General features: G+C 63.2%; 45 protein-coding genes and 3 pseudogenes. 34 read left to right on the top strand and 14 right to left on the bottom strand.

What is annotated here, in order from left to right; all coding sequences use genetic code 11:
* Together BMX67_RS17855 and BMX67_RS20085 are read left to right on the top strand one after the other, a co-directional pair.
* Positions 1 to 341, top strand: a 341-nt coding sequence (locus BMX67_RS17855; protein WP_139206574.1) for an ABC transporter permease subunit, incomplete at its 5' end; no start/stop codon positions are given.
* Positions 342 to 368: 27 nt separating this feature from the next.
* Positions 369 to 530 (top strand): annotated as a pseudogene (locus tag BMX67_RS20085) (hypothetical protein); the annotation flags it as partial.
* Here BMX67_RS20085 and BMX67_RS17860 read toward each other — a convergent pair.
* Positions 496 to 1,944, bottom strand: a pseudogene (locus tag BMX67_RS17860) (sulfatase family protein); the annotation flags it as partial. The pseudogenes BMX67_RS20085 and BMX67_RS17860 overlap by 35 nt on opposite strands.
* A gap of 120 nt (positions 1,945 to 2,064) precedes the next feature.
* Between BMX67_RS17860 and BMX67_RS17865 the strand changes: the two are divergent.
* Genes BMX67_RS17865 through BMX67_RS17885 form a run of 5 tightly spaced genes read left to right on the top strand, consistent with a single transcriptional unit; the run spans position 2,065 to position 6,902 of the window.
* Positions 2,065 to 3,288 carry an ABC transporter substrate-binding protein gene (locus BMX67_RS17865; RefSeq protein ID WP_090737855.1) on the top strand — a complete coding sequence of 408 codons (1,224 nt, stop codon included), beginning with the start codon at positions 2,065 to 2,067 and terminating at the stop codon, positions 3,286 to 3,288.
* A gap of 25 nt (positions 3,289 to 3,313) precedes the next feature.
* Positions 3,314 to 4,174, top strand: a complete 861-nt coding sequence (locus tag BMX67_RS17870) for a carbohydrate ABC transporter permease (protein ID WP_217645906.1) — start codon at positions 3,314 to 3,316, stop codon at positions 4,172 to 4,174.
* 4 nt (positions 4,175 to 4,178) lie between these two features.
* Positions 4,179 to 5,060 carry a carbohydrate ABC transporter permease gene (locus BMX67_RS17875; protein WP_090737859.1) on the top strand — a complete coding sequence of 294 codons (882 nt, stop codon included), beginning with the start codon at positions 4,179 to 4,181 and terminating at the stop codon, positions 5,058 to 5,060.
* Complete coding sequence (locus BMX67_RS17880; protein WP_090737861.1) at positions 5,057 to 5,815, top strand: SDR family NAD(P)-dependent oxidoreductase; 759 nt, start codon at positions 5,057 to 5,059, stop codon at positions 5,813 to 5,815. The genes BMX67_RS17875 and BMX67_RS17880 overlap by 4 nt, the downstream gene beginning before the upstream one ends.
* A gap of 1 nt (position 5,816) precedes the next feature.
* On the top strand, positions 5,817 to 6,902 hold the full coding sequence (locus tag BMX67_RS17885) for an ABC transporter ATP-binding protein (protein WP_090737863.1): 1,086 nt from the start codon (positions 5,817 to 5,819) through the stop codon (positions 6,900 to 6,902).
* Positions 6,903 to 6,958: 56 nt separating this feature from the next.
* On the opposite strand, the gene BMX67_RS17890 is transcribed toward BMX67_RS17885, so the two are convergent.
* The gene (locus tag BMX67_RS17890) at positions 6,959 to 7,813 is read right to left on the bottom strand and encodes an SMP-30/gluconolactonase/LRE family protein (protein ID WP_175479970.1); all 855 of its coding nucleotides are present in this window, start codon (positions 7,811 to 7,813) and stop codon (positions 6,959 to 6,961) included.
* A 94-nt stretch (positions 7,814 to 7,907) separates the two neighbouring features.
* Here BMX67_RS17890 and BMX67_RS17895 point away from each other — a divergent pair, with 94 nt between their 5' ends.
* Positions 7,908 to 8,609: a GntR family transcriptional regulator gene (locus tag BMX67_RS17895; protein WP_090737867.1), complete on the top strand. Its 702-nt coding sequence runs from the start codon at positions 7,908 to 7,910 to the stop codon at positions 8,607 to 8,609.
* Entirely contained in the window at positions 8,602 to 9,552 is a 951-nt protein-coding gene (locus BMX67_RS17900; RefSeq protein ID WP_090737869.1) for an SUMF1/EgtB/PvdO family nonheme iron enzyme, read from the top strand. Before BMX67_RS17895 ends, BMX67_RS17900 begins: the two co-directional genes overlap by 8 nt.
* A gap of 19 nt (positions 9,553 to 9,571) precedes the next feature.
* Here the strand turns inward: BMX67_RS17900 and BMX67_RS17905 are convergent, their stop codons facing one another.
* Complete coding sequence (locus BMX67_RS17905; RefSeq protein WP_090737871.1) at positions 9,572 to 10,474, bottom strand: 2-dehydro-3-deoxygalactonokinase; 903 nt, start codon at positions 10,472 to 10,474, stop codon at positions 9,572 to 9,574.
* A gap of 18 nt (positions 10,475 to 10,492) precedes the next feature.
* Complete coding sequence (locus BMX67_RS17910) at positions 10,493 to 11,692, bottom strand: mandelate racemase/muconate lactonizing enzyme family protein (protein WP_090737873.1); 1,200 nt, start codon at positions 11,690 to 11,692, stop codon at positions 10,493 to 10,495.
* 131 nt (positions 11,693 to 11,823) lie between these two features.
* Here BMX67_RS17910 and BMX67_RS17915 point away from each other — a divergent pair, with 131 nt between their 5' ends.
* The 9 genes from BMX67_RS17915 to BMX67_RS17955 all read left to right on the top strand — a co-directional run bounded on the left by BMX67_RS17915 (position 11,824) and on the right by BMX67_RS17955 (position 22,030).
* On the top strand, positions 11,824 to 13,230 hold the full coding sequence (locus BMX67_RS17915; RefSeq protein ID WP_090737876.1) for a sulfatase-like hydrolase/transferase: 1,407 nt from the start codon (positions 11,824 to 11,826) through the stop codon (positions 13,228 to 13,230).
* Between the two features lie 43 nt (positions 13,231 to 13,273).
* Positions 13,274 to 14,026 carry a FadR/GntR family transcriptional regulator gene (locus tag BMX67_RS17920; RefSeq protein ID WP_090737878.1) on the top strand — a complete coding sequence of 251 codons (753 nt, stop codon included), beginning with the start codon at positions 13,274 to 13,276 and terminating at the stop codon, positions 14,024 to 14,026.
* Between the two features lie 175 nt (positions 14,027 to 14,201).
* Positions 14,202 to 15,257: an ABC transporter substrate-binding protein gene (locus BMX67_RS17925; RefSeq protein WP_090737880.1), complete on the top strand. Its 1,056-nt coding sequence runs from the start codon at positions 14,202 to 14,204 to the stop codon at positions 15,255 to 15,257.
* Positions 15,258 to 15,267: 10 nt separating this feature from the next.
* On the top strand, positions 15,268 to 16,113 hold the full coding sequence (locus tag BMX67_RS17930) for an ATP-binding cassette domain-containing protein (RefSeq protein ID WP_090737933.1): 846 nt from the start codon (positions 15,268 to 15,270) through the stop codon (positions 16,111 to 16,113).
* Entirely contained in the window at positions 16,103 to 17,323 is a 1,221-nt protein-coding gene (locus BMX67_RS17935) for a sugar ABC transporter permease (protein WP_245739514.1), read from the top strand. The genes BMX67_RS17930 and BMX67_RS17935 overlap by 11 nt, the downstream gene beginning before the upstream one ends.
* 9 nt (positions 17,324 to 17,332) lie before the next feature.
* A complete protein-coding gene (locus tag BMX67_RS17940) occupies positions 17,333 to 17,785 on the top strand; it encodes a hypothetical protein (protein ID WP_090737882.1) in 453 nt (150 codons plus the stop codon).
* Positions 17,775 to 19,397 (top strand): GMC family oxidoreductase, encoded by a 1,623-nt coding sequence (locus tag BMX67_RS17945; protein ID WP_090737884.1) that lies wholly within the window; start codon positions 17,775 to 17,777, stop codon positions 19,395 to 19,397. Before BMX67_RS17940 ends, BMX67_RS17945 begins: the two co-directional genes overlap by 11 nt.
* 8 nt (positions 19,398 to 19,405) lie before the next feature.
* Complete coding sequence (locus BMX67_RS17950) at positions 19,406 to 20,848, top strand: aldehyde dehydrogenase family protein (RefSeq protein WP_090737886.1); 1,443 nt, start codon at positions 19,406 to 19,408, stop codon at positions 20,846 to 20,848.
* Between the two features lie 12 nt (positions 20,849 to 20,860).
* Positions 20,861 to 22,030 carry a mandelate racemase/muconate lactonizing enzyme family protein gene (locus tag BMX67_RS17955; protein ID WP_090737888.1) on the top strand — a complete coding sequence of 390 codons (1,170 nt, stop codon included), beginning with the start codon at positions 20,861 to 20,863 and terminating at the stop codon, positions 22,028 to 22,030.
* A gap of 3 nt (positions 22,031 to 22,033) precedes the next feature.
* Here the strand turns inward: BMX67_RS17955 and BMX67_RS17960 are convergent, their stop codons facing one another.
* The gene (locus tag BMX67_RS17960; RefSeq protein ID WP_090737890.1) at positions 22,034 to 22,960 is read right to left on the bottom strand and encodes a LysR family transcriptional regulator; all 927 of its coding nucleotides are present in this window, start codon (positions 22,958 to 22,960) and stop codon (positions 22,034 to 22,036) included.
* A gap of 96 nt (positions 22,961 to 23,056) precedes the next feature.
* On the opposite strand from BMX67_RS17960, the gene BMX67_RS17965 reads away from it, so the two are divergent.
* The 6 genes from BMX67_RS17965 (at position 23,057) to BMX67_RS17990 (ending at position 29,024) form a co-directional block, all read left to right on the top strand.
* Positions 23,057 to 24,238: a CaiB/BaiF CoA transferase family protein gene (locus BMX67_RS17965; RefSeq protein ID WP_090737892.1), complete on the top strand. Its 1,182-nt coding sequence runs from the start codon at positions 23,057 to 23,059 to the stop codon at positions 24,236 to 24,238.
* Positions 24,238 to 25,179, top strand: coding sequence for a hydroxymethylglutaryl-CoA lyase (locus BMX67_RS17970; RefSeq protein WP_245739515.1), 942 nt, complete (start codon positions 24,238 to 24,240; stop codon positions 25,177 to 25,179). The genes BMX67_RS17965 and BMX67_RS17970 overlap by 1 nt, the downstream gene beginning before the upstream one ends.
* A 39-nt stretch (positions 25,180 to 25,218) precedes the next feature.
* Positions 25,219 to 26,208: a TRAP transporter substrate-binding protein DctP gene (dctP, locus tag BMX67_RS17975; protein ID WP_090737897.1), complete on the top strand. Its 990-nt coding sequence runs from the start codon at positions 25,219 to 25,221 to the stop codon at positions 26,206 to 26,208.
* Complete coding sequence (locus tag BMX67_RS17980) at positions 26,208 to 26,798, top strand: TRAP transporter small permease (protein WP_090737899.1); 591 nt, start codon at positions 26,208 to 26,210, stop codon at positions 26,796 to 26,798. The genes dctP and BMX67_RS17980 overlap by 1 nt, the downstream gene beginning before the upstream one ends.
* Entirely contained in the window at positions 26,795 to 28,072 is a 1,278-nt protein-coding gene (locus tag BMX67_RS17985; protein ID WP_090737901.1) for a TRAP transporter large permease, read from the top strand. Before BMX67_RS17980 ends, BMX67_RS17985 begins: the two co-directional genes overlap by 4 nt.
* 64 nt (positions 28,073 to 28,136) lie before the next feature.
* On the top strand, positions 28,137 to 29,024 hold the full coding sequence (locus BMX67_RS17990; protein ID WP_090737903.1) for an alpha/beta fold hydrolase: 888 nt from the start codon (positions 28,137 to 28,139) through the stop codon (positions 29,022 to 29,024).
* 22 nt (positions 29,025 to 29,046) lie between these two features.
* Here the strand turns inward: BMX67_RS17990 and BMX67_RS17995 are convergent, their stop codons facing one another.
* Positions 29,047 to 29,376: an L-rhamnose mutarotase gene (locus tag BMX67_RS17995; protein WP_090737905.1), complete on the bottom strand. Its 330-nt coding sequence runs from the start codon at positions 29,374 to 29,376 to the stop codon at positions 29,047 to 29,049.
* Between the two features lie 9 nt (positions 29,377 to 29,385).
* Positions 29,386 to 30,210, bottom strand: coding sequence for an amidohydrolase family protein (locus BMX67_RS18000; RefSeq protein ID WP_090737908.1), 825 nt, complete (start codon positions 30,208 to 30,210; stop codon positions 29,386 to 29,388).
* Positions 30,211 to 30,272: 62 nt separating this feature from the next.
* Between BMX67_RS18000 and BMX67_RS18005 the strand changes: the two genes are divergently transcribed.
* Together BMX67_RS18005 and BMX67_RS18010 are read left to right on the top strand one after the other, a co-directional pair.
* Positions 30,273 to 31,367: a mannitol dehydrogenase family protein gene (locus BMX67_RS18005; RefSeq protein ID WP_090737910.1), complete on the top strand. Its 1,095-nt coding sequence runs from the start codon at positions 30,273 to 30,275 to the stop codon at positions 31,365 to 31,367.
* On the top strand, positions 31,364 to 32,332 hold the full coding sequence (locus tag BMX67_RS18010; protein WP_090737912.1) for an aldo/keto reductase: 969 nt from the start codon (positions 31,364 to 31,366) through the stop codon (positions 32,330 to 32,332). Before BMX67_RS18005 ends, BMX67_RS18010 begins: the two co-directional genes overlap by 4 nt.
* Positions 32,333 to 32,336: 4 nt before the next feature.
* On the opposite strand, the gene BMX67_RS18015 is transcribed toward BMX67_RS18010, so the two are convergent.
* A complete protein-coding gene (locus BMX67_RS18015; protein ID WP_090737914.1) occupies positions 32,337 to 33,239 on the bottom strand; it encodes a GntR family transcriptional regulator in 903 nt (300 codons plus the stop codon).
* Positions 33,240 to 33,374: 135 nt separating this feature from the next.
* On the opposite strand from BMX67_RS18015, the gene BMX67_RS18020 reads away from it, so the two are divergent.
* From BMX67_RS18020 to BMX67_RS18040, 5 genes are all read left to right on the top strand, one after another.
* Positions 33,375 to 34,409 (top strand): ABC transporter permease, encoded by a 1,035-nt coding sequence (locus tag BMX67_RS18020; protein WP_090737915.1) that lies wholly within the window; start codon positions 33,375 to 33,377, stop codon positions 34,407 to 34,409.
* Between the two features lie 143 nt (positions 34,410 to 34,552).
* Positions 34,553 to 35,437: an ABC transporter substrate-binding protein gene (locus BMX67_RS18025; RefSeq protein WP_217645907.1), complete on the top strand. Its 885-nt coding sequence runs from the start codon at positions 34,553 to 34,555 to the stop codon at positions 35,435 to 35,437.
* 98 nt (positions 35,438 to 35,535) lie between these two features.
* Positions 35,536 to 36,312 carry an ATP-binding cassette domain-containing protein gene (locus BMX67_RS18030; protein ID WP_217645908.1) on the top strand — a complete coding sequence of 259 codons (777 nt, stop codon included), beginning with the start codon at positions 35,536 to 35,538 and terminating at the stop codon, positions 36,310 to 36,312.
* A complete protein-coding gene (locus BMX67_RS18035) occupies positions 36,309 to 37,319 on the top strand; it encodes a zinc-binding alcohol dehydrogenase family protein (RefSeq protein ID WP_217645909.1) in 1,011 nt (336 codons plus the stop codon). The genes BMX67_RS18030 and BMX67_RS18035 overlap by 4 nt, the downstream gene beginning before the upstream one ends.
* A gap of 11 nt (positions 37,320 to 37,330) precedes the next feature.
* Positions 37,331 to 38,848 carry a UxaA family hydrolase gene (locus BMX67_RS18040; protein WP_090737939.1) on the top strand — a complete coding sequence of 506 codons (1,518 nt, stop codon included), beginning with the start codon at positions 37,331 to 37,333 and terminating at the stop codon, positions 38,846 to 38,848.
* 25 nt (positions 38,849 to 38,873) lie between these two features.
* Here BMX67_RS18040 and BMX67_RS18045 read toward each other — a convergent pair whose 3' ends face one another.
* Positions 38,874 to 39,821, bottom strand: a complete 948-nt coding sequence (locus BMX67_RS18045) for a helix-turn-helix transcriptional regulator (protein WP_090737921.1) — start codon at positions 39,819 to 39,821, stop codon at positions 38,874 to 38,876.
* A 94-nt stretch (positions 39,822 to 39,915) separates the two neighbouring features.
* Between BMX67_RS18045 and BMX67_RS18050 the strand changes: the two genes are divergently transcribed.
* Both BMX67_RS18050 and BMX67_RS18055 read left to right on the top strand, forming a co-directional pair.
* Positions 39,916 to 41,028, top strand: coding sequence for a class II histone deacetylase (locus BMX67_RS18050; RefSeq protein WP_090737923.1), 1,113 nt, complete (start codon positions 39,916 to 39,918; stop codon positions 41,026 to 41,028).
* Between the two features lie 150 nt (positions 41,029 to 41,178).
* Positions 41,179 to 42,006 carry a CE1 family esterase gene (locus BMX67_RS18055; RefSeq protein WP_090737925.1) on the top strand — a complete coding sequence of 276 codons (828 nt, stop codon included), beginning with the start codon at positions 41,179 to 41,181 and terminating at the stop codon, positions 42,004 to 42,006.
* A gap of 70 nt (positions 42,007 to 42,076) precedes the next feature.
* On the opposite strand, the gene BMX67_RS18060 is transcribed toward BMX67_RS18055, so the two are convergent.
* Positions 42,077 to 43,513 (bottom strand): YfcC family protein, encoded by a 1,437-nt coding sequence (locus BMX67_RS18060; protein ID WP_217645910.1) that lies wholly within the window; start codon positions 43,511 to 43,513, stop codon positions 42,077 to 42,079.
* Positions 43,514 to 43,689: 176 nt separating this feature from the next.
* Here BMX67_RS18060 and BMX67_RS18065 point away from each other — a divergent pair, with 176 nt between their 5' ends.
* The gene (locus BMX67_RS18065) at positions 43,690 to 44,379 is read left to right on the top strand and encodes a GntR family transcriptional regulator (protein ID WP_090737927.1); all 690 of its coding nucleotides are present in this window, start codon (positions 43,690 to 43,692) and stop codon (positions 44,377 to 44,379) included.
* A 575-nt stretch (positions 44,380 to 44,954) separates the two neighbouring features.
* On the opposite strand, the pseudogene BMX67_RS19935 reads toward BMX67_RS18065, so the two are convergent.
* From BMX67_RS19935 to BMX67_RS18075, 4 genes and pseudogenes are all read right to left on the bottom strand, one after another.
* A pseudogene (locus tag BMX67_RS19935) lies at positions 44,955 to 45,161 on the bottom strand (IS5/IS1182 family transposase); the annotation flags it as partial.
* A gap of 136 nt (positions 45,162 to 45,297) precedes the next feature.
* Positions 45,298 to 45,453 (bottom strand): hypothetical protein, encoded by a 156-nt coding sequence (locus BMX67_RS19700; RefSeq protein ID WP_175479972.1) that lies wholly within the window; start codon positions 45,451 to 45,453, stop codon positions 45,298 to 45,300.
* A gap of 46 nt (positions 45,454 to 45,499) precedes the next feature.
* The gene (locus tag BMX67_RS18070) at positions 45,500 to 46,246 is read right to left on the bottom strand and encodes a sulfite exporter TauE/SafE family protein (RefSeq protein WP_090737929.1); all 747 of its coding nucleotides are present in this window, start codon (positions 46,244 to 46,246) and stop codon (positions 45,500 to 45,502) included.
* On the bottom strand, positions 46,243 to 46,422 hold a 180-nt coding region (locus BMX67_RS18075), incomplete at its 5' end, for a phosphate acyltransferase (protein ID WP_281249186.1). The genes BMX67_RS18070 and BMX67_RS18075, both read right to left, overlap by 4 nt.

The raw sequence follows: 46,422 nt of genomic DNA on the forward strand, positions 1-46,422 counted from the left end.
GGGCGGGCGTGTCGGGGGTGAACATCACCAAGGTGCACGCGGCCTATTCGCTGGGGGCGTCGAAATGGCAATTGCTGCGGCACGTGATCCTGCCCAATTCGCTGCCCGAGATCTTTACCGGGGCGCGGGTGGCGATGGGGGTGTGCTGGGGCACGGTGGTGGCCGCCGAGCTGGTCGCGGCCCAGAAGGGCGCCGGCATGATGATCATCGCAGCCTCCAAGTTCCAGCTGACCGACATCGTCCTGATGGGCATCATCCTCATCGGAATCATCGGCTACGCAATCGACGTCATCATGAGACTCGCAGAACAAAAACTCGTCCCATGGAAAGGACAAGGGTAAGGCGAATGACGAACACAAAGGCGCCGGATGGCTGCGGGCCGGTCCCGGCGCCGCAGCCGAGGTTTTTTCGTCGCTAATGCCAGCCGACGCGCGGCGACACGGGGATCATGTCATCGGGGCGCGTGCGGATCATGCGCAGGTGATCTTCGCGCAGGTCGCGATGGGTGGGATCGTCGAAAAGGTTCGTCATTTCATCGGGATCGTCCTGCAGATCATACATCTCACCCGTCATGGTGCGCATGTCGACCGACATGCGATAGCGGCGGCTGCGGACCGTCATCAGGTCCATGTCCACGGCTGATCGGCAGGCATCGACCTCGTATTCCGACAGGGCGAATTCGCGTGTCTCGCGCCCTTCCCACAGGCCGCGCCATGATCTGCCATGCGACGGCGCAGCGGTGATCCCGGCAAGATCGGCCAGGGTGGCAAGAATGTCGATCGTGCCAACCGGATCGTCCAGCACTTGGCCCGCCGCGACGCCGGGGCCGCAAATCATGCAGGGCACCCGCAGCAACCCGTCATACAGCATCGGCCCCTTCAGCAGCAGGCCGTGATCGCCCAGCCATTCCCCGTGATCGCTGGTAAAGACGATGATCGTGTTGTCCAGCTCGCCCTGTTGTTCCAGCGTGTCGAGGATGCGCCCGATCTGATGGTCCACGGCGCTGATCATGCCGAAATAGATGCGCGTCAGGTCTTGCAGCGCCTGTTCGGTCAGCTCGCCCTTCTGGCCCCAATCGATGCCGCCGGCATTGTGTTCGGCACCTTGCTTGATGGGCTTCGCCCGATCCTCGACAAAGGCGCGGTGCCACCATGGTCGGCGGTCAAGATCCAGTTCGGGATGCTTGGCGATGGTGACGGGCGTGTCGTCATACATGTCGCACCAGGGGCGCGGCGACAGGAAGGGCGGGTGCGGATCGGGAAAGGATATCCAGGCCATGAGGGGCCGATCGCCCTTGTCCTGCACCATCCTGACCGCGCGGTCCCCGATCCATTCGGTGCTGTGCCATTCCTTGTCCAGCCCTGACCGCCATGCCTGAAAATGGGCGGTGTCCGGTTCAAGGCGGTCCTTCGCGCGTTGCCAGCGTGCGCCGCCTTGTCCGTCCTGATGCAGCCAGTCTTCATAATGCAGCGATTCCGGGGGGGCGGACCATTTCGTGTGGTGATGGGGCCGCAGCATCAGCTGTACATCCTGAAACCCCATATAGCTGCCGGTCCAGTCGGGCCCGAAATCCGCGGCGCTTTGATAGCATTCGGGCCGACCCGTGGGGTGGAAGGTCTGCTGGCTGGACAGATGCGCCTTGCCGATGAAATGGGTGGCATAGCCCGCCGCGGTGAACGTGCCGCCCAGCCCCTGTTCGGCCAAGGCCTCGTCCAGATCGCGCCCGTTGTCGCGGACGCCGTGGCTGTAGGGCAGCTTGCCCGTCAGGATCGAGGCGCGCGCCGCCTGACACATCGGATGCGGGGTGATGCAGGTGCGAAAGCGCACGCCCCGTTGCGCGATTTGATCCATGTTGGGGGTGATGACGCCACGGCCTTCCGGGCCGATGCAGTCGCCCCTTTGCTGATCGGTGGTGATCAGGATGACATTGGGTTTCTTCGCCATGAAACTTGCCCTTTACATCAAGGATGGCACGCCGCGGCGCCGTTCTCGATCAGTGATAAGCAGATTATTGTGTACAAAGTAAAGAAATAATGTACGATCCTGCCAAACGGAGGAGAGATCATGACACGCAATCTGTTGTCCACGACCCTGTTCGCGCTGCTTGCCGGAACCGCGGCCCATGCCCAGATCGTTCTGGATGTCGTGGCCTGGAAGGGCAACGAAGCCGAGCCTGCGGGGATGCCGCAGCTGATCGAGAAGTTCGAGGCCGAACACCCCGAGATCACGGTGGATCTGACTTTCGTCGCGCGCAAGGATATCGACAAGGTCATTCCGCCGCGCCTGCAGTCGGGAAACCCGCCCGATGTCACCATGGTCGACAGCGCCCTGAACAAATTGTGGGGCGAGGCAGGCTTCCTGACGGATCTTGGTACCGATGCCGACTGGGTTCAGCGCATGAAGCCCGAGGTGCGCGAGGTTCTGGAACTGGATGGTGCGATGCTGACCCAGCCTTTGGAAATCATCGGCATGGGCAATTTCGTCAACATGGACCTGCTTGCCCAGGCGGGCATCCAGACGCCGCCCGTGACGCTGGACGAACTGACCGCGGCCTGCGGGGCATTGGCGGAACAGGGGATCAGTCCGATGATCTTCTCGGGCGGGTTCTCGGCCATGCTGTTCGTGGGCGCGAACGGGATCGATCCGGCCGCCGGCAACGCGGCCGCACTTGGGGCGGGCGATGACCGCTTTGTCGAGGATGCCAGCTTCAACCAAGCGCTGGACCGGGTGCGCGCGCTGGTCGATGCGCAATGCTTCGATCCCGAACTGCAGGCCGGTCTGGACCCCTGGGCGACCGCCCCGCAGGAGTTCCGGTCGGGCAATGTCGCCATCCTGCCGCAAGGCGCGTGGAATATCGGCAGTTTTCAGCAGGTCGAGGGCCTGAACTTCCAGTTTGCGCCCATGCCGTCGGGTTTTTCCGATAAGGGGGTCGCGCTGGATCTGGTCGGTCCGGGCTGGGCCATTCCGCGCGACGCCGAACATGCAGATGCAGCACGGGCCTGGGTCGATTTCTTTGCCAAGCCGGAAAATCTTGCGATCTTCCTTCAGGCCGAAAATGCCTACAGCCCCTATGAGGGGGCCGAGACGCAGATGCCCGAACTGGCCGCATCCTACACCGCCGCCCGTGATGCGGGCAGCGCGATCCTGTGGCCCTTCTCGACGCTGGAATTTCCAAAGGCCCTGCAGCCCGAATGGGAAGACAGCCTGACGGGTTTCCTGCTGAACCTGGATGATCCGAACGAGGACACGCTGCAGCGTTGGGACGATGCGGTCGAGGACAGTCTCTGACGGTCCGGGACGAAGGGGAAACGCCATGCGAAGAAGTTATAATCTGTACCTGTTCAGCTTGCCTGCGCTGATCGTGCTGGTGCTGTTCTTCGTCCATCCGGTCATCCTGACCTTCGACATGAGCCTGACCAGCTTCAAGGGCATCGGCGAGGCAAAGGATATCGGGTGGCGCAACTATGAACGGATCTTCACCCGCGACCGCTATCTGGACGAAATCTGGCTGACGCTGTGGTACACGGTCATCGTCGTTTCGGCGCTGACGGTCACGGGGCTGTTCTTTGCGGCCATGCTGCATCGGCTGCCCGCGATCCGCAATTTCAGCCGCGCGGCACTGTACACGCCTGCGATGATGTCCTTCGTGGTCGTGGGCTATGTCTGGCAGTTTCTCTATTCGCCGATCAATGGCGGCATCAACGTGGCGCTGCGCGATCTTGGGTTGGGCTGGATCGAACAGAACTGGCTGGGCGATCCCGATATCGCGCTTTATGCCGTGGCCTTCGTCCAGATCTGGATGTTCACCGGGTTCACCTGCGCCATCTTTCTGGCGGGTTTCGCCAATATCCCCGAAGAGATCGGTGAGGCCGGGCGCCTTGAGGGGGCAAGTTCCTGGCAGCGGTTCCGCTATCTGGAGCTGCCGCTGCTTGGTCCGTCGATCACGGTGTCGGTGATGCTGACAACCATCGGCACGCTGAAGACCTTCGAGCTGCCCTTCATCCTGACCAAGGGCGGCCCCGATGGCGCGACCCGCCTTCTGTCGATCGACATCATCGACAACCTCTTTGGCCAGTACAAGTTCGGCTTCGCCTCGGCGCTGTCCATCGTAATGCTGGCCGTCGTTCTGGTCGTCGCGCTGGTGCAGAACCGGCTTCTGGCCGAGAAGGAGTGATCCCATGGATGCGACGACACATGCCGCCAATCCGGCCAAGGCCCGCAACCTCGACACGGTGCTGTTGCGCAAGCGGCTGAAATCGGGGCTGGCTCATGGCGCGGTGCTGGTGCTGGTGCTGATCATGCTGCTGCCGCTGGTCTACATGGTCATGATGTCCTTCAAGACATCGACCGAGATCGCGCAGAATCCGCTTGGCCTGCCTGAGAGCCTGTATTGGGGCAATTACATGCGGGCGCTGTCGGAAATGGGCTATGTCCGATCGGTCCTGAATTCGCTGGCGATCACGGTGTCGGTGATCCTGATCGTGGTGCTGGCCGGAGCGATGGCGGCCTATCCGCTGGCACGGATGAAATCGCGTATCAGCCGGATCATCGTGATGATCATGGCGCTTGGGCTGGCGACGCCGAATTTCGTCACGATCACGCCGATCTACGTCATCTTCCGCGATCTGGGCCTGCTTGACAGCTATCTGGGGATCGTTCTGGCCTTCGCGGCGCTGAAGATGCCGCTGGCGGTGTTCTTCTATACCGGGTTCATCGCGGCCATTCCGCTGGAACTGGAAGAGGCCGCCAAGCTGGACAATTGCAGCAACTGGCAGATCTTCTGGCATGTCATCCGCCCGCTGCTGGGTCCGGTCACGGCGACGCTGTCGCTGTTCGTGATGATCATGGTCTGGAACGACTTCATCTATCCGCTGCTGCTTCTGACCGACAAGGACAAGCTGACGGTGATGATCGCGGTCTACAAGTTCGTCGGCAATACCGGGATCGATCCGACGCGGCTGTTTCCGGCCGCCGTGCTTGGCTCGCTTCCGCTGCTGCTGATGTTCGCCTTCTTCCAACGCAAGATCATGGCCGGTTCGACGGCAGGAGCAGTCAAATGAACCTCGAGGGACAACATGTCATCGTGACGGGGGCCGCATCGGGCATCGGGCTGGGCATTGCCCGACAGGTGCGGGCTGCGGGCGCGGCGGTGACGGGGCTGGACCGCAACCCCGACGGGGCGGCGCGGATGGCCGAACTGGGCGCGGAATTTGTCCGGGTCGATGTCGCGGAACCCGATGCGCTGGTCGCTGCGATCGAGGATGCCCATGCGCGGGCAGGGCGGCTGGACGGTCTGGTGAACAATGCGGGTGTGACCATCCGCGTGCCGTTCCTGGAGCTGACCCTCGGGCAGATCGAGATGCTGTGGCAGGTGAACCAGCGTTCGGTTCTGGTCGCCTCGCAGGCGGCGGGGCGGATCATGGCTGCGGCGGGGCGCGGTGCGATCGTGAACATCGCCTCGAACCACGCCAATGCGACCAATCCGGGCCACGAAGCCTATGCCGCGACCAAGGGTGCCATCGTCGCCATGACGCGCGCGATGGCCTGGTCGCTTGGCCCGAACGGGGTGCGCGCCAACACGCTGTCGCCCGGCATGACCCAGACCGAGATCGTGATCGAGGCGATGAAGGACCCTGCCAATGCGGCGAATTTCCGGTCGTGGTCGGCCGACAATCAGGTGAACACCGTCGATGAGGTCGGCCGCGCCGCCGTGTTCCTGCTGTCGGATGCGTCTTCGGCCCTGAACGGCAGCGATCTGGTCGCCGACCGCGCGATGTCATCGCTTTTGGGCGTCAACGATACGAGGAGAGCCTGAGATGGCCGGACTTGAACTAAGCAACGTCATCAAGCGCTATGGCGCGACGCAGGTGATCCACGGGGTGGACCTGCAGATCGATGACGGCGATTTCTGCGTGTTCGTCGGCCCGTCCGGTTGTGGCAAGTCCACGCTTCTGCGCATGATCGCGGGCCTCGAGGAAACGACCGGCGGGCGCATGGCCATCGGCGACCGCGACGTGACCCATGTCGATCCCGCGCAGCGCGGCGTGTCGATGGTGTTTCAGACCTATGCGCTTTACCCGCATATGACCGTGCGCGAAAACATGAGCTTCGGCCTGAAGATCGGCCGCATGGCCAAGCCCGAAATCACCCGGAAGGTCGACGAGGCGGCGCGCATCCTGAAGCTGGATCGCTATATGGATCGCAAGCCCAAGGCGCTTTCGGGCGGCCAGCGTCAGCGCGTGGCCATCGGGCGGGCCATCGTGCGTCAGCCCGACGTGTTCCTGTTCGACGAACCGCTGTCCAATCTGGACGCCGAACTCAGGGTCGAAATGCGGGTCGAGATCGCCCGCCTGCACAAGCAGCTTGGCGCGACCATGGTCTATGTCACCCATGACCAGGTCGAGGCGATGACCATGGCCGACAAGATCGTCGTCCTGCGCGATGGTCGGATCGAACAGGCAGGCAAGCCGACCGATCTGTACCACGATCCCGACAATCTGTTCGTCGCGGGGTTCATCGGCTCGCCGCGGATGAATTTCTTCGAGGGTCGCGTGGTAAGCCATTCGGATGGCCACGCCTTTGTCGAGGTGCCGCGTCTTGCCAGTCAGCCGGTCGCGGTTCCCGTCGCAACCCGGTGCCCGCCCGGTCAGGCGATCACGCTGGGATTGCGGCCCGAACATTTCGATCCGCAGGGACCGGTTGCCGTCAGCCTTGGCGTCGATGTGCTGGAGGATCTGGGCGGCGTCTGCTATGCCTATTCCAGCGATCAGGGTCAGGACACGCCGGTCATCGTCGAACTGCGCGGCCAGAACAGGCCCATCGTTGACGGGATGTTGCAGATCGGTTTCGACCCGGATCACGCCTTGATCTTCGATACGGAAACGGGCGGGCGTATCCGCTGAACCCCGGCGATCCGGCCGGGTTGGATCAAGACCCATCCCGGCCATTCGCAACAGCCTTATCCGGTCCAGCGGACACGATGCGGGGGCTTGCCGCGCACGGGCATGGGCAGGGCGAACAGCCCGCCCGCCAATGGATTGGCGCTTTTTTCGGCCTCGGTCATGCTGAAGGTTCCGGTGGTGATATACAGCCGGTCCAGATCCGGTCCTCCGAAACAGCAATTGGTCACGATCTGGCAGGGCAGCTGGATGCAGTCGAAGGGCTTGCCGTCGGGGGTCATCCCGATCACTTGCCCCCGGTCGCAGATCGCGATCCACAGATTGCCGTCGCGGTCGACGCACATCCCGTCGGGCCGTCCGATATCGTCGCCAAAGCTGCGGATGATGCGCCATGCGCCGTCCTCATGGCAATGCAGGCTGCCCGGCACGCTGTCGATGAAGTAAAGCCGCCGACCATCGGGGCTGACATCCAGCCCGTTCGAAATGGTCGTGCCCGACATCAGCCTGTCCCATCCCGCTTCGGCGCTGCGATACAGGCTGCCCGACGGCGCCTTGGCCCCTTCGGACATGGTGCCCAGCCACAACGCCCCGTCCGGCCCCGCCACCATGTCGTTCAGCCGGTTTCCGGCAAGGCCGGGTTCGGGATGGCCAAGGATGTCCACCTTGCCGGTATCGGCATCGACGCACCCCAACCCGTGCGCAGTGGCGATCAGCAGCCCCCCGTCCTGATGCAATGCCAGGGCGCTGATCAGGCAGGGCATCGCGACGCTGCTGTTGCTGCCCGTCGCAGGGTCATGCGCATGCAGCCTTTCGCCCGATATGTCGACCCAGCGGATCAGCCCCGCGCGGTCGTCCCACAGCAGACCCTCGCCGCATCCGGCCCGTGCCTGATCCACGCAGATAGGTTGTTCCATAAGGTGATTCCTTTGATATAATGTATGGATAGCCGTTGATGGTGTGTAAACCTGCGATGGTGCCGCCTGTCCCGACCCCCGAGTGAGGCCCTGAATGAGCAAGCGCAGTTCCATGGAGATTTCCGCCGAAACCGAGGGTGGCACCGCGCCCATCTATGAACGGATCCGCAATGACATCCTGTCGGGTGTGCTGGCCGCGAACGAGAGGCTGAAGATCTCGGAACTGGCCAAGCGGCACAACACCTCGACCAACCCGATCCGCGAGGTTCTGCAACAGTTGCGCGGCGAGGGACTGGTGCTGTTCACCCTGAATCAGGGTGCGCGGGTGCGGCCCATCGATATGGATTTCGTCCGCGACGTCGCCGAGGTCGGCTATCAGCTTGAGCCCTATCTGCTGAAGGTCTTTGTTGAAACCGCCAGCGCCGAGGATATTCAGGAACTTGAACGGATCCAGTCCGAGATCGAGGCCCTGAACTTTGCCGACAAGGCCCGGCACACCGCGCTGAACAACGCGTTCCACGAATACATGTATGACCGCCACTATAACCGTGTCGCCGTCGAATTGTGGAAACAGCACCGCAGCATTCTGGGCGCGATCAGCACGCGCGTTCCCATCGCCCTTGGCCGACGCGAGGCGATCTTGCGCGAACATCGCGAACTGATTGATGCGGTGCGCCGTCAGGATGTCGCGAAATCGCAGGAAATCCTGTCGCGCCATATCGGTGATGCGGGACGGCATCTGGTCGATCAGTTGCGGATCGAACAGGCGCGCAGCGGTCGGGGGGATCATGGCTGAGAAGGGCTGCTGCACACCGTCAGCCCCGCAGGGCGGCGGGCCGGCGACCCTGTGCAATGTCGCTGCCGATCTGACCGGGACCACGGGACGGCATCGGCGCGACTGCGTGCCGGTGCCGGGGGGCAAGGCGCAACTGGGCACGGCACGGCCGCTGATCGCGGCGGATGGCGAGGGAAACCCCCAGCGCCGCACGATCCGGCCCTTGTGGTGGGAGCGGGGCGCAACCAGCGTCGCTCAGTTCCGCGAATTCGTGGCGGCGACGGGATATGTCACCATCGCGGAACGACTGGGCTGGTCCTTTGTCTTTCACAGCCATGTGCCCGGCGGCGCCGAGGGAACATTGGGCGTCGAGGGATTGGAATGGTGGCGCCGGATCGACGGTGCCAGCTGGCACCATCCTTGCGGGCCGGACGGCGCCCCGGCGAAAGACGAGATGCCCGCGACCCATCTGGGCCACGAAGATGCGACGGCTTTTGCCGCCTGGGCGGGCGGACGCCTTCCACGAGAGATCGAGTGGGAACATGCCGCGCGGGGCGGGCTGGGCGATGTGCATTATCCTTGGGGCGATCGGCATCCCGATGACGACGATTTTCAGCCCTGCAATATCTGGCAGGGTCGCTTTCCCACCCATGATACCGGTGCCGACGGCTGGGTCGGACCCGCGCCGGTTCTGTCCTTTGCGCCGAATGGATATGGGCTGCATCAGATGGTCGGCAATGTCTGGGAATGGACGGCCGAGCCGTTTCGCATCCGGTCTGCCAGCGTGACCGCCCGGCGCATGAATGCCGCCGCGCAGGGCAGGCGGTTGCTGAAGGGCGGGTCGTTTCTGTGCCACCAAAGCTATTGCCACCGCTATCGCATCGCCGCACGGACCGGCAACACCCCCGACAGCACCAGCGCCCATACCGGGTTTCGCGTCGTCTATGACGCGCCTCCGACCTGATCCCTGCGGGGACGTCGCCCTAGGCCGCGCATGAGCGGTCAAGCGCCCGAAATGCCGCGCGCAGCCCGGCCCGGGTCAATGCGCCTGCGTCGTGGCACTGGCCCTCATGCCCGGTCAGGGCCAGTGCGCGGCGATAAAGCGCCGTCAGCCCGGCCGCCCCGATCAGCCCGACCGGAATGTCGTCCAGGGATGCGGCGACCGCTGCGATTTCGGTTCCGATCAGCATGCCCGACAGGCGGCTTCCGGCGCTGACCGGGTTCAGGTCGCCCAGCAACCCTTCGGCGCGCAGGCTGAACAATCGCATCGCGATCCCGCGCGGTTCGTCCAGCGCCTGCCGCACCCCGGCGTCGAAGGCTGCCATGTCGGTTCCTTCGGTACTGACCGAAAAGCGCAGCACGGACTTGTTGGCGATCAGGGCGAAAACCTCGCCGGTCATTGCGGTCTGGAAATTGCTGATCGCGCCGTCTTGCAAGCGCACCCATTTGCTGTGCGTGCCGGGCAGGCACAGGACCCCATTGTGGCCGGGTCGCAGGGCCAGGAAACCGGAAATCTGCGTTTCCTCGCCCCGCATCACATTCGCCGGGCTGGACTGTTTCAGCCCCGGCAGGATCCAGACGGGTCGCGGACCATCCATGCGGACCGCACCCGATGCGGGGTCGCGCCCGGCCTCGGAAATGTCGCGATAGGGCGCCTCGCACCAGCCCTGCGCCGCGCCTGCCATGCCTGCGATCACGACCGGTGCGGTCGCGGGCAGGCCCAGATCCGACAGCGTGCGTTCCAGAAGCGGGGCATAGTCCTGGGGACGAAGGCTGCCCATTCCATGCGGCCCGCATTGTTCCGCGACAACCGCCCCCGTCCTGTCCATCACCCACAGGCGAAAGCTGCTGGTTCCCCAATCGATCCCGACGAATTCATGATCCATGCGATATGTCCCCCATGCCTACCAGTTCGTGACCGAGCCGTCGGGCCGGCGCAGATGCGGGCATTCGACGGGCAGGGGCCGGGTCGCGCGCAACGCGGCCTCGTCAATTTCGATGCCAAGGCCGGGACTGTCTGGCACGGGATAGACCGCCCCCTGCAATTCGACCTGCTTCGGGAACAGCCTTTTGTCGTGAAAGCCAAGATGCTCGACCGGGGATTGCCGGGTTTCCAGCCAGCTGAAATTCGGCACGGCGGCCGACATATGGACACTGGCCGCCGTGCAGACCGGTCCCAACGGATTGTGCGGCATCAGATCAACGTAATGCGTTTCGCACCAGGCAGCGACCTTCATCGCCTCGGTGAAGCCGCCGATATTGCAGATGTCCAGCCGCATGTATTGGGTCAGGTGCCGTTCGATAAAGGGCTGCGCCTGCCATTTCGAGGCGAATTCCTCGCCGATCGCGAAGGGAATCGTGGTCAGCCTTCGCAGCGCCGCATAGGCATCGGGGTTTTCCGACCGGATCGGCTCTTCCAGGAAATCGACGGTGCCGGGCGGCATCATGCCGGCAAGGCTTGCGATCTCTGCCGGGCTATAGCGTGAATGAAGGTCGATCCCCAGACACAGTTTCGGAAAGGCGCCGCGCAGCGCGGTCAGCGTCCGTGCGGTCGGTGCCAACGAGGCGCGGGGATCGAAGATTTCGCTGTCAAAGCCCTCGGGATAGATCCGCACGCAATCCCATCCGGCCGCGACCAGCGTGGCGGTATCGGCCAGCGCCTGTTCGGTATCTGCCGCAAGAAAGCTGGCGAATGTCGGGACGACATCGCGTTGCTTGCCCCCCAGAAGTTGATGGACCGGAACGTCCAGTCGCTTGCCCAGCAGGTCATGAAGGGCAATATCGATGGCAGAAATGGCAGCGGTCAGCACGCGGCCACCCTCGAAATACTGGCTTCGATATGTCTCTTGCCAGATCCGCCCGATGCGACGCGAATCCTGCCCCCTTAGAAACCGCGCGAAATCGGCGATCACCGCGCTGACGGCATCTTCGCGCGAGGAAAGCCCCGACTCGCCCCAGCCCACCAGCCCGTCCACCGTCTCGATGCGGACCAGAAGCTGGTTTCGGCCGCCCACGCGGACTGGCAGCGCCTCGATCCGCGCGATGTCGGCAGCGCAGTCCCGGCCTGTGACAAGGGGGGTGGCAAGCGCGCTTTGATGGGACATGGGGGCGTTCCTCTGATGATCTTGCGGAACCTCTACCACCTTTTTCACAAATCGTACATTATTTTATTAACATCGAGCGTGAAATATTGTTGTATGTGCATCAAACCTGCTGCTGGAAGGAAGGCACGCCCATGTCGGATCGCAAGAATATCGTTCTGTTCATCACCGATCAGTGGCGCTGGGACACGCTGAACCAACCCGGTCATCCCGCAAAGCTGCCCAATCTGCGCCGCTTCATGGACGAGGCGACAAATCTGCCGAACGCTTTCACGACCGTGCCGTTATGCACGCCCGCGCGTGCCAGCCTGTTCACCGGCAAGCTGCCCCATCAGCACGGCACGATGGACAATGTGCAGGGCCGGTCCTTCTATCCGCATGGCAAGCTGCATCCGGCGCAGCGCACCTATCTGGAAAGGTTGCAGGATGGTGGTTACCGCGTCGCCTTCATCGGGAAATGGCATCTGGGCGACCGGACGCTGCTGCAGCGGGGGATCACCGATGTTCAGCTAAGCGATGGTGGCGATACCGAATTGATGCAGACCGCCCCCGTCGAGCTGGCCGAAGGCGGTAAATCGCCCTATTACGCCACTGTCGCGCAAGGGGTTCCTCTGGACGAACAGCGGGTCGAGGCGGCGATCGCGAAGCTGGCCGAACTGGGCGCGGATGACCAGCCCTTCTGCCTGGTCGTCTGTCTTCACGGGCCGCATTTCCCGCATCACGTTCCACAGCGTTTCGTCAATCTTTATGACGATCTTCCCGATGATTACATGCCCCCAAACTTTGCCCCCCAGTTCAGTGAGACGGGCAAACCGGCGGCGCAGGGCGCGTTCTACTGGCCCTGTCAGGACACATCGCACATGACCCCGGCAGACTGGCGGCGCACCACGCAACATTACTGGGGTTTTTGCAGCTATATCGACGACATGTTCGGCAGGTTGCGTCGGGCGATGACGGAACAGGGGCTGGACGATAGGACGGTTCTTGGCTTTACCGCCGATCATGGCGAGATGCTGGGTGCGCATGGCTGGTTCGACAAGGGTCCGTTCTTCTACGAAGAGGTGATGCGCATTCCGATGATCCTGCGCGACCCTGCCGGCACGCCCGACACACGTCGGAACCATGTCAGTTTTCACGATCTTTTCCCGACCGTCATCGAACGCGCCGGCGCGGCCGATTTGCTGTCCGGCGACGAGGAGGGGCGCAGTTTCTGGAACAGCGCCGCGCAAGAGGTGTATTATGTCTATGATGCCTATCAGGGGCGTCAGTTCCGCTTTCGCGGCATTCGCGAAACGCGCCTTAAATATGCCTGGAGCCCGCATGACATCGAAGAGCTGTATGATCTGGACCTCGATCCGCACGAACGTGTGAACCTGGCTGACCACCCAGATTATCAGGATGCGCGTTGGCGGCTGCGCTGTCGGCTGTTCGACTGGATGGACGCGCAGGGTGACTGGCTGGCCGGACCGGGCCACCACCCGCCTGTTGGCAGCTATATCGACGGGCGCGATGCCGCTGAACAGCACCGGCACCCGCAGTAATCAAATCTGTTGACTTCAAACATCTGATGTTTAAATTGGTCCTATGAACGAGATTCTGTATTACAACCTCAAGGATGCCCCGACGCTGGCCCCCAGCCTGGTCACGCAGTTGTGCCGCGAGATGGGCCGCCGCATCGTCGGTGGCTATTACGACGAGGGTGCGCTGATCGAGGATGAGGGCACGCTGTCGTCCCGCTTCAGCGTCAGCAAATCCGTGGTGCGCGAAGCGGTCAAGCTTCTGGTCGGCAAGGGCCTGCTGGAGGTTCGTCGCGGCATCGGCACCAAGGTCCGGTCGCGCAGCCACTGGGCGCTTCTGGATGATGACGTGCTTGCCTGGCACCTCGCGGCCGAGCCCAAGCCCGCCACGCTGCGCCAGCTGATGGACATGCGGCGCATCATCGAACCCAAGGCCGCGGCCCTGGCCGCACGCTGCGGAACGGACGAACAGCTGGCCGCGATCAAGGCAGCGCAGGACAAGATGGATCAGGAGCAACGGTCCAGCGAACATTTCGCCGTCGCGGATGCGCTGTTTCATCAGGCCATCCTGCGGGCCACCAACAACGAATTCCTTCTGGCGCTCGAGGGGGTGATCTTCTCGGCGCTGCTGGGGTCGATCCGACTGACCAATGCGGATCCCGAACAGAACAGGAAGTCGCTGCCATTCCACCGCGATCTGCTGGCAGCGATCCTTGCCCGTGACGCAAGCGCGGCGGAACAGGCGATGGAACGTCATCTGATCGACACCAGCGAAAGACTTTCGGCGCTGGTGCCGGGCTTCGGCGGGGCGGCGAAGTAAGGGAGAGATCCCGCCCCCAGGGATAACCGATCAAATCGCAGAACATGTCCGGGCAATGACGGACATGACAGGTGCCGCATGTTCTTTGCGGCCCCGGAAATGGCGCCCTGCGGGCAGCCACATTGCCAAGTGATGCCGTGCGCATAGCCGCGGCGACCAATGGGAGGGGAGAACCATGAGAAAACTGCATCAAAAGGCACTGCTGACGGCAGGTTGCATGATGGCCATGCCACTGAGCGCATCTGCCCAGGATATGGTGGCACTGCTGCTGCCCGAGAACGTGAACCCGCGTTGGGAACAGCAGGACGCGGCGGCCTTCGTCGCCCGGATGAAGGAAATCGCGCCCGACGTCTCGGTCGAGGTGTTCAACGCCAATAACGACAGCTCCGTCCAGCAGCGGCAGGCCGAACAGGCCCTGACCCAGGGTGCCAGGGTGCTGGTCGTCACCCCGATCGACGGCGACAGTTCGGCCATCATTGCCGATCTTGCCGCCGAAGAGGGCGTGCCGACCATCGCCTATGACCGCATGATCAATTCGGCCAACACGAAGTTCTGGGTGCAGGCCGACATGTTCGCGACCGGTGCCGCGCAGGCGCAGCACGTCATCGACAACACCGCCGACGGCGACACGCTGGTGATGCTGAAGGGCTCGCCCACCGATCCCAACGCCGCCGTGATCGCCGATGGGCAGATGTCGGTCCTGCAACCCCTGTTCGACAGCGGCGCCCGCAAGCTGGGATATGAAAACTGGACGCCCGGCTGGGATCCCGCGATCGCCCGCCGGTCGATGGATCAGGCGCTGACGCAGCTGAACAACGACCTGCAGGGCGTGGTGTCGTCGAATGACGGCAATGCAGGTGCGGCCATCGAGGCGATGGAAGAACAGGGGATGGCGGGCACGGTCCCGGTGTCGGGGCTGGATTGCACGGTTCAGGCGCAACAGCTGATGCTGCTTGGAAAGCAGACCCAATGCGGCTGGCGGCCCCTGCATGAAATGGGCGGTGCCGCCGCCGAGGTCGCGGTGCGCCTGATGAACGAGCAGGATTATTCGGATCTGGCCACGGCCACAGTCACGAACGGGGTCGGTGCGACGGTCAATTTCGTCCCGGTCGACAGCTACTCGGCAGTGGGCGCCGAAGGTGTCGCCTATGTGATCGAGAACGACCCCTCGGTCAGCCGGGACATGGTCTGTCAGGGCGAAGCCGCCAAGACCGATTTCTGTGCCGATTGAGGCCGGCATGATGACAGCAAGCACAACCACGGCGGGGCATCAGGCCCCGCCCACCGCCCCGCCCACCGGCGCCGGGGATCGCGCGCATCTGCGGGTCAGTGGCATTCACAAGCATTTCGGCGGTGTCCACGCGCTGCGCGGCGTCGATTTCGAGGTCGCGCGCGGCGAGGTGATGGCTCTGGTCGGCGATAACGGTGCGGGAAAATCGACGCTGATGAAGGTGTTGGCGGGGGCGCATGTCGCCGATGCGGGCACCTTCCATCTGGACGGGCAACAGGTTCATGTCGGCGGGCCGAAGGACGCCGCCGCGTTGGGTATCCAGATCGTTTATCAAGATCTTGCCCTGTGCGAGAACCTGGACGTCGCCGCCAACCTGTCCCTGGGGGCCGAGCCCGTTCGCCCGGGTTTCGGGTTTCTGCCCCGGTTGCTGCGGCCCATCGACGATCTGCGGATGGAGGTCAAGGCGAAGCGCGCCATCGACCAGTTGCAGGTGCGGACGCTGAAATCTGTCCGCGCGCAGGTCGGCGGCCTGTCTGGCGGTCAGCGGCAGGCCATCGCCATCGCCCGGGCGGTGGGGGCCGACAGCAGTGTCGTGATGCTGGACGAACCGACCGCCGCCCTGGGTGTGGCACAGACCCGGCAGGTTCTGAACGTGGTCAAGCGCCTGCGCGAGACCGGCCACGCCGTCATCTACATCTCGCACAACATGCGCGACATTTTCGAGGTGTCGGACCGCATCTGCGTTCTGCGCCACGGCGCGAATGTTGCCACCTGGCGTACGCAGGACACGACCCCCGATGAGATCGTGGTCGCCATGACCCGAGGTCTGGAAAAGGAGGTGGGCCGTGCAGGATAGCGCCTTTCTGGGGATGTCGGATCGTCTGCGCATCCTGCGTCAAAGCCGTTTCGGCGCCTTCGCCCCGGTCCTGTTCGCGCTTGCCGCGATCTGGGGATATTTTGGTCTGGCCCTGCCTTTGTGGGACTATCTGACCACGCCCGAGGCCCAGAACCTGCGGCTGATCTTTCTCAGCCCGCGCAACATCTACAACCTGTTCATGCAATCGGCGGTGATCGCGACGCTGGCGGTGGGGATCACCGTCGTCCTGCTGCTGGGTGATATCGACCTGTCCGCTGCGGCGACGGCGGGGGTCTGTGCGGCGCTATTGGGCGTGCTGGTCCTGGCCGGGCTGCCGGGTTGGGCGGCCTGCGTGATCGTCATCGCGGTCGGGGCCGTGATGGGGGCGGCGCAGGGCATGCTGATCGCATATGTCGGCATCCCGTCATTTGTCGTCACGCTTGCGGGGCTTCTGGGCTTTCAGGGGCTGATGCAGAAGATCCTGCCGACCGGCAACCTGAATATCGACGATCCGTTCCTGCGCGGAATCTCGCGGATTCTTGTGCCCGACATGCTGGGGCTGGCGATTGCCGCGCTGATCGTCGCGGGGATGATCGCGCTGTCGCTGCGGCGACAGCATCGGCGGCGCGAGGCCGGTCTGGAACAGGACAGCCCGATTGCCGTCTGGGGGCAGATCGCGATGGTCGCGACCCTGCTGTTCGGCGCGGTGCTGACGCTGAACGCCTATCGCTCGGTTCCACTGCTGATCCTGTTGCTTGTGGCGATCACGGCGGCACTTGGCTGGGTGACGACATCGACGCCCTTTGGTCGTTCGATCTTCGCGGTGGGCGGAAATGCCGAAAGCGCGCGGCGCGTCGGCATGAATGTGCGCCGCATCCGCGTCGCGGCCTTCGCCATCGTCGGCATCATGGCGGCGGTCGGCGGCATCTTCGGTGCCTCGCGCTATGGCTCGGTGTCCTACACGGCCTTTGCGGGCGGTTCGCTGCTGCTGGAAAGCATCGGCGCGGCGGTCATCGGGGGAACCTCGCTGTTTGGCGGGCGCGGATCGGTCTGGAACGCGATCCTCGGGGCGCTTGTCATCGGCTCGCTTGGAAACGGACTGGACCTGTCGGGCGCAAGCGCGGCGGACAAGCTGATGTTTTCGGGGGCGATCCTGCTGCTGGCCGTGGCGCTGGATGCCGTTTCGCGTCCTGCGGGCCAAGGCAGATAGGGGGCAGGGATGAACGACATGCTGAACCTTGTGCTGAACTGCCTTATCCCCGCCCAACCGTCACGGTCGGTCCCGGGTGGCGGCGAGGTGGGCGTCGAGGAATTCCTAGGCAACGCTTCGGCCTTCGACCCCGATCCGCAACAGGTCGTCGCCACGATCATGACGGCAGTGGCGCAGCTGGCCCCGGAATTCGCCGGTCTTTCCGACACCCGGCGCGAACAGGCCCTGGCCTGGGTCGAGACCGAGATGCCCGACATCTTCGCGCGGTTTCTGCGGCTGGTTTATATCGGCTATTACGGCCAGCCCGCGCTCAGGCCCTTGTTCGGGGTGGGGGCCCATCCGGTCCATCCGGGGGGCTATGCCGTGCAGCCGGAAGATGCCGCGACCATCGACAGTCTGACCGCGCCGGTGCGTCGGCGCGGCAGGATCTATCGCGACCACGGAGGTGACCATGACGAATGAACCGGTTGACGTCCTGATCATCGGCGCGGGCGCCTCGGGTGCCGCGATCGCATGGTCGCTGCTGGAAACGCGCATGCGGATCCTGTGTCTGGAACAGGGCGACCACCTGCCGGATGATGCCTTTGCCAGCCGCCGCGCGGATTACGAACTGGCCCGCTATTCCGATTTTTCCTGCGATCCGAATGTGCGCCGGCAACCGCAGGACTATCCGATCAATGTCGAGGACAGCTGCATCGCGCCGGTGAACTGGAACGGCGTGGGCGGTTCGACAATCAATTTCCTGGGCCACTGGCCGCGCATGAAACCATCGGATTTCCGCGCCCGCAGTCTGGACGGCGTCGCCGAGGACTGGCCGATCGACTATGCCACGCTGGAGCCTTTCTTTCAGGTGAACGACCGCAACACGGGCGTTTCGGGACTGGGCGGCAACCCGGCCTATCCCGATTACGAACCCGAATTGCCCCCCATCCCGATGGGACGGCTTGGCCGGCGTCTTGCGCAGGGGTTCAATGAACTGGGCTGGCATTGGTGGCCCTCGGATGTGGCGATCCTCAGCCGCGATCACGATGGGCGGCAGAAATGCGTCAATGCCGGCACCTGTGATCTGGGCTGTGCGGCCGGCGCGAAGGGCGGAACCAATTTCACCTATTGGCCGATGCTGGAACGCGCCGGGGTCGAGCTGCGGACAAGATCGCGCGTGCGCGAGATCCTGGTCGATCCGGCCACGGGTCTTGCCACCGGCGTGCTGTATCACGGCGCCGACGGGCAGCTGCACCGGCAGCAGGCCGAGATGGTCATTCTGGCCTGCAACGGCATCGGCACACCGCGCCTGCTGCTGAATTCGACCTCGGCCGAGTTTCCCGACGGGCTGGCAAACCGGTCGGGTCAGGTCGGGCGCAACCTGATGTTTCATCCGCTGACCGGCGTGTCGGGCGTCTTTGACGAACCGATGCACGGCCATGAAGGCCCGATGGCCTGTTCCATCCTCAGCCAGGAATTCTATGAAAGCGATCCGTCGCGCGGCTTCCTGCGGGGTTACGGGCTGCATTCCGGACGATCGACGACGCCGATGACCTTCGCGCTTGGCGGCTATGGCATCGACAAGCCGATCCCCTGGGGGGCCGCGCACAGGCGGATGATGGACGAGGTCTATCCCAATATCGCCAGCCTGACCGTGGTGGCCGAGGACCTGCCCGAGGAACAGAACCGCGTCACCCTGGACCCCGACCTGACGGATGGCGACGGCATTCCCGCCCCGCGCGTGCATTACCGTCTGGGCGAGAATACGCGCGCGATGCTGAAACATGGCGAGGCCCGCGCCGCCGAATTGCTGACCGCCGCCGGGGCGGCGCGCATCCTGTCCAAGGGCGACGGCGATGGCGTCTGGTGGCGCGCGGGCTGGCATCAGCTGGGGACCTGCCGCATGGGCGTGGATCCGCAACGCTCGGTCGTCAACGAATGGGGACGCAGCCACGATGTGAAGAACCTGTTCATCGTCGACGGCTCGATCTTCGTCACGGCAGGCGCGGTCAATCCGACATCAACCATCCAGGCGCTGGCGCTGTATGTCGGCGACCGGATCAAGGCGAATATCGCCACTCTCTTCGACTGAGGATCACGATGGAATTCCCGACACAGATGTATATGGGCGGCCGGTTGACCGACGGTCAGGCGACGCTGGACGTTCTGAACCCGGCGACCGAAACGCATGTGGCAACCGTTGCCGCGGCGGGGCCGGACGATGTGCAGGCGGCACTGGAATGCGCGCGCGATGCCTTTCCCGAATGGTCCGGCCTGCCGATCGCCGAACGACAGCGCTGGATGCTGAGGCTGCGCGACGAAGTGATCGCGAACGAAGAGTATCTGCGCCTGTGCATCCATCACGAGATGGGTAAGTCATGGGCCGCCACGCAAGAAGATTTCGACAGCCTGCGCAACTCTCTGGGCTATTACGCCGAGGAAATCGCACGGCTGCATGATTACGGGCTGGCCGATCGGGCGGGCACCCACACGCACCGCATGGTCCACGAGGCCGCGGGCGTGGCCGTGGCCTTTCTGGCCTGGAACTTTCCGCTGCTGAATCTGGCTTTCAAGATCGGTCCGGCCATGGCTGCGGGATGCCCCGTCATCATCCGGCCCTCCAACGACACGCCGATTTCGGCCTATGCGGTCGGGCAGCTGTGCCACCGGATCGGCCTGCCCAAGGGCGCGGTCCAGATCATCGCGACCGCCAGCTATGACGTGGCGGATGCGCTGTCGGCATCGACCATCCCGGCAGTGCTGACGCTGATCGGGTCGACCGCGACCGGCCAGCACATCATGCGGACCGGCGCGACCAGCATCAAGAAATACTCGATGGAGCTGGGTGGAAACGCGCCCGCGCTGGTCTTTCCCGATGCCGATCTGGATGTCGCGGTCGATACGCTGTGCGGCATCAAGTTCAACAATGCCGGGCAGATCTGCGTGTCGCCGAACCGCGTCTTTGTTCATCGCGATGTGCTGGACGACTTCTCGGCCAAGGCGGCGGCGCGGGCGAAATCGGCCAAGGTCGGTTGGGACCGGGATGCCGATATCACCACCGGCCCGGTCATCAATGCCAAGGCATTTGCCCGCATGAAGGCGCTGATCGGGGACGCATGGAACAAGGGTGCGGCACTGCTGGCAGGTGGGGATCGACCCGCCCAGCTTGATCGCGGCTTTTTCATCGCGCCGACGGTTCTGGGCAATGTGACCGAGGACATGGACGTCTATCGGCAGGAGACCTTCGGGCCGATCATCTCGATCATCCCGTTCGACGACGATACCGACCTGATCGCCAAGGCCAATGATTGTGAAGAGGGCGGGCTGACGGCCTTTGTCTTCACCCGCGATCTGGCGCTTGCCGAACGTCACGCGGCTGCCCTGCGCTATGGCGAGATCCAGATCAACGGCGTCAAGTACGACATCGACCTGCCGCATGGCGGTTTCGGGCAGTCGGGCATCGGGCATGACTGCTCGCCCTTGGCGCTGCACGACTACCTCGTCCTGAAACGCATCACGCGGGCCAATGGCGCGCATTCCTGAGGACATGACCCCATGAAGATCACCCACGTCATCAGCCATGTGCTGCAATATGACCTGCCGTCCGAGCTGGGCTATTCCCAGCAATATTACCACAAGCGCACCGCCCATCTGGTCGAAATCCGCACCGATGAGGGCGTGACCGGATGGGGCGAATGCTTCGGTCCCGGCAATGTGGCCGTCGCGAACAAGGGCATCGTCGAAAAGGTCATCCAGCCGATGATCCTTGGCGATGATCCGATGGATCGCGACGTGATCTGGCACAAGGTCTATAACCTGCTGCGCGATCACGGGCAGAAGGGGATGCCGATGCAATCCCTGTCCGGCGTCGATATCGCGCTGTGGGACATCGCGGGGCAGGTGGCGGGCCTGCCGATCCACATGCTGATCGGCGGGGCGCATCGCGACAGGGTGCCTGCCTATGGCTATGGCATGATGCTGAAGCGCGAAAGCCTGAACGATCATGTCGCCCGCTTCCGCGACGAGGCTGCCGCCATTCGGGACATGGGGTTCGCCGCGACCAAGATGAAGCTGGGCCTTGGTCCGCGCGATGACGTCAAACTGGCGCAGGCCGTGCGCGACGGCGTGGGCGAGGGCTTTCGCTTCATGGCGGACGCCAATCACTGTTACACGACCGCCGATGCCTTCTATGTCGGACGCGCGCTTGAGGAACTGGACGCCTATTGGTTCGAAGAGCCGGTCGCGCCCGAGGATCTGGACGGCTATCGCGAATTGCGCGCCGGGCTGCGGGTCAACATCTCGGGCGGCGAGGCCGAATTCAATCGGTGGGGCTGGCGTCAGATCCTGGAGAACCGCGGTTTGGACATCGCCCAGCCCGAGGTCTGCGCCATCGGCGGCATCAGCGAATACCTGCGCGTCCTTGCGTTGTGCCATGCGCATTTCACGCCGGTCGTGAACCATGTCTGGGGGTCCGCCGTGGCGGTCACCACGAACCTGCATCTGCTGGCCGCGATGCCCGCGCTTCCCGGCGGCCTGTTCCCGTGGGAGCCGATGCTGGAATTCGACACCACCGACAACAAGTTCCGCGACGATTTGCTGATCGAACCGCTGGATATTCAGGGGCAGGTCAAGGCATCGGGCGGCTATGTCGCGATCCCCGACAAGCCGGGACTGGGAATCCAGCCGGATCGCGACTTCATCAAGCGTTACGAACTGGATCTGTAGGGTCTAGATCGCGGATCGGCAGGGCCAGCGACCAAGGGCGATTTCCGCGCTGACGCATGTCAGGATGGTTTCGCGCATATAGGCCATGGCCCGCGATACCGGCGCGTCGTTGCGCAGGCACAGATGCATGGTTCTGGTGATCGTGCGATCCGCGATGGGCCGGCCCACCACGCCCGGCGCATAGGCGCCATAGTGAAGGTTGGCCTGCGTGCCCAGACCAAGACCCAGACCGGAATTCACATACATGACGGCGGCGGTGACGTTCTGGGAAAACATGCTGGCATGGTGTTCCAGACGCTTCTGCACATCGACATCATCCGCCATCGGCCGACCGCGCGGGCCGCGCCTTGGCAGAACGAAGCGGCGCGACAGAAACTCATCCAGCGTGATCGGCTTTCCGGCCTCGCCGATGATATCGTGGCGGCCGATGCAGATCATGTCCTCTTCCAGAAGCGGTTGCAGTGACAGGCGGCTGTCCCTTGGCGGGTTGAACGCGACGGCAAGATCGGTATCCGCCGCCAGCAGCGCATCGATGGTCGCGCCCGATACGCTTTCGGCCATTTCCAGTTGCAGATCGGGATGTTCCTCGGCGACCCGCCGCATCAGCGCAACGCCGAAGGCGGTGACTGCCGAAAACGCCAGCCCCAGGACGATGCGCCCCGAAAGATGATCCGCCGTGTCGCGCATATCGCTTTCGGCGCTGTCGATCGCACGCAGGATCGACACGGCGTGAAGGTGAAATTTCTGCCCGGCCGCTGTTGGCACGACGCCCCGGCGCGACCTTTCGAACAACGCCATCCCCAGCCGGTGTTCCAGATTGGCCAGGTGATGGGCCACCACCGAAGGCGCGCAGCGTTCGATATCGCTGGCGCCGGTGATGCTGCCGGTGTCGTAAAGGGCGTTGAAGATGCGAAGCTGACGCGGATCCATCCGTGATCTCTAATTTATAGAGATCATCCCATCAATCGTTATAATTTATCGTTAAACGAAAGCCTCATATGGTCGTCCCCAACGGAGGAGACGAGCATGACAGAAAAATTCCAGCCCCTTGCCGGTATCCGGGTGGTCGAGATGAGCCACATGATCATGGGCCCCTCATGCGGCATGTTTCTGGGCTATCTGGGTGCCGAGGTGATCAAGGTCGAGCCCCCGCGCGGCGACAAGACCCGCCACCTGACCGGAATGGGCAAGCCGATGTTTCCGCTGTTCAATCGCGGCAAGCGTTCGGTCACCATCGATGTGCGCACCGAGGCGGGCCGCGCCGCGCTGGAACGGTTGCTGGCCACCGCGGATGTCTTTGTCGAGAATTTCCGCGACTCGGCGCTGGTGAAGGCGGGCGTCGATGCCGAAACGCTGCGGGCCAAGTTTCCACGGCTGATCTTCGCGGCCTGCAAGGGCTTTCTGTCGGGCCCCTATCAGGATCGCACCGCGCTGGACGAGGTGGTCCAGATGATGAGCGGGCTGGCCTACATGACCGGCCCGACCGGTCGCCCGCTGCGCGTGGGATCGTCGGCCAATGACATCATGGGCGGACTGTTCGCCGCATTTTCCGTCGTCGCGGCGCTTCTTGAACGGCGCGAAGCCGGACATGGCCGCGAGATCCGCGTGGGTCTGTTTGAAAACTGCCTGCTTCTTGTGGCGCAGCACATGGTTCAGTTCGAGCTTGAGGGACGCAATCCGCCACCGATGCCCGAACGCGAATTTTCCTGGCCGGTCTATGACATCTTCGAGGATCGCGACGGGCGGCAGATCTTCGTGGGTGCCGTCACCGAAGGTCAGTGGGCGACGATCTGCCGCCTGCTGGGCCTTGATCGGCTGCTGGACGATCCGGCCCTGCAGACCCGCATGGCACAGATCGAGGCGCGCGCCTGGACCATTCCGCTGGTCGCCGAAAAGATCGCCGCGCGTCGCTTTGATGATCTGGCCCCCGAATTCGAAGCCGCCGGCCTGCCGTTCTCTCCGGTCGCGAAACCATCGGATATGTATGAAGATGCCCATGTCATGCGGCCCGGCGGCCTGGCCAGTTCGGGCTATGGCGACATGACGTTCCGGGCGCCCGGCCTGCCGTTCGAGATCGACGGCGCGATGATCGCGGGTGGCGGGGATGTGCCCGCGATCGGTCAGGACAATGCGCGGATCCTTGGCGAGCTTGGCTTTGACGCCGATGAAATCCTGACCTTGTCGGGCGCAAGATCAGAGGCCGCGTGATGAAGGTTCGCCAGATCTATCCCGAAAACCGCGTTGTCCTGCGCGAGGTCGGCTTGCGCGATGGTTTGCAACTGACGAAGGGCTTTCCCGATACCGCGCAAAAGCTGGCATGGTTGCGGGCCGAACAGGCCGCCGGGGTGCGGCATTTCGAGCTGGGCTCTTTCCTGTCACAGAAACATTTCCCGCAATTCGCGGATCTGCGCGATCTGATCGCGGCGGTTGCCCCGGTGCCGGGCTGCCATTCCTCGGCGTTGACGCTGAATGAACGCGGTGTTGCCGACGCCCTGCACACCAATGTCGACGAGATCGTGTTCGTGATGTCGGCCACGGAAAGCCACAGTCAGGCGAATACCAGACGCAGCCGCGCCGAAGCGGTGCAGATGCTGACGCGCATCAATGCGCAGCGCCGCGAACGCGAAGATCCGCCCGTGTTGATGGCCGGGATCGCGATGGCTTTCGGATGCTCGCTGGAAGGGCAGGTCGATCCCGATGCCGTTCTGCGGCTGGCCGAGGATTGCGCGCGGGCCGGCGCCGATGTGATCGCGCTGGCCGATACGGTCGGCTTCGGCGGGCCACGTCAGGTGGCGGCGCTGGCCGATGCGATCAATGCCGCGCTGGGTGCTGATATGCCCGTCGCCATGCATTTTCACGATACCCGCGGGCTGGCGCTGGCGAATTGCGCGGCGGCGCTGGATCACGGGATCAGGGTTCTGGACGGCAGCCTTGCGGGGTTGGGCGGTTGCCCCTTCGCGCCCGGCGCCACCGGCAACGCGGTGTTCGAGGATATGGCCTTTCTGTGCGACAGCATGGGGTTCGACACCGGAATCGATGTCGCCGCGCTAAAACCGGCACGGGCCATTCTGGAAAGCGCCTTGCCGCACGAGGAACTGCACGGTGCCCTGGCCCGTGCCGGCCTGCCGAACGTGTCAGAGCCCGCGTAAGATCAAGAAAAACCACGGTCATTTCGAGGAGGAGAGAACATGACCATGCTGAAAGCCCTGTCAGGCCCCGCCCTGCTGGTCCTGCTGGCCGGAACGGCCAATGCGCAGGATTACACCATGCGCCTGAGCCATCAGTTCCCGCCGACGCATCATACCGCCCTGCGCATGGTGCAGTTCGAAAAGGATGTCGAGGCCCAGACCGGCGGTCAGGTCGATGTGCAGATCTTCGGTGCGGCGCAGCTGTTCGGCCCGACCCAGCATCATGCCGCCGTCGCCTCGGGCGAGATCGAATCCGCGATCATCCTGAACCTGCAATGGGGCGGCACCGTGCCGGAAATGGCGGTGACGCTGATCCCGTATCTGATGACCTCGCCCGAGGCGCAGCAGGCGTTTATCGGCTCGCAGGCGTCGGACATGCTGGATGACAAGATGCGCGCCGTCGGCGTCCAGAACATCGCGTGGATGGTGGATACCAACGATCTGATCTTCACCTCGGCCAAAGGTCCGCTTGCGGCGCCCGCCGATTTCGAGGGCATCAAGATCCGCGGTCTGACGCCACTGTTCAACGAGGGGCTGAAAGCGCTTGGCGCGACGCCGGTCAACATGCCCGGCTCGGAAACCTATCAGGCCCTGCAGACCGGTGTGATCGACGCAGGCGTCACCGGGGTTGCCGCCGCCTATAGCCGGAAATTCTATGAGGTTCAGGACTTTGGCACCGCGACGCCGATGTTTCTGGCCTTCGACAATCTGGTCGTGAATCCGTCCTGGTGGGACGGCCTGCCCGAAGACCTGCGGGCCGGGATCCAGCATGCCGCCGACAAGGCGGTGGACAGTTCGATCATCACCCATGACGGCATCGATCCGGCCGCGATCAAGGTTCTGGCGGATGCCGGGATGGATGTGCATGTGTTGACCGATGATCAGGCCGCGCAGCTGCGCGATGTCATGCAGCCGGCGGTGCGCGACGCTTTTGTCGACGAAACCGGGCAGGATGGTGAAACGCTGCTGAAGCTGCTGGAAAGCAACTGATGGCAGGGCACACCCCGCATCCCGCCGACGCGCTGGACGGCGCTGATCCGCCCCGCTGGCTGATGGCGGCGGAACGCGCCGTCGACCTTTTGACGCAGGTTGCCTTTGCCCTGGCCGTCACTCTGGTTCTGGCGGATCTGTGCCTGCTGGGCCTGTCGGTCGCCGCCCGCTATCTGCTGAATGCGCCGATCATCTGGGGCGATGAGCTTGTCGCCCTGTCACTGACCGCGATCACCATGCTGGCCGCGCCGCGCGTGCTGATGGACCGGGGCCATATCGAGGTGGACATCCTGACCTCGGCGGCGCGGGGCAGGCTGGCGCTGGTGATCCGGCTTTGGGGTTTGGCCGCCGTTCTGGCCGTTGCGCTGCTGCTGATCTTCAACGGCTGGCACACGGCCATGTTTTCCAGGATGATCAACAGCCTGACCGATGGCTATCTGGAACTGCCCCTGTGGATGCTGCAACTGCTGCTGCCGTTTGGCGGTGCGCTGCTGCTGCCCGTCATCGCGTTGCAGGTCGCGCAGACATTCGTGTTGTGGCGCCGGGCGTCGGGCGCACCCACATCTTGCACCGAAGGAGCCCGCCAATGATCATCATTGCCATTCTGGGGACATTGCTTGTGCTGTTGTTCACGGGTGTTCCGATCTTTGCCGGGCTGACGCTGTATGGCGGGGCGTTGCTGCTGATCACGCAGGGTAATTTCGGTTCGGTCGCGGACATCATCTTTCACGAGGTAAACCGCTATCTGCTGGTCGCGATCCCGCTGTTCGCCTTCATGGCCAATATCATGATCCGGGGCAGGGTGGTCGATGATCTGTATGACGCCGCCTATACCTTCACCCGTCACCTGCCGGGGGGGCTGGCGGTGGCGACCATTCTGGCCTGCACGGTCTTTGCCGCCATTTCGGGGTCTTCCGTTGCGACGGCAATGACGATCGGCGCCGTGGCGATTCCGCAGATGCTGCGCTTTGGCTATGACGAACGGCTTGCCTATGGCGTCGTGGCCGCAGGGGGCACGCTGGGTATCCTGATCCCGCCATCGGGGCCGATGATCCTTTACGGGGTGACGACCGACACCTCGATCGGGGGGTTGTTCATGGCAGGCGTCGTGCCCGGCGCGACCCTGGCCGGCATCTTTATCCTGTGGGCGGTGATCCGCACTGCGATGTCGGGCAAGATGACGCGCGAACGCATGGCCCGCCCCGCCGAGATGGCGGCCGCCCTGCGCAAATCGTTCTGGGCGATCCTCATGCCTGTTTTCGTGCTGGGCGGCATGTATGCAGGCATCTTCACCGCGACCGAGGCCGCCGCCGCCGGCGCGTGGTTGGCCCTGGCGATCACCGTGGTCGTCTATCGGTCGATCGGATTGCGCGATATCTGGAACTCGGCCGCGGATGCCGCAAGGATGTCGGGGATGCTGTTCATGATCCTTGCCGGGGCGACGGTGTTCAGCCATGTCCTGACCAAGATGCGCGTTCCCCAGCAATTGGTCGAAACGCTGGTCGCCGCCGATATGGGTGCGCTGGGGTTCGTTCTGGTGATGATGGCGATGATCCTGATCCTGGGGATGTTCCTGGAATCCGTGGCCATCATCCTGATCACCGCGCCCGTGATCCTGCCCGCGATGATCCATCTTGGCATCGACCCGATCTGGTATGGCGTGCTTCTGGTCGTCAATCTGGAAATGGCGATGATCACCCCGCCCGTGGGCATGAACCTGTTCACCCTGAAGGCGATAACAGGGGCACCCATGGGCCGCATCGCGGCGGGATCGGCGCCCTATGTGGTGCTGATGCTGATCACGCTGGGGCTTCTTGTCGCGGTGCCGCAGATCGCGCTGTGGCTGCCATCGAAACTGTTCTGATCGCGGCGCGCGCAGCGGCGTGATAGGGAAACGACATATCAATATCAGTCTTTTGGGGGCATCCATGCATCGTCAGTTCATACCCGCGATCGCAGCCATGTTCATGGCAGCGGCCACCCCGTCCCTTGCGGAAATGACGCCCATCCCCGCACAGAAGGATTGGGTCGATGCAAAACGGCAGATCACCCTGAACGACGGGTTGACGGTCAGCTATGTCGAGATGGGTCCGCCCGATGGGCAGCCGATCCTGCTGTTGCACGGCTATACGGACAATTCGCGCAGCTGGTCCTTGCTTGCGCCGCATCTGGACGGACGACGCCTGATCGCGATGGACCTGCGTGGGCATGGCGACAGCGACGCGCCGATCTGCTGTTATGGCATCGACAGCCTTGCAAGCGACGTCAATGCCTTCATGGAGGCGGTAGGGATCGAACAGGCCGATGTCGTGGGGCATTCGCTTGGCTCGATGACCGCGGCGACGCTTGCGGCCTATCATCCAGAGAAGGTGGATGAACTGGTGCTGATCTCGACCTCGGCTTATCTGCCGAAAGAGGCCGGTGACTGGCTGTGGGACAATGTGCCCCTGCTGCAGCGCCCCATCGATCCGGACGGCGAGTTCATGATGAACTGGTACTGGAACCCGACCCCGGTGGACGAGGGTTTCCTGAAACGCGAACGGGCCGAAAGCGCCGCCGCGCCCGAGGTGACCTGGATGGGTGTGCTGCGCAGCCTTGGCCTGACCGACTGGAGCCGGATCGCAGGACGGATCAAGGCGCCGACGATGATCCTTTGGGGCGATCAGGACAGCCTGTTCGACGCCACCAGCCAGGACCATATCAAGACGGTCATGCCCGATGCGAAATACGTCACCTATGCGGGCCACGGTCACAACATGTTCTGGGAAATCCCACAGCAGGTCGGCGCGGATATCACACAGTTTCTGGGCCGCTAGAGCAGGGTCGTTGCGGCCGGGCCTAGTCCAAGTGAAACGCCTCGGTCACCGCGGCCCACCATTCGTTTTCGCCGCGGGTTTCCAGCGGTTTCTGCATCGGCCCGCAGATTGCCCACCAGTCGCGCGTGATCGGGTCGGCTGAGATTGCGGCATTGTCGGCGGCGAAATCCGTGCCGGTATATTCCCAATAGCTGAACATCAGCATTTCGGGTTCGCGCAGAAAGATCGAGTAATTGGTGATATGCGAGGCGCGCAGACGGGCCAGAACCTCGGGCCAGACTGCCGCGTGCAGTCGCAGATACTCTGCCTTGTGTTCCGGCCGCAGACCGATGACATGGGCCATGCGCTTCATGTCGGCCCCCTATCCCAGATCATAGATGCGTGTGGCATTGTCGCCAAACAACCCGGCCTGTTCCTCGGGCGACAGCCCCGCGGCCAGACCTTGGGCCACCGACAGCCAGCGGCCATAGTCGCCGGCCAGCTCCAGCACGGGCCAGTCACTGCCCCACATCAACCGCCGGGGACCAAAACTTTCGGCGATGTGGTCAAAGACCGGCTGAAGGGCCTGAACGGACCAGCCCGGACCGTATTCATTCGCAAGCCCGGACAGCTTGCAGGTGATCTGTGGATGGGCGGCAAGGGCCGTCATGCCTGAACGCCAGTCCTCGCCGGGATCGGTTCCGTCAAAGACCGGCTTCGCGCAATGATCGATGATGATGGACAGGTCGGGCACGGTCCGCGCCAACTGTTCGATCACCCGCAGATGGCGCGGTGTGATCAACGCATCCAGTCGCAGCCCCGATCGCGCCAGCTGGTGCAGCCCGCGCAGAACATCCGGCCGCAGGATCCAGTCCGTGTCGGAAATGTCCTGCAGCATGGGGCGCACGCCCCGCAGCTTTGGATGGTGCAGCCGCGCGATCTGGGCCGGAACATCGCCGGTCAAGTCCAGCCAGCCGACGACGCCCCTGATCAGCGGGTCACGGTCGCCGAGCTGTAACAGGAACTCGGTCTCGGCCAGCGTGGGGGCGGCCTGCACGACGACGGTGCCGCCGACATTCGCCGCCCGCGCCAAGGGGTACAGGTCGCGCGGCAGGATATCACGCCGGATCTGCGCAACGCTGTCATCCATCCAGCCATAGTCGCCACGGTCGATCCGCCAGAAATGCTGATGCGCGTCGATGATCACGATTAATCCTTGCACGTGTGAATGTTCTAAATAATAAGGAACCGAACGTGGGAGGATCGTCAATGCCTAATCCATCCGTGCTGCAATTCGGGACCAGCCGGTTTCTGCAGGCACATGCCGACCTGTTCTTTGCGGAATCCATGCCGGATGCCCGCCCTGTCACGGTCGTTCAGACCAGCGGCGATGCCCGTCGCGCGGCGCGGTTGGCGGCCCTGGCCAAAGGTTATCAGGTCAGGATTCGCGGTCTGGTGAATGGCGTTCCGACAGACACGGTTCAGGAAGTCTCATCGATCCGTCGCGGGTTGTCCTTCGAAGCCGATATGGCAGAAGTGCAGGATCTGGCGCAGCGGGTGGACATCATCCTGTCCAACACCGGCGATACCGGGTTCAGCCCAACCCCTGCCGATGCCAAGCCCGATCTGTGCCCGAAGATGTCCTATCCGGCAAAGCTTGCCCATCTCTTGCACCGGCGTTTCAGGGCAGGCGCGCGACCTGTCCAGATCATGCCGACCGAGCTGATCCGCAACAACGGCACGCAGCTGCGCCACCTTGTCTGCCAGGCAGCGGCCGATATGGGTAAGGAATATCACGACTGGCTGTGCCATGAGGTTGTCTGGGTCAATTCCCTTGTCGACCGCATCGTATCCCAGCCGCTTTACCCCGCAGGCGCGGTGGCCGAGCCCTATGCGCTTTGGGCGATTCAGGATCAGGCGCGGTTGACGGTGCCGTGCATCCATCCGGCAGTTCAGGTGGTGCCCGATCTTGGCGTGATCGAGCGGCGCAAACTGTTCGTGCTGAATCTGGGACATAGCCTTATGGTCTCGGAATGGTTGGAAAAAGGACGTTTCGGTCCGGTTCATGTCCGCGACGTGATGCAGGACGCGGACTGGGCCGCGCGGTTGCGCGCGCTTTACAAAGACGAGGTCAGGCCCGCCTTCGTTCTGGCCGGTGAGGCCGAAGGTCTGGACGACTATATCGAAACCACGCTGGGGCGTTTTGCGAACCCCTATCTTGATCACCGGCTAGAGGATATCGCCCAGAACCACGCCGAGAAACTCGACCGGCGGATCGGCGCGTTCCTATCATGGGCGCAGGCACATGGCGACAGCGGTCCCAAGCCAAAGCTGCGGGCCGCATTGCAAGGACAAATCGAATGAAAACGCGCCGCATGGGTCGGGTCGACCTGACCGTGACCGAACTCTCCTTTGGCTGTTCCAGCATCGGCAATCTTTACCGCCAGATCAGCGACGCCGAGGCGCAGTCGGTGCTGGCCTGTGCCTGGGATGCCGGGATCCGCTATTTCGACACGGCGCCGCATTACGGGCGCGGCCTGTCGGAGCAACGCCTCGGCCGGTTTCTGGCCTCGCGACCAGAGGCGGTGATCTCGACCAAGGTCGGGCGCGTCCTGTCACCGGCCCTTGCGCCGATTTCAGAGGCTGACGGCTTCGTCAATCCGGCGCAGAACGACATGCGCTTTGACTATTCGGGCGACGGCATCGAGGAAAGCTTCGAGCAAAGCTGCGAACGATTAAAGCGCAGTCGCATAGATATCCTTTATGTCCATGATCTTGGGGAATTTACTCACGGTCAGGCAGGAAATGCGGTCCATCGCGAAGATTTTCTTGGATCCGGATATAAGCGTCTGATGAAGCTTAAGGAAACGGGCCGAATTCGCGCATTCGGCTTGGGTGTCAATGAATGTGCGGTCTGCCTTGATGTGATGCGCCATGCGGGGCCTGTGGACGTGATCCTTCTGGCGGGGCGCCTGACCCTGCTGGATCGCAGCGCCGAGGCTGAGCTGGTTCCGCAATGTCGGCAAGCGGGCACCGACCTTGTTCTTGGCGGGATCTTCAATTCCGGCATTCTGGCGACGGGGCCGGTCGCGGGGGCCACCTATGATTACGGTCCGGCACCGCAACATGTGCTGACGCGCGTCGCGCAATTGCAGGCACAGGCACAGGCGCAGGGGGTTCCCCTGGCCACTGCCGCGCTGCATTTTGCGCTGCGCCATCCGGCTGTGGTTTCGACGCTGCTAGGGACAGCGAAACCAGCATCCCTGATGCGCAATCTTGCCGCTGCCAAGGCGGAGACGCCGCCCGGATTGCGGGCGCTGTTCGCTTAGGCCGCTAGCCCAGATCGTGATGGCGCAATGATGACAGAAGCGTGGTTTTCGAGGTGCGCAGGTGGCGCTGTGCCGCGGCGCGTGCGGCATCGGCGTCGCGGGCCTCCAACGCGTCGATAATGGCAAGATGTTCATCTATGGCGGCGGCGTTCCGTTCCTTTTCGGCCGTCTTGTCCCACATATAGTGATAGTGGAAGATCAGTGAGATAACCTTTTGAAATTCAGCGATGAACCGGTTCTTGACAACCGAGTTGATCGCAAGATGAAACTGTTCATCCAGTTTCGAGAATTCGTGATAGTCGGTTTCCATGGCGGTTTTCAGCGTCAGGTGATCGGCCCGCACTTTTGCCAGCGCCGCCCATACGGGATGACCGACCGGCGCCTCGGCCACCTGAGCGACCGCGTTCAGCTCCAGCACCGAACGAAAATCCGACAGCTCGATCGCGAAATCCTTGGTGAACCCCAGCAACATCCACCCGCCTTTCGGACGTCGCGACACAAGCCCGAACCGGCTTAGACCTGCAAGAAACTCCCGCAGATCATGCTGAGGCACATCGAAATTGCGCGACAGTTCGGCGATCGACAGCGGCGTATTAGCGGGCACGTCGAAGCGCAGCACCCAATCCAGAAAACGCTGCTCCAGATCGCCCTTATCCGCAGATGAGCGCGGTAGTGCGATCCTGTCCCCGCTTTGCGGTGCGCGCAGAAGGGATTTGTCGCGCCCCTGCCAAGAGATCAGGCCCAGTTCCTGCATCCGTGTCAGACAGCGGCGTATCACGGTCCGGCTGACGCCTGCGATTTCGGACAGCCGCGTTTCGGACGGGATGGGTGCCGCGACCGGCAGCGTTTCGCAATAGGTCAGGATCTGGTTATAGGCCTCGCGGTATCTGGTGTCGCTGCGCGCCATGTGTCGGCCCCTTTCGATTCCGGCATGTTCGCCGCACCTGTATTTGTTCATTATCATAAAAAACATTTGACAGAAAGCAAGACGATCCTGCTTATGTTTGAAATTATTAAATGCAGTGATGCGAAAGGAAGGCGCATGTCACAAGCGATCAAGGCCGAAACGGGGCGGGCTGCGCGACCTTTGGCGGGCCTAATTCCGGATCCGGGAAAGATCCACCGTCTTTCGGCCCTGCTGACGCTGCTATTGCTGATCGTGGGCTTTTCGCTGGCAAGTCCGGCGTTTCTGTCGGTGAGCAACTCGTTGACGGTCCTTTTGCAGACCTCGGTGATCGGCCTTCTGGGGATCGGCATGACGATGGTGATCATCACCGGCGGTATCGACCTGTCGGTCGGTTCCGTGCTGGCGTTGTCCGGGGTCGGCACGGCGATGGCAGTCAAGGCCGGGGTGCCGGTCGGTCCTGCGATGGGGCTCGGGGTGGCGATCGGTGCATTTTGCGGGGCGATCAACGGGCTTGTCGTGACCAAGGCAAGGATACCGCCCTTTGTCGCGACCCTGGGGATGATGTTGATGGCGCGCGGGCTTGCGCTGCAACTGACCGGGGCGGCGCCGATCTCGCAACTGGGCGAGGCGTTTGGCCGCCTTGGCAACGGCGCGCTGTTCCGCGTGGTCGAGATGCAGCCCAACGGGTTTCCGAAGGTGATCTTTCCGGGCGTTCCCTATCCGGCGATCCTGCTGCTGATCGTGGCCGCCGGGGCCGCTTGTCTGCTGCGCTACCGTCAGGTCGGGCGCCATATCTATGCCACAGGTTCCAACGAAGAGGCCGCGCGGCTGTCGGGAGTGCGTGTCGATCGGACCAAGATCTATGCCTATGTCATGTCGGGCGCCCTGGCCGGACTGGCGGGCAATGTGTTGATGTCGCGCCTTGTGACCGCACAACCAAGCGAAGGTGTGATGTATGAACTGGACGCCATCGCGGCGGCCGTCATCGGTGGCGCATCGCTGTCGGGCGGTGTGGGAACCGTGTCGGGAACGATGATCGGGGCTTTCATCATCGGCATCCTGCGCAACGGTCTGAACATGGCGGGGGTATCCGCCTTCATCCAGCAAATCGTGATCGGGGCGGTCGTCATTGCGGCGGTCTGGATCGATCAGCTGCGCAACCGGCGTTGACAGCCGGGCGCGACGACCGGCCCTTTTGCCGGCGCCGCAGACAACCGAGAAGACGAAAAAAGACCAATATCTCAACGAGGAGGAACGAGATGCGGTATTTCAAACCTGGTGCGATTGCATCCGTCATGGCCCTGTCCGCCGGGATGGCTACGGCAGGGGAGATCGCGGTGATCGTAAAGACCACCAACTCGAATTTCTGGCAGAATGTGAACAAGGGGGCCGAAGCCGCGATCGCGGATCAATCGGAACATACGTTCAGCTTTGACGGTCCGGCGACCGAAAGCGCCGTCGCCGATCAGGTCAACCTGGTCGAGAATGCCATCAATCGCGGCGTGTCGGGGATCGTTCTTGCGCCCTCTGACCCCGAGGCGCTGGCCCCCGCGGTCAAGCGCGCTTTCGAAAGCGGCATTCCGGTCGTCATCATCGACAGCGGTCTGACCGACAGCGCCAAGGATAGCTATCAGGCCTTTCTGTCCACCGACAATTGCGCCGCGGGCGAAGAGGTCGCCAAGCGCATGATCGCCGAGGCCGGCAGTGAAGGGAAGGTGGCGGTGATGTCCTATGTCGCCGGTGTCGGGTCTGAGATCGGGCGGGTGGGCTGCTTTTCCGACTATCTGACGGCCAATTCGGACCTTGAGATCGTCGGCCCGTACTATTCGCAAAGCCAGATGGCGATGGCGCTGAACCAGACTACGGATATCCTGGCCTCGAACCCGGATCTGGTCGGCATCTTCGGCGCGAACGAACCGACGGCGGTCGGCATGGGCCGGGCTATCATGCAGGCGGGCAAGGCCGGGCAGCTTGTCGCGCTTGGCTTTGATGGCAACGAGGATCTGCAGCAATTCGTGCGCGACGGGCTGATGCAGGCGACGGCCGTGCAGGGGTCATTCGCCATGGGCCAGATGGGCGTCAACGCGATCATCGACATTCTGGCGGGCGAAAAGGTCGAACCGTTCATCAACACCGGTGTGGTGCTGGTGGATCAGGCCAATATCGATTCAGACGAGGCGAAGAACGTCCTGTATTGAAACGGCTTTTCCGAGGGGCGTGGATCCTGCGCCCTTCGGTTCGCAATGACGCTGCGCCTGCACCCGGCGCGCCGACGACACTGGCAGAAAGGCACAGCATGTCCCAGACCCCTTTGGTAGAGATGATCGGCATCGAAAAGCATTTTGGCGGGGTGCGCGCGGTAGATCATGTCTCGCTTGAGCTTTATCCCGGCGAGGTGGTCGGGGTGCTGGGTCACAACGGGGCGGGCAAATCCTGCCTGATGCGGATCCTGTCCGGTGCCATGGTCCCGACCGCCGGTGAAATCCGCGTCAACGGCCAGCCGGTGAAATTCGACGACCCGACCGACGCCCGCGATGCCGGGATCGAAACGATCTATCAGACCCTGGCGCTGGCCGATCATCTGGACGCGCCGGCGAACCTGTTCCTGGGTCGCGAACTGAAAACCCGTTTCGGCAATCTGGACGATGCGCGGATGCTGAAGGAAAGCCGCAAGGTACTGGCGCGGCTGAACCCGAATTTCAAGAACCTTGCCGATCCGGTTTCCTCGCTGTCGGGCGGGCAGCGGCAGGTCATCGCCATTGCGCGGGCGATCTATTTCGACACCAAGGTCTTGATCATGGACGAGCCGACGGCCGCGCTGGGTCCGTCCGAGACGGCGATGGTGGCCGACCTGATCCGCCAGTTGCGGGCCGAGGGGATCGGGATCCTGCTTGTCAGTCACGACATGCATGACGTCTTTGAACTGTGCAACCGCGTGGTGGTGATGAACAAGGGCAGCCTTGTGGGGGCCCATGACATCGAAGAGGTGACCAAGGATGACATCCTCAGCCTGATCGTGAAGGGCGAACTGCCTGCGGACTGGACCGCCCGCAATCTGGAGATGTCGCTATGAAGGATCTGCCGCGGCATCAGATGACATGCGGGGTCTGCGTTCGGCCCGGCGTCTTTGCCCTGGAAAGCCGCATCCGACCCGACAGTGCCCCGGATGACTTCCGCCTGGTCGATATCGCGGCCATCGGGATCTGCGGTACCGATTACCACATCTTTGACGGCAAGCATCCGTTTCTGGATTATCCGCGCGTGATCGGCCACGAACTGTCCGGCCATCTGGTCGACGGACCCGACGCCGGACAGCTGGTCGTCATCAACCCGTATATTTCCTGCGGCGACTGCCGCGCCTGCCGTCGGGGCAAGCCCAATTGCTGCAGCGCCATCGCGGTGCTGGGTGTTCATACCGATGGCGGCATGTGCGCGCGTATCGCCGTGCCCAGGGGCAACCTGTATCCGGCGACGGGCCTGACCCCGGTTCAGGCTGCGATGGTCGAGTTTCTGGCCATCGGTGCCCATGCCGTGGCGCGGTCGGGCTGCGGGGCGGGCGATCGCGTGATGGTCACGGGGGCGGGGCCGATCGGGCTTGGCACGGCCCTTTTCGCGCGGATCGCGGGCGCCGAGGTGCATCTGCTTGATCTCAGCGCGGCGCGATTGGCGACGGCGGCCACTCAATTCGGCTTCAGCCGCACATACAGGCCCGGCGATGACATTCTGACGGGCGATCTGGCCGACGGTTTCGACGTGGTCTTTGACGCCACCGGCAACGCCACGGCCATCGAGGCGGGTTTTCCGCTGGTGGCGCATGGCGGGCTGACGGTTCTGGTCAGCGTGGTGAAGGACGATATCACCTTTTCGGATTCCGAGTTTCACAAGCGCGAAAGCCAGATCGTCGGCAGCCGCAATGCCACGCGGGCCGATTTCGACCGGGTGATGGCCGCGATCCGGGACGGGCTGGTGCCGACCGATCTTCTTGCCTCGGCCGTGCTGCCGCTTGCGGATCTGCCGGCGCGGTTCGCCAGCCTTGCCAAGGACCGCGATCACCTGATCAAGGTTCTGGTGACACCATGAGCGTCGGCGACATGACCGACCATCCTGTCGCGTTGCGCCTGCACAAAGCCGACAACGTGCTTGTGGCGCTGCGGTCGGTATCTGCGGGCACGCGGCTGCCGGGCGGCGTCGTTGCGGCACAGGCCATCCCCGCCGGGCACAAGATCGCCCTTTGCGATATCGCCCTGGGCAAGCCGATCCTGAAATACGGGCAGATGATCGGGACGGCCATCGCGCCGATCCCGGCGGGCGGGCATGTCCATGTTCAGAACCTGGGCATGGGCGAACACAAGCAGGACCACGCCTTTGGCGCGGCAGCCCATCGCCTGCCGGACGCCGAGGGCAGGGCTGAATTTCTTGGCTATCACCGGCCCTCGGGCAGGGTGGGGACGCGAAACTATCTGGGGATTCTGACCTCGGTGAATTGCGCAGGCTCGGTCGCGCGTTTTATCGCCGAGGCGGCGCAGCGGGCGGATCTTCTGGCCGATTTTCCGAATGTGGATGGGATTGTGCCCATCGTCCACGGCTCGGGCTGCGGCATGTCGGGCAGGGGCGAGGGCTATGACACCTTGTTCCGGACCCTTGCCGGATACGGGCAGAACGCGAATTTCGGCGCAATCCTGATGGTCGGTCTGGGATGCGAGGTCATGCAGATCCCCGATCTGATTGATCGCCGGGCGCTGAAGGACAGCGCAAGGTTCCGCTATATGATGATCCAGCACGAAGGCGGCACGGCCGCGACCGTCGACAAGGGCCTTGCCGTGTTGCGCGATCTGGCCGCCGAGGCCAACAGGGCCAGACGTGCGCCGGCCCCGGCGCGGCATCTGGTTCTGGGGATGCAATGCGGCGGATCGGACGGGTATTCGGGCATCACGGCGAACCCTGCGCTTGGGGTGGCGTCAGACCTGCTTGTGCGTCATGGCGGAACCTCGATCCTGTCGGAAACCTCGGAAATCTACGGCGCCGAACATCTTCTGACCAGTCGCGCCGTGGATCCGGCGACCGGGCGCAAGCTGATCGATCTGATCGAGTGGTGGGAAGACTATACCGCCCGCAATTTCGGCGAGATGGACAACAACCCCTCGCCGGGCAACAAGCGCGGCGGGCTGACGACCATTCTGGAAAAATCGCTTGGCGCGGTGGCCAAGGGCGGCAGCGCCCCTCTGTCCGGCGTCTACAAATTCGCCGAGCCGATCACCACGCCGGGCTTCGTGTTCATGGACAGCCCCGGTTATGACCCCTGTTCGGTGACGGGGCAGATCGCCTCGGGGGCCAATCTGATCGCCTTCACCACCGGGCGGGGCAGCGTTTCGGGCTATCAGCCGGTGCCCTCGATCAAGATCGCGTCGAATTCCGATCTGTGGCGCCGGATGCATACGGATATGGATGTCAACTGCGGCGATATCCTTGAGGGCGTCAGCCTTGAGGCGAAAGGTCACGAGATTTTCGAGCTGATGCTGCAAACCGCATCCGGTCAGCCCACCAAAAGCGAGGCGCAGGGCTTTGGCGCGGTCGAATTCGTGCCGTGGCAGATCGGCGCGGTGATGTAGCGGTTCGCGCGCTCTGCCGGGCGGGCTAGGGGTCGTCGGCCCCCTCGATCAGGATCCGGGTCAGCGCCGCCTTGTCCGAAACATGCAGCTTGGCATAGATATTGCGAATATAGTGGCGCACGGTCAGCGGTGACAGCGACATGGCCTCTGCGATGGCCTTGTGCCCCTGACCGCGCGAATACCGCTCGGCCACGTCGGCCTCGCGCTGGGTCAGGTGTTGGGCCGGGCCAAGCCCCTGAACCTGCAGGGTGACCATTGCGCCGTCAGGACGCCAGCTTAGCCTGTGCTGGCCCAACCTGCGCCAGCCCGGTCGCGCAAATCCCGCGACCAGTTCGGCTGGCAGGAACGGCCCCGTCCAGTCGGGCCATCTTTCGACCAGCACATCGTCGAAACCGTTCGAGGCCGACAGGATCAGGCCGTCGGGTTGGCAGAGGGCGCGCACCCCTGTTTTCGCCCCGCCCGCCGCCACCCCTTCGCGTGCCGCGCGCCAGCTTTTGCCAAGCGCGTCCATCATATGCGGAAACAGGGCGGTCAGCAGGTCGCCATCCTGTGCGGTAAAGCCGATGTCGCGGCGATACAGCGACAGGAATGCCGACAGGCCCAGCCGTTCCTGACGGCACAGGATGCACAGGATATGACGGATGCCGTGGCCGCGCAGGAATGCGGCGAATTCCGCGGCCGCCGACAATTGGTCCGGGCCCATCAGATGCGCCATTTCCGGGGCGTCGATGACCCGTGGCGCGATCGGGTCCTGATGTTTTCGGGCTTCCCACTCGGCGGTATAGGTCGGTGGCAGGTTGTCGGCATGGGTCGTGTGCAGTTGCAGGCCCGAATTCAGCCCCCACCAGGCGGAATCGAACCCGACCGCGCGCCGTGCGATGTTCAGCAATTGCTGTTGATCCGCGCCGCCAGCCTGCGCGGCGCGATGCAGGTCAAGGGCGACGGCGGAGAACCGTATAAGATCGCCGCTCATCCCGGTGCCCCTGTCATTTGTGCGGGTTCATCTGAATGTAGGCCTGGGGATGACCCGCTGGCAACCTTCTTTCCACAACAACAGGAGAGACGGCATGACAACAGGATACGTTTGGAAAGATATCTTTGCATGGCATCAGACGGGCGATGGTGGCGCGTTCCTGCCCGCCCGCGGCCTGATCCAGCCCGGGCAACTGCATGCCGAAAATGCCGAAACCAAGCGGCGCATCCACAATCTGCTGGAGGTCAGCGGCATCCTGGACGGTCTGCACAGCATCCGCGATATCGCCGCCGCGACCGATGAGGAAATCCTTGCCGTCCATGACGCCGCCTATATCGACCACATCAAGGCGCTAAGCGCCGAGAACGGCGGCGATGCGGGCGAACTGACTCCCTTCGGCCCCGGCGGGTACGAGATCGCGGCATTGTCGGCAGGCGGCTGTCTGACAGCGGGTCGCGCTGTGATGCGGGGCGAGATCGACAATGCCTATGTCTTGAACCGCCCGCCGGGGCATCACGCCGAACCCGATCGCGGGCGCGGATTCTGTCTGTTGGCCAATGGCCCCATCGCGGTCGAGGCGCTGCGGCGCGAATTCGGCATCGGGCGCGTGGCCTTTGTCGATTGGGACGTCCATCACGGCAACGGGGCGCAGCGCATCTATTACAACGACCCGACGACGCTGACGATCTCGATGCATCAGCACCATTATTACCCCGCCGATACAGGTGCGGTCGACGAAAACGGCAGCGGGGCAGGCGAGGGGTATAACCTGAACATCCCACTGCATCCGGGGTCCGGGCATGGCGCGTATATGCATGCCTTCGAAACCGTGGTGATCCCTGCGCTAGATCGTTTCCGGCCCGAACTGATCGTGGTGCTGTCCGGCTTTGACGGCGGTGCGCTGGACCCGCTGGGGCGCAACATGGCCTATTCGACGACATTCCGCGAGATGACGCGACAGGTCAAAAGCGCCGCCGAGCGGCATTGCCAAGGGCGGTTGCTGGTCCTGCACGAAGGGGGATATTCCGCGGCCTATGCGCCCTTCTGCGGCGCGGCGGTGGTCGAGGAACTGATGGGCGCGACCGATGTGATCGAGGATCCGTTCATCCCCATCCTTGAAGGCATCGGCATGATGGACCTGCAACCGCATCAGGCCGAGGCCATCGCGCGATCCGCCGCGCTGGTCAGCAGGATCGAAGCCCCCTGAGATTTCCGGCGTCGCCGCCTGATCCGCGGTGGCGCCGGTCTATCGCCCCGAGGGCTGGCGCGATAACAGGGCCGTGATCAGCGGCGCGGCCCTGCTGGCCTTTCGTCGCGGCGCGTGTTCTGCTTGCCGCGATGCAGATGCGGGGGGCTAATGGCGGGACTGTTCAGACTGGCCGTTTTGGGCGCGGCACTGTGGGTGACGGCCGCAATCGGCGCGACCGCGGCGGATTGCGGGTCCCCGGATCAGCCATGCACGCTTGCAGGTGGTTCCTATCACATGGCCGTGCCCGAAGGATCGGTCCCGCGCGGCATCGTCATGCATCTGCATGGCGGCGGTGCGTCGGGGCAGGCGATGCTGACTTCGGATCTGGGCAAAGAGGCTGTCGCGCGGGGCTATGTGCTGATCGCGCCGAATGGTGAACATCCCGAAAACCGCTGGACCCGCGACTGGTCGGTCGACGCCGGGAACATGGATTTTGAAAGGGACGATATCGCCTTTCTGAATGCGGTTCTGGCCGACGCCAGATCACGGACCGGCATGTCCGATGCCCCGGTCTATCTTGCCGGATTTTCGCGCGGCGCGTCGATGGTCTGGAACATGGCCTGCAAGCAACCCGATTTCGCGCTGGCCTATGCCCCGCTTGCCGGCGCATTCTGGGAACCGCTGCCACGGGATTGCGCGGCCCCTGTCAGGCTGTTTCACACGCATGGCTGGGCGGACCGGACGGTCCCGCTGGAAGGTCGATCCTTTCGGAAAGGCGCTGTGGTGCAGGGCGATGTCTGGGCCGCGCTGGCCCTGCTGCGCCGGGTCAACGGCTGTGACAACCGTCAGCCCGACGACAGCCAGACCACGGACGGCCTGTGGACCCGTGACTGGCGCGATTGCGCCGGTGCGCCGATCCGGCTGCAATTGCATCGGGGTGGACATGGCGCGCCAGAGGGTTGGGGCGACGCGGTGATGGACTGGTTCGAAAACTGATCGCCCGGCGGCGGCACCGGATCCTGCCGGGCGGCCCCATGCGCCGCCCGACAATCCGTGTCGCGCCTGTTCAGCCGATCCAGCCGGTCATCTGCGCATAGATCAGGAACAGCGCCGCAATGGCGATCCAGATGCCCAGAAGCGGCAGGAAAAAGCGCACCCAACGGTCCCAGCTGACACCGGCCAATGCCAGTGTCGCCATGAAATATCCCGAGGTCGGAAAGAAGATGTTCGAAAGCCCGTCGCCCAGCTGATAGGCCAGAACCGAGCTTTGCCGCGTGACCCCGATCAGGTCCGACAGCGGCGCCATGATCGGCATCGTCACCAATGCCTGTCCGCTGCCCGACGGAACCACGAAGTTAAAGCCGAACTGCGCCGCGAACATCCCCAGCGCCGAGAAGGTCGAAGGCAGACCACCGACAAGATTGCCCAATCCATGAACCAGCGTGTCCATGACCTGACCCTGTTCCAGCATGACCGCCACCGCGCGGGCCAGCCCGACGATGATCGCCCCGACCAGAACGTCCTGAAATCCTTCGTTGAAGGCGTCACAGATCCTGGTGGTGGACAATCCAGCGATCAACCCGACCGAAATCCCCATGACCACGAACAGCCCGGCCATCTCGGTCATGAACCAGCCGCGCGTCAGGACCCCCCAGACCATGATCGCGAAGAACCCGATCGTGGCCATGCCGGCCCATTTCTGGCGCGGGGAAAAGCGCAGGGCCGAGGCGGCGTCGTCATGCACGTAGATGCGGCGTTTTTCGGCCTCTTTGTCGTCTCCGGCCATCAGGCTGAAATCGGGATTGGCGCGGACCTTCAGCGCATAGCGCATCAGATAGATGATCGCGGCGGCGGTCAGACTGACAAACATCAGCGCGCGCAGCCCAAAACCCGAATACAGCGGCAATTGCGCGATGGTCTGGCCAAGCCCGGTATTGATCGGGTTCAGGACGCCGGCCGTGAACCCCGCCGTCGTTGCCAGAAGGGCGGTGCCGACCGCAACGACGGAATCAAAGCGCAGCGCGATCATCAGCGGCAGGATGACCGGCACATAGACCAGCGCCAGTTCCTGCGTGCCGATCAGCGTCGCGATCACCGCGAATGTCGCCATCAGCACCGGAATCATCAGCACGCTGCGCCCGGCAAAACGGCGGGTCAGCTTGTCTACCGCGACATCAATGATGCCGGTGCGGCGGATGACCATGAACATGCCGCCAATGATGAGGGTAAAGAAAACGACCTGCGCAGCGTCCATCAACCCGCGCGGCACCGCCAGCATGAACTGTTCAAAACCGACCGGCGCCGCATCGACATAGCGGAAGGTCGCGGGATCCACGGCAACGCGACCATTGGGCAGGGTGACCCTGTCATAGATGCCCGCCGGGACGATATGCGTCAACAAGGCCGCAATCGCCGTAAAGACGAACAGGATGACATAGATATGCGGCATCCGAACTCCGCGCGCCTTCTGTTCGGCGGATCGGTCCTGGGTCGTGTCGGTCATGTGCGGCTTCCTGTTGATTTGTCTTTGATCGGTCGTGCCAGCTGTTCTGACATTCGTTCTTTTATTTCTTGTAAAATGTTAGCTGACAGGCCACGCTGAAGGCTATGCAGGTAATCTGGAATGGTTTCTTCGGGAAATCTTGAAAGTCTTTAGATTGGCATGCGAAGGGTCCCTGAATGACAACGGCGCAGGAACTGCAATCGGAACAGGCATTTGCGGCCCTGTTGTCGGCGCTAAAGTCCGGACGTCTGCGCAGCAGCGAGTTTCTGACAATGCCGGATCTGGCTGCGATCCTTGGCTTTCCCCTTGCCCCCACGCGTGAGGCCGCCAAGCGCGCCGAGGGGCAATCGCTGCTGACCATCCTGCCCAAGCGTGGCCTGACGATCATGGATTCGGGGCCGGGCGTGACCCGTGACTGCATGGACATGCGGGCGGCTCTGGAACAAGAGGGGGTGCGCCGCTTGCTGGCATCGGGCCGTTGCGACCTGGAGGCTTTGCGCAAACAGCACGAACAGCTGCTGGCCGAGGCGCGATCGGATCCCGGTGCGGATCTGTCGCGGCGGGCCTTGGCGACCGATCTGTCCTTGCATGATTTCATGTCCTCGGGGCTGAAGAACCCGTTCCTGTGTCAGGCCTATCAGTCGAACCGCAACCGGATCACGGTGATCCAGAACGCGCGCAGCTTCCTGCCCGATCGGGTCATTCCCGCAATGGAAGAGCATCTGGATATCATCGCGGCCTTGCAGGCGGGCGACCTTCCGGCCGCCATCGCGCATATCGAAAGACATCTGCATCAGACCTTGCGGTGGTGGGGCGTCGAGTTGCGCCAAGACTGGGCCGATCGCCGTGATCCAGGTCCAGCTTGACACGCCCGCGATCAGGCCGCGCGCTGACCGCCGTTTCCGCGCCTGTGTCAGAACCCGGCACAAGCGACAGCATGTGATGTGCAAACGTGTCGACGGGAATAGGTATTGTCGACAGGACGCCATCCTCAGAACGACGGACGCCACAGCCGAGGCGGGTGATCCCGATATGCCGCTGCGGCGAGAGGCCAGCTGTGGTCGCGAGATTTCAGACCGGTTGCCAAAGCGACAGCGAGTGAAAACGGACTGGACCTGCACCGGTTTTGCCCCGGTCGGGTGCTCAGGTTAGGCGGCTCTTTGATCAAAGGCCACGGGTGATTGCCACCCCCAGTGCCGCGAAATTCCGGCGCGGGTTGTCAGGTTCTGTTTGATGCGATTACTCATGGCGCAGCCGAATATTCGACGGAAAGACTAATCCATGATGACGGTCAGGCTAACCTTCTTCGCGTGTCCAGTCAGTCCCGGCGGGACTTCTAACTAATAGATAATCTGAATTATGGAGCAGCAATAGATTAATCACGCTCACCATGATTGCGCTGATCGGCCTATGGTCAAGGTATCCCTTTCCCGAAACGGACTTATCCCACGGCCTCTGTGAAGAATATTCCCAGCGCGGTGTCGCCGTTCACGTCCGCAATGTGGGGCTCATGCTCGGCGACCTCTCGGTCGAAGTCCCGCGCCATGACGCGCTCCGGTGGAATTTCACACAGTACACCGCCGTTTCGACGCGGCTCGCACGGCGGCATCTATTCCAACCTTCGCCACGGGGCGCGGCCGCGATACCTGAATCCCCCAAAGCCTCATACCCCGCCACTATCACCGCAGTCTCGACCTTGATGCCCGGGCTGTCACTCAACAAGCAGCAGCAGCCATTACGGGGCCGTGATACGGGATGCACGCAGGCAGGGGGCGTGAAGAATGTCAAAGCTCCAAACTTCCGTCTACTGCATTGTTCTGACTGGCGTTTTCTGAACGACTTTCCACTTCACAACCAGGAACAACTTTTTGGTCAATGCTAAAGAGCTGCCTCTGACGACTGAGCAAGACTGCTGACAGCTTGCCGAGCTTCTTCGACATCACGCCGACCCGGATCTGGCCGAGTGATCGGTCGACTTAGCCCGGATCAAAACAATTCGCGGACGGCAATCAGGACGCCAGCGGCGAACAGGATCCAGATCAACAGCAGACGAAAACGATCATCGCTGAGGCGGCGAAAGACCGCGATGCCCAGTTGCGCAGCCAGCATGGCGACTGGCAGGCTGATTGCCGTCATCATCAGGATCTCGCGCGTGTAAAGCCCGCGCCAGGCAAAAAGCAGGGCTGAACAGGTCAGGATCACCTGATTGAACAGTTGCAATATCGCGCGTGTCTCGTTGCGTGGCCAGCTGCGCAGGGCGCACCACATGGTCGGGAATACGCCCGACAGGCTGGCCGCCCCGCCCATCACGCCGCCGACGAAGCCGACGAGTATATCAATGACCGGTGTTTTTTCACGGATCCGGGGCATGTTGCGCGACAGCGCGAAAAAACCGCCATAGGCCAGCATCACGAAGGCGATCGACAACCGGATGACATTCTCGGTCACCACCAGAAGCAACATGGTTCCGATTGGTACGCCGATCAGCGCGGGAAGAAGAAAACGCGCCGCGCGGACCGGTTGCCGGGTCAGATCGCGCCGCACCAGCCACAAGCCCTGCAGCCCGGTGACGATGGCCAGGATCGCGACCATGGGCACCGCTTGCTGTGGCGGCATCACCTGCAACCAGATCGCAAGGGCCATCAGGGCGGGACCGAAACCGGCAAGACCGTTGATGAAGCCCGCCGCGACCGCGCCCGCCAGCAATGGCAGCAGGATCGCGTTTCCGCTCATTTCTGTGTTTGAATATTTGTGATGATTGCTGCGTTTATGATGTCGTTTTTGGTGCATCCTCTTGAGAGGTCGTTTGCGGGTTTTGCGAGGCCCTGGAGGATGGGGCCGATGGCGTTCAGGCCGCCGAGGCGTTGGGCGATCTTGTAGCCGATATTGCCCGAGGCGAGATCGGGGAA

Source organism: Paracoccus homiensis (genome assembly GCF_900111675.1).
In the GTDB taxonomy this organism is placed as follows: Bacteria; Pseudomonadota; Alphaproteobacteria; order Rhodobacterales; family Rhodobacteraceae; genus Paracoccus; species Paracoccus homiensis.

Bases quoted from the DNA above. Each gene is read 5' to 3' on its own strand.
- BMX67_RS17945 (WP_090737884.1), top strand. From the start codon at position 17,775: ATGACGAATGAACCGGTTGACGTCCTGATCATCGGCGCGGGCGCCTCG.
- BMX67_RS17920 (WP_090737878.1), top strand. From the start codon at position 13,274: ATGAACGAGATTCTGTATTACAACCTCAAGGATGCCCCGACGCTGGCC.
- BMX67_RS17965 (WP_090737892.1), top strand. From the start codon at position 23,057: ATGACAGAAAAATTCCAGCCCCTTGCCGGTATCCGGGTGGTCGAGATG.
- BMX67_RS17895 (WP_090737867.1), top strand. From the start codon at position 7,908: ATGAGCAAGCGCAGTTCCATGGAGATTTCCGCCGAAACCGAGGGTGGC.
- BMX67_RS18070 (WP_090737929.1), bottom strand. From the start codon at position 46,246: ATGAGCGGAAACGCGATCCTGCTGCCATTGCTGGCGGGCGCGGTCGCG.
- BMX67_RS17930 (WP_090737933.1), top strand. From the start codon at position 15,268: ATGACAGCAAGCACAACCACGGCGGGGCATCAGGCCCCGCCCACCGCC.
- BMX67_RS17940 (WP_090737882.1), top strand. From the start codon at position 17,333: ATGAACGACATGCTGAACCTTGTGCTGAACTGCCTTATCCCCGCCCAA.
- BMX67_RS17910 (WP_090737873.1), bottom strand. From the start codon at position 11,692: ATGTCCCATCAAAGCGCGCTTGCCACCCCCCTTGTCACAGGCCGGGAC.
- BMX67_RS18050 (WP_090737923.1), top strand. From the start codon at position 39,916: ATGACAACAGGATACGTTTGGAAAGATATCTTTGCATGGCATCAGACG.
- BMX67_RS17880 (WP_090737861.1), top strand. From the start codon at position 5,057: ATGAACCTCGAGGGACAACATGTCATCGTGACGGGGGCCGCATCGGGC.
- BMX67_RS17865 (WP_090737855.1), top strand. From the start codon at position 2,065: ATGACACGCAATCTGTTGTCCACGACCCTGTTCGCGCTGCTTGCCGGA.
- BMX67_RS17925 (WP_090737880.1), top strand. From the start codon at position 14,202: ATGAGAAAACTGCATCAAAAGGCACTGCTGACGGCAGGTTGCATGATG.
- BMX67_RS17905 (WP_090737871.1), bottom strand. From the start codon at position 10,474: ATGGATCATGAATTCGTCGGGATCGATTGGGGAACCAGCAGCTTTCGC.
- BMX67_RS17890 (WP_175479970.1), bottom strand. From the start codon at position 7,813: ATGGAACAACCTATCTGCGTGGATCAGGCACGGGCCGGATGCGGCGAG.
- BMX67_RS18060 (WP_217645910.1), bottom strand. From the start codon at position 43,513: ATGACCGACACGACCCAGGACCGATCCGCCGAACAGAAGGCGCGCGGA.
- BMX67_RS17915 (WP_090737876.1), top strand. From the start codon at position 11,824: ATGTCGGATCGCAAGAATATCGTTCTGTTCATCACCGATCAGTGGCGC.
- BMX67_RS18035 (WP_217645909.1), top strand. From the start codon at position 36,309: ATGAAGGATCTGCCGCGGCATCAGATGACATGCGGGGTCTGCGTTCGG.
- BMX67_RS18065 (WP_090737927.1), top strand. From the start codon at position 43,690: ATGACAACGGCGCAGGAACTGCAATCGGAACAGGCATTTGCGGCCCTG.
- BMX67_RS17985 (WP_090737901.1), top strand. From the start codon at position 26,795: ATGATCATCATTGCCATTCTGGGGACATTGCTTGTGCTGTTGTTCACG.
- BMX67_RS18005 (WP_090737910.1), top strand. From the start codon at position 30,273: ATGCCTAATCCATCCGTGCTGCAATTCGGGACCAGCCGGTTTCTGCAG.
- BMX67_RS18020 (WP_090737915.1), top strand. From the start codon at position 33,375: ATGTCACAAGCGATCAAGGCCGAAACGGGGCGGGCTGCGCGACCTTTG.
- BMX67_RS18030 (WP_217645908.1), top strand. From the start codon at position 35,536: ATGTCCCAGACCCCTTTGGTAGAGATGATCGGCATCGAAAAGCATTTT.
- BMX67_RS18040 (WP_090737939.1), top strand. From the start codon at position 37,331: ATGACCGACCATCCTGTCGCGTTGCGCCTGCACAAAGCCGACAACGTG.
- BMX67_RS17970 (WP_245739515.1), top strand. From the start codon at position 24,238: ATGAAGGTTCGCCAGATCTATCCCGAAAACCGCGTTGTCCTGCGCGAG.
- BMX67_RS17950 (WP_090737886.1), top strand. From the start codon at position 19,406: ATGGAATTCCCGACACAGATGTATATGGGCGGCCGGTTGACCGACGGT.
- BMX67_RS17885 (WP_090737863.1), top strand. From the start codon at position 5,817: ATGGCCGGACTTGAACTAAGCAACGTCATCAAGCGCTATGGCGCGACG.
- BMX67_RS18010 (WP_090737912.1), top strand. From the start codon at position 31,364: ATGAAAACGCGCCGCATGGGTCGGGTCGACCTGACCGTGACCGAACTC.
- BMX67_RS17980 (WP_090737899.1), top strand. From the start codon at position 26,208: ATGGCAGGGCACACCCCGCATCCCGCCGACGCGCTGGACGGCGCTGAT.
- BMX67_RS17870 (WP_217645906.1), top strand. From the start codon at position 3,314: ATGCGAAGAAGTTATAATCTGTACCTGTTCAGCTTGCCTGCGCTGATC.
- BMX67_RS17955 (WP_090737888.1), top strand. From the start codon at position 20,861: ATGAAGATCACCCACGTCATCAGCCATGTGCTGCAATATGACCTGCCG.
- BMX67_RS18025 (WP_217645907.1), top strand. From the start codon at position 34,553: ATGGCTACGGCAGGGGAGATCGCGGTGATCGTAAAGACCACCAACTCG.
- BMX67_RS17995 (WP_090737905.1), bottom strand. From the start codon at position 29,376: ATGAAGCGCATGGCCCATGTCATCGGTCTGCGGCCGGAACACAAGGCA.
- BMX67_RS17875 (WP_090737859.1), top strand. From the start codon at position 4,179: ATGGATGCGACGACACATGCCGCCAATCCGGCCAAGGCCCGCAACCTC.
- BMX67_RS18055 (WP_090737925.1), top strand. From the start codon at position 41,179: ATGGCGGGACTGTTCAGACTGGCCGTTTTGGGCGCGGCACTGTGGGTG.
- BMX67_RS19700 (WP_175479972.1), bottom strand. From the start codon at position 45,453: ATGTCGAAGAAGCTCGGCAAGCTGTCAGCAGTCTTGCTCAGTCGTCAG.
- BMX67_RS17900 (WP_090737869.1), top strand. From the start codon at position 8,602: ATGGCTGAGAAGGGCTGCTGCACACCGTCAGCCCCGCAGGGCGGCGGG.
- BMX67_RS17960 (WP_090737890.1), bottom strand. From the start codon at position 22,960: ATGGATCCGCGTCAGCTTCGCATCTTCAACGCCCTTTACGACACCGGC.
- dctP (WP_090737897.1), top strand. From the start codon at position 25,219: ATGACCATGCTGAAAGCCCTGTCAGGCCCCGCCCTGCTGGTCCTGCTG.
- BMX67_RS18015 (WP_090737914.1), bottom strand. From the start codon at position 33,239: ATGGCGCGCAGCGACACCAGATACCGCGAGGCCTATAACCAGATCCTG.
- BMX67_RS18045 (WP_090737921.1), bottom strand. From the start codon at position 39,821: ATGAGCGGCGATCTTATACGGTTCTCCGCCGTCGCCCTTGACCTGCAT.
- BMX67_RS17990 (WP_090737903.1), top strand. From the start codon at position 28,137: ATGCATCGTCAGTTCATACCCGCGATCGCAGCCATGTTCATGGCAGCG.